The organism is Amycolatopsis sp. NPDC104819 (assembly GCF_055583145.1).
Map to the genome: position 1 here is coordinate 144,353 of NZ_JBVJON010000013.1, position 56,550 is coordinate 200,902.

The following is a 56,550-nucleotide window of genomic DNA, read 5'->3' on the forward strand; positions in this document are numbered from 1 at the left end:
TGGGGAGGGGAAAAGAGCAATGGGAGGCGCCGTCCGTTTTTCCTTCTCTTCCCCCCCCCCCCCCCCCCCCACCCCCCCCTCCCCCCCCCCCCCCCCCCCCCCCCCCCCACCACCGGGTCAGCCCGGGATGAGGCAGAAGAGGTGCCCTTCCGGATCGGCGAGCACGACCCAGTCCTCACCACCGGGCTGGAACTCGGGCTTGGTCGCGCCGAGCGCCTCGAACTCCTCGACGGCGCCGTGGAGGTCACCGACCTTGAAGTCGAGGTGCGCGTGCTTGGCGGCGTCCGGCCAGCCCGGGCCGCGGTAACCGGCGACGCGCTGGAAACCGAGCCCGACCGGGCCGCCGAGCTGGACGGTCTCGTCGTCCTGGTAGGTGACCTCCCAGCCGAGCGCCTTCGCGTAGAAGGCGGCGAGGGCCGCGGGGTCGGCACAGTCGAGGACGATCGTGGTGAGTTCTGCGGGCATGGGGTGACTCCTTTCCTTCTGCTGCAGCCTGCCCGCGGCGCCGAGCCGGGTCTTGAAGATCCTTGCGGGCCGGAAACTGTCGTACCCCGGGCGTAGCGTCCGGTCCGTGCTGGACGCCGTCGAAGTCGTGGCCCGACCCGGGTACACCCTCAGCGTGGTGCGCTGCGCCGACGACCACCGGGGCTGGTCGCCGCCCGAGGTCGCGGACGGCCGCCGGCTGGTGCTCGTGCGCCGCGGCCGGTTCCGGCGCCGCGTGCGCGGGACCGTCGCGGACGCCGACCCGACGCTGGCGTACCTGGCCACCCCCGGCGACGAAGAGTCCTTCGCGCACCCGGCGGGCGGCGACGTCTGCACGTCGGTGACGTTCGGCGCGCGGCTGTGGGAGCGCCTCGCGGCCGACCGGCCGGTCCGCGCGGCGGTGTACGTCGACGGCGCGTTGGAGCTGGCCCACCGCCGGGCGGTCGCCGCGGTCCCCGACCCGGACTATGCGCTGGCGGAACAGCTTCTGGTCCTGGTGGGCGGCGCGATCGAGCGCGCCGGGGCCAGGCCGGTGCCGGCGGGTGCGTTGGTGGCGAAGGCCCGCGAAGCGATCTTGACCGGCCACCCGGCGGCGGCCGGGCTGTTCCCGCTGGCGGAGCTGCTCGGGGTGTCGCCGTACCGGCTGAGCCGGGCGTTCCCGCGCGAACTGGGGGTGTCGCTCACGCGCTATCGCAACCGGGTCCGCGTCAGCCGGGCTCTCGAGCGTCTGGAGGCGGGGGAGCGGCGGCTGGCGGTCCTGGCGGCGGACCTGGGCTTCGCCGACCAGGCCCATCTGACACGAACGGTTCGCGAGCACGCCGGAGCGACCCCCGCGGTGCTGCGGCGGTTGCTCGCCGGGGGAGGAGGCCGCGCGATCCCGGCAGTGGGGTGAGTTGTGCGGTCGCGCTTGCGCACAGTCCCCGCCCGGCTACGCGAAAACCCTTGAGCAGACGGCTTTTCTGCCGTACCCGAGCCCGCCCCGGGCGAACTACGGTCCCCGGTGTGCCGGAGACCCGCGTCCTCCCGTTGTCCCGGGCGCGGCGATGGACCTGGGGCCTCGTCGCGGTCGCGCTCGCCTTTGCCGCCTTGGACGGCTACGGCGTCACCGTCGCGCCGGAGCGGCCGTTCTTCTGGATCGGCCTCGCCCTCGACCTCCTCGTCGCCGTCGTCGCCTGGCTGCTGGGCCGGGCCTGGCCGCCCGAGGCGCGGTTCGGGCCGGACGCGATCGCCTTCGAGCAGTCCGTCCTCCCGTACGCCGACATCACCGAGATCCGGCGCGGCGCGGTGTCCGCCAAGCCGTTCTGGCTCGCCTTCTGGCTGCCGACCTCATTGCTGGGAGGCTTGGTCGTCGAGCTCGACACCGTCCACGGCCGGATGCGGAGCCGCTGGCGCGACTTCCGGGCCGCGGACGCTTTTGTCACCGCCGTCGGCGAGAACCGGCCGGATCTCGAAGTCGGCCACGGCGTTGTTCCCCAGACCTTCGCCCGGGACTACTCACCCCGGCTCGGCGTCGGCGGTGGGTTCCTCGCGTTCGGGCTCGGGATCTGGCTGTTCTTCGGCGGCTGGTTCGGGCTGCAGCTGCTGGACCAGTCGCTCTACCGCGGCCCGTTCCCGCCGGAAGCCACATCGGCCGCGATCCACGACCTGACCGCCCACCTCGAGGGCTTCGCGCCGCTGCCGGACGTCGCCCGCGACTTCACCGAATGGCCGTGCGACCGCACCAACGACCTGATCCTCGGCCCCGACCCGGCCGCCGCCGATCTGCACCTGAAGCTGGAAAGCCGGACGCTGCCGGAAGCCCAGGCCGGCGCTACGGCCCGGACGAGCTCGACTTCGAGGTGGACATCCCCGAAGACGACGACCTCTACGTGGAGTTCTCCACCGGCTGCGTCACCGGCGACGCCGTGCCGGGCCTGCGCGACGACCTCACCAAACTGGCCGCGGGCATGGGAGTGCGCTGAGCCGGAGGGGCGCGGCGGGCACGGGGCTAGGCGCGTGGCCACCCCCAGCGACCACGTGAGTCACCCCGCGGCCGCCTGCGCCACCCCGGGTCCTCTGTCCTGTTTACGAAACACCGGACGGGAGTATCGTAGTCTTTCCGGGACAGGGTGTGTCAAGTTTTCAGGACAGTTAGACTGGGGAGTGTCACGTTTCATGGTTGTAGGTGGTGTGTGGTGAGCGACGAGCGCAGTTTCGCCGACCGGCTGGCGCACTTGATCGCGACCGTGCACCCGCCGGACCGCAAGCCGTACTCTTACCGGGAGATCGCGCACGGCGTCGCCGAGCAGACGGGCGTCACGATGTCCGCGACCCACGTCCAGCAGCTCGCCGTCGGCGCGCGCAAGGACCCCAAGCGCTCCCACATCCAGGCGCTCGCCCAGTTCTTCGGCGTGCCGGTGACGTACTTCTTCGACGACGACGTCGCGGGGCAGGTCGACCAGCAGGTCGAGGACGTCGTGGCCTGGCGTGACGACGAAGCGCGCAACCTCGCCCAGCGGGCCATGCAGCTCTCGCCGCGCGACCGCGAAACCGTGACGGCGCTGCTCGACCAGCTGGCCACCTACGACGGCACGCGGCGCCGCGAAGGCCGGCGTCGGAAGCCCGAGTGAGCCTGGCCGGTCGGCTACCATGATCCCGTCGGTGAGCGCGCCCCGGTGCACCCGGCTGGCGCCCGAGCGGGGAGGCCCCATCAACGAGCGCGGTCTGACGGACGTGCGTGCGGCCGCACGCGAGCGGGTGCGGACCGTGCTCGCCGCCGTCCCGCTGCCGCGGCCGTGGTCGATGAACGCCTGGGTCGACGGCCTCGAAGCCTGGCGCGGGCGCGAGATCGACCTCGTGCCGGTCGAGTACCAGCCCGGCCGGCCTTCCGGCGCGTGGCAGGCCCGCCCGGACTACGACCTGATCGCCTACACCGAGCACACGTCGGCGCTGCACCAGGACCACATCATCGCCCACGAGCTCGCCCACCTGCTGTGCGCGCACACCGGCACCTGCCTGATGTCGGAGTCGGAGGCCGCCGAGCTCGCCCCGGACCTGGCCCCGCAGGCGCTGTCGCACCTGCTCACCCGCGTCACGAGCGGCACCGACGAGTACGAGGCCGAGCTGATCGCCGTCCTGCTGATGAGCGCGGTGACGAGCGGACCGCCCGCAGTCGCGCCCGGCGCGTCCGGTCGCGCGGCGGACCAGGCCCGGCGGCTCGCGGCGCTGCTGGGATAGTCACCTCCCGTGATCGACATTCTGTTCCTCGGGGTCGGGGTCTTCGCGCTCGCGATCGGCGTCTGGCGGGCGTTCCGCGCGCGGCGCACCGGCGCGGGCGCCGGCCTGGCCATCTCGCTCCTCGCGCTCGGGGCGGCGTTCTGCTTCCTGTCCAACCGCGCGCAGCTGGTGGAAAGCGAGATCTACCCGAGCCTCGGGCGGCTGCTGTCGAACCTCGCGACGATGGTCGCCGCGTACGGCATCGGCCTGACGGTCGCGGAGATCAGCGGCACCCGCGACCGCGGCCGGCGCACCCGGCTCGTCGCCCTCGGCGTGGCGCTGGCGGTGCTCGTCGTGACGTTCTTCAGCGCGTCCGACCTACCGCGCGGCATCGGCGTGTTCGACGAGCTGTACCGCACACACCCGACCTTGGTCGTCTACGTCTTCGCCTACACCGTCTACCTGGGGTTCGCCGTCCTCGACATCGGGGTGGTGGCGGCGGTGACGGTCCGCGCGAGCGGCGGCGCGCTGCGCGCCGGGCTGGCGTTGCTGCTGCTGGCGTCGGCGTTCGCGGTCGCCTACCTGGCCGGGAAGGTCGTCGCGACGATCCAACCCCTGCAGGCCGACCATCCGGTGAAAGCGTTGTGCCGCGGGCCGTTCTCGACCCTGCCGTGCACGCTCGACGTCGGGTTCCCGGCAGTTTCGGTGCTGCTGATCGTGCTGGGCTTGACGATCCCGTCGATCCCCGGGCTGGCGGCGGGCCGCCGTGACGCGCGGACCCTCCGGCTGCTGCGGCCGCTGCGGACGCACCTGACCCGGCGGTTCCCGGAGATCGTGCGGATCGACCCGGGCGGGCCGTCCCGCCGCGAACGGCTGCTGACGGCGATGAGCGAGACGAACGACGGGCTGATCCTCGCCGGCGTGACCCCGGAGCTGTCCGCGCCGGCCGCGGCCCGGCTGGTGCGCGACCTCCCGGACGAGCCGGGTGAGGAAGAGCCGCCCGCCGCCGGGACGGAACCGTTCGCCGCGGACGTCGCACGGCTGCGGGCGATCGCGCGTGCGTATCGGAAGCTGGACAGCGCGCCGGCCATGGCCCGCTGAGCTCCGTCAGCCGCCGAACGGCACTTCCAGCCGCGGTTCCCAGCCGTTCCCGGTGAGCGCCACCAGGTGCAGCGCCTCGGCCCGGGCTTCGAGCGGCAGCAGTGGCCGCACTTCGGCGGTGACCCGCTCGAGGTCGCCGTCACCCATGGCCACCGTCAGGTGCGCGTCCGGGCGCGGCCCGAACCGGCCGCCGTAGGGCAGGACGTCGGGCCACCGCGCGCACACGGCGTCGGTGATCGGCTGGAGGGCAGGGGTGGCGATCGCCGCGAACCGGGGTGTCGTCACGAAGTCGGCGAGCCGCACGTCGGTGCGGGGGAGCTGCGCGGCAACTTCGCGGACGGCCGTGAACACGTCTTCGGTCAGCGCGGCGTCCGGCAGGAACGGGTAGAGCGCGGTCACGTGCGCGGGCACCCCGGGGCGGACCAGGGCGGGGTCGACCCGGCGGGCCGCGGCCAGCACGGGCTCGGCGGCGGGCAGCAGGATCAGCAGTGCGGTGGTTCCGGGTTCGGGCACCCCCGCATCATGGCAGTCAGGCGACGGCGCTCTCCGGGAACCGGCTCGAGCGGGCCAGGGCCAGGCTGCGTCGGCACAGCTCGACGAGCTCCCGGTTGGCGCGGCTGAGCGGGCTGCGGCCGCAGAGTCCGCAGTGGATGGTCACGTCGCCGGTCAGCTCGTCCACCGCGACCAGCGCCTGGTGGTCGCAGCGGCGGCACCAGCGGTAGCCGATCGCCGGGTTGGTGTGCACCGGGGACGACACGCAGTCGTGCAGCCAGCGGTGGTGCGTGCGGCAGGTGACGCGGTCGGTCGGGTCGAGGACACCGGCGTCTTCCGCCCGGTCTTCGCGGGCCAGCGTCGCGGCCAGCAGTGGCTGGCGCGCCGCGGCCGGGCGGTCCGCCGGGCTGGGGCCGGCCCACGCGTGGTGGTCGCCGCAGTGGCACTTGTCGGTCATTTCGCCCCCAGGGTCGGGTGGTTCGATGGCTTCGAGTGTGGGCGCGGTCACGCGGAGGTGACAACCGGGAAAACGCTCAGTTTCGGCCAGCGGCACGCCGGCCGCGGCGGACGGATGAGCGGACTTCGGCCGGGGTTTATGCGAACATATGTTCTATGACCGACGAGGGGCCCATCCTGCACGCCGACCTCGACTCGTTCTACGCGTCGGTCGAGCAGCGCGACGATCCGGCGCTCAAAGGACGGCCCGTCATCGTCGGCGGCGGGGTCGTCCTGGCCGCGAGTTACGAGGCCAAGGCCTACGGCGTGCGCACCGCGATGGGTGGCGCGCAGGCCCGCCGGCTGTGCCCGCACGCGGTGGTCGTGCCCCCGCGGATGTCGGCGTACCTGGCCGCGAGCCGGGCGGTGTTCGAGGTCTTCCACGACACCACGCCGTGGGTGGAAGGCCTTTCCATCGACGAGGCGTTCCTCGACGTCGGAGGGTTGACCAGGATCGGCGGACGGCCGAGCCGCATCGCCGAACGGCTGCGCGCCGCCGTCGCCGAGCGGGCCGGGCTGCCGATCACCGTCGGGGTGGCCCGGACCAAGTTCCTCGCCAAGGTCGCCAGCCGGGTGGCCAAACCGGACGGCCTGCTGGTCGTCCCGCACGACGGGGAGCTGGCGTTCCTGCACCCGCTGCCGGTCTCGGCCCTGTGGGGCGTCGGCAAGGTGACGACGGAGAAGCTGCACGCGCGGGGGATCCGCACGGTCGGCGAGCTGGCGACGTCCGAACAGGTCGACCTGATCGGCATGCTCGGCCGGGCGTCGGGCGGGCACCTGCACGACTTGGCGCACAACCGCGACCCGCGTCGTGTGGAGACGGGTCGGCGGCGCCGGTCGATCGGCTCCCAGCGGGCCCTCGGGCGCGGCCGGCGGACCCCGGCCGAGCTCGACGTCGTCCTGGTGGCGCTGATCGACCGGATCGCCCGCCGGCTGCGTGCCGCGCACCGCGTCTGCCGGACGGTGACGCTCCGCCTGCGGTTCGCCGACTTCACCCGCGCCACGCGCTCGCAGACGCTGCCCGAGGCGACCGCCGGCACCGGGGTGCTGCTCACCGCGGCGCGCGACCTGCTCGTCGCCGCGCTGCCGCTGATCGCCGACCGCGGGATCACGTTGCTGGGAGCGTCGTTTTCGAACCTGGCCGACGACGACCCGTTCCAGCTGTCGCTGCCGTTCGAGCGGCAGCGGGCGACCGAGCTCGACACCGCGCTGGACGCGGTGCGGGACCGCTTCGGGAAGACGGCGGTCACCCGGGCGGTGCTGCTCGGCCGTCCGGACGACTTCGAAGTGCCGATGCTGCCCGATTGACGGCGAACGCGGTCAGCGTCCGCCGATTCCGGGCCGCGCGGGAATGCGCGCGTGGGCGAGCGCGGAAAGCGCGGCGGGCCGCAGCGCGTCGGTGCGGTTCCACAGCGCCGGGTCGACGCTGCCGCGCTGTCCGGTCAGTTCGACGACTTCGAATCCGGCGTCGCCGAGGAGCCTGGTCATGGCGGCGGGGGAGAGGAAGGTGCGCCACGGCTCGCCCTGTTCGGCCGCCATCGGCGCGACGGCTTCGGCGTAGGCGTTTCCGGCCGCGTCGCGCAGTTCCGGGGGCAGCAGGTGGTCGGTCACGATTTCCGATCCCGGTGCGAAACCGCCGAGATCCGTCAATGTGGCGAGAATCGCCTTCCGCGTCAGGTACATGGTGACACCGAGCCAGCTGACGAACACGGGGCGGAACGGGTCGAGTCCACTCTGGACGAGCCGTTCCCGGAGCGAATCGGCTTCGAAGTCGACCGGGACGAAGGTGACCGACGTCGGCTCGGCGATCCCGGCGGCGGCGAGCAGTTCCCGTTTGACGGCCTGGGTCGCCGGGTGGTCGACCTCGAACACGCGGAATCGTCCCCGCGGGTCCCGATAGGCGAACGAATCGAGCCCGGCTCCCAGAATCACATACTGGTCTATACCGGAATTGGCGGCCGCGAGCCGCTCTTCGGTGAACCGGCTCCGGCACGTCGCCTGGGCGCGGGCGCCGGCGAGGACGGGATGGGTGCCGTGAAGCCGGTGATATGCCAGGAGTTCCTCGGCGTGGCGCCCGAGCAGACGGGCGGCGAGGGTGTCGGAGAAGAGGGCCGGCGGCGCGTCGACCAGCAAATGTGCCGCTCGCGCGGCGGCGGCGGTGAAGGCGGTGCGGCTGGCACGGGGAGCAATACCGGGAAAGTTGGCGGTCGTCATGCCGTCACGGTACCGATTTGATTTCAAGCATATCACAAAAACAAATATTCGACAAGATCGCGCGCATTTCGGCTCGGTTGCGGTCACCCTGGACCCGGGCGACCCGCTCGCCCGGGCGGCCATTGTGGACGCTTCACGGGTGTCGCGCGTGCCGGACGTGATTCGACAGGTTAGGGTCTGTCCGACCGTGTTCTGGAGAAGATGAGGAACGACCAACCATGGCGCAACGGGTGCACGTCGAGATGGTGGACGATCTCGACGGAAGTGACGCTTCGCAGACCGTCCCCTTCAGCCTCGACGGGGTGCAGTACGAGATCGACCTGTCCGAAGACAACGCTTCCGCGCTGCGCGACGAGCTGGCCCGCTACGTCGGCGCCGCGCGCCGCATCGGTGGTCGCAAGGTCCGCCTCGCCACCGGGCAGTCGCTGTCCGGCACGTCGAGCTCGAGCACCGACCGCGAGCGCAACCGCCAGATCCGCGAATGGGCGCAGGCCAACGGCTACGAGGTCGCCGAGCGAGGCCGCCTCTCCAGCGAGATCATCGCGGGCTTCGAAGCGGACGAGGCGGCAGCGGCCGAGCCGGCCGAGGTCAAGCCGGCGCGCAAGCGCGCAACCCGCAAGAAGTCCTGACCCAGAACCGTTGCCGCGCAAGAGAGGTCGGCCCGGCGCGACCGGATTCCCGGTCCGCCCGGCCGGATCCCGCCGGCCGGCGGACGGCCGTTGCGATGGATGGCCCTTGGCGCGGTTCCTGCTGTCGGGCTAAGACTTGCGGCTGCCGGGGTCGGGTGGCTTCGGGTGGTTCGCGCACTTGGGGGAGTGGCGCGTGGTTTCCGCGCGTGAGTGATTCCGCGCGCTCGGCTTGAACCGTGCGTGTCGTTGCGGCGTGTGGTTTCGCGCGTGATCTGGTACCGCGCGGCTCGCCGTGATCCACGCCGGGCTACCGGCACGCGGGCTGGAGCCGTTCTTCGCGGAGCCGAGTCCAGGCGGGCGACTCTGTCGCCGCCGTGGTGGGTTGTCTTGCGAGTGAAGTGAAACCTCGCGGCACGCCCTGTATCGTGCCGGGCTATCGGCGCGGAGTGGACTTCCGTGGTCTGCGATCCGTGCCGCCGTGCAAGAGTCTCCCGTGGTCGCCCCTTCGAAGCATTCGAAACCGGCGGCCGGTGATCACCCGCCGAGCCCGGAGAATCTCACCGGATGTCGCGGCGGCGTGTGAAGATCCGCCTTCCCGACCTCACTGACCCGCCGACGATCTTTCGTCGACTCTCCGGCGTCGGCCGTCGCGGGGCGTGACCGTTTCCGCTGGTGCGTCCCCTGTGGCCACAACCCTCTCCGCCGCATGGTCCGCAACCGGACATTTGCCGGGCGGCAAAAGCTTGTCGGAGGGTGGCTCCGATGGCCAGACTGTCAGGTGCTCCGCGCGGCCGGTACCGCGCCGGAGCACCGGCCCGGTGGCCGCCTCCTCCCTCGATGGCCACCGGGCCGCCTTCCCCTCCGAAGCGAGCCGCCCGCGCGGCCGTCGGGCATTTCTGTAGACAATCGACCGTGATGAGCGCACACTCAGGCTACTCCATACTGCATACAATCTTCAGTACGGTCTGAGGAGGCGGTCGTCATGACCGAGGTCCGCGAGCTCCGGGACGTCTACGGACGGCACTACCGCGTCGGGGAGTCCGACCGGGAGCTGCTCGGCCGGCCGCGGACGTGGGTCACCTGGCTGGCCGCGGCGGCCATGCTCGCCGCGGGGGTGCAGCAGTACGGCTTCGGCGCGATCGTCCCGGCACTGAGCAAGGCGCACGGCTGGACGTTCGGCGGCATCACCGCGTCCCTCGCCGTCTGGGCGATCTGCCAGGCGGGAACCGCTTTCCCCGCGGCGTGGCTGCGCGAACGCGGCCTGCTCCCGGCGCCCGCCGCGATGGCCGCCGGCGCGGTGCTGTGCGCCGCGGGCCTGGTGACGCTCGGCCACGCGGACAGCCTGTTCGTCGTGTTCCTCGGGTACTCCGTGCTCGGCGGCCTCGGCACCGGCCTGGTCTACGCGACGTGCGTCGGCGCGGTGCTCGCGTGGTTCCCCGACCGCACCGGCCCCCGCGCCGGCATCGTGAGCGGCGCTTTCGCATATGGCAGCGTGCCTTTCGTCGTCCTCGCCGCCGCGCTGCCGTCCGCGCGTCCGGTGCTGCTGGACGTCACCGCCGCCGTGGTGCTCGTCGTGATCGCCGGGTGCGCCACGCTCCTGCGGTACCCGCCGCGGCACTGGTGGCCCGCGACGCCCGAGCCGCGCGCCTGGGCCCTGGACCGCGCGCACAACCGGCGACACGCGGTCCGGCACTACCGGCCGGCGGAGCTGTTCCGCTGCGGGACGACCCTCGCGCTGTACCTTGTGGTCGTGCTCGCCGCCGCGGTGCTGCTGTTCGACCTCGCCTACCTCGCGACGTTCGTCGCCGAGCGCAGCGGGCCCGGGCTCGCCGCGGCCGCGCTGGCGTTGCTCGCCGCGGCCACCGGGAGCGGCCGGGTGCTCATCGGGCGGCTCGCGGACCGGCTCGGCCGGCACCGCATCCTGCGGTTCGCCTTGCTCGCGGGCGGTATCGCGCAGTTCGTGCTCTTCTACTCCGGCGAGCACCGCCACGCCGTCGGGCTGCTTCTCGGCGTCGCGCTCGCCGGGCTCGGCAACGGCTGCTGCTACACACTCCTGGTCGGCCTGGTGCGCGAGTACTTCGGCGAAGAGTCGGCCGCGCAGAACTTCGGGATATTGTATTCCGCCAAGGCCGTCGGCGCGGTGGTCGGGATCGGGCTCGCCGCGGTGGTCGTCACTTCGCACGGGTTCCTCGGCGCGTTCGCCGCGGCCGGCGTGCTGAGCCTGGCCGGTGCGGTGCTGTCCGGGCGGCTGACCCAGCCTGGCCGGCCCAAGTCGCTGCTGCCGGCGGCCTGACGTGGGGCGCATGACGAGCCGGCGCCGGGTGGTGCGCGTCCACGATGGTGCGCACACCACACGTCCGGACACGCTGACGGTCGAGGAGCCGCTCGAGATCCGGGTCGCCGGGAAAGCGCTGTCCATCACGATGCGCACCCCGGGCGACGACTTCGACCTGGCCGCCGGTTTCCTCGTCGGTGAAGGCGTGGTGCGCGCGGCGACGGACATCCATTCGATCCGCTACTGCGCCGGGGCCACCGCCGACGGTGGCAACACCTACAACGTGCTCGACGTCGTGCTCGCGGCCGGAGTCGCGCCGCCGGACGCCTCGGTGGAGCGCAACTTCTACACGACGTCCTCCTGTGGCCTCTGCGGCAAGGCAAGCCTGGACGCCGTGCGCACGACGGTCACCTGGCCGGTCGACGCGGACCCGTTCGTGACCGACCCGGCGACGCTGTCCGGGCTGCCGGACGAGCTCCGCGCGGCCCAACGTGTCTTCGACCGCACGGGCGGCCTCCACGCGGCGGGCCTGTTCGACGCCGACGGGAAGCTGCTGTGCCTGCGCGAGGACGTCGGCCGGCACAACGCGGTGGACAAGGTGGTCGGCTGGGCGACCCGCGACGGCAAGCTCCCGCTCTCGGGGACGGCGCTGATGGTCAGCGGGCGGGCGTCGTTCGAGCTGGTGCAGAAGGCGGCGATGGCCGGGATTCCTTTGCTGGCAGCGGTTTCCGCGCCGTCGTCGCTGGCGGTGGACCTGGCCGCCGAGCTCGGGCTGACGCTGGTGGGCTTCCTTCGCGGCACATCGATGAATGTATACAGCCGACCGGACCGCCTGGGGATTCACCCGAGCTGAGCGACGACGGCGGCCACAGCGGGGGAAAGGCCGACCCGATGCAGGGCGGCGAGCTGCCACAGCGGAGGCTGCGCGAACCGCCGGACGGTGAGATCCGGAAACCGAGCGGCGGTGGAAGCGGGGAGCACACAGGCGGCAAGCCCGGCCCGCACCAGCCCGGCGGCGACGGCGGGATCGTCGACTTCGAGCGCGACCCGCCGGTCGGGAAACGAGCGGTCGACGGCTTCGCGGATCGCCCAGCCCGGCGGGAAGTCCACGAGGGACAGTCCGGACAGATCCGCGGGGGCGGACCGCGATCCGCCGGGGGCGGTGGCGAGGACCAGTTCTTCGCGGGAGAGCGCGGTGGTGGCGAGATCGGGGGCGGTGCCGTTGGCGAGGGGGATGGCAGGCTCGCGGTTCGCCCGGCCGGGCGTGGCCTCCTCGGGAGTTGCCGCTGCGGCGGGCACGGACTCCAAGCAGGCGGCTTCCGCGGCAAACCCGCGGCCCGCAATGCCGCCCGGCGCGAGAGCAGGCCCAGCCGCCGAGGCGCCCAGGCAAGCGCCATCGACGGGTCCGGCCTCGGCCACCACGCCATCCACCGCCGTCAACACCAAGTCCACTGTGGACTCCGCCAACCCCCGCCGCCCCTCCTTGCAACCCACCTGCCGAACCTCCAACACCAGCCCCGGATGCGCGTTCCGCACCGCCACCAACACCCGCGCCCAATCGACGAGCAACCCCGGACCAACCCCCACCCGCACCGTCCCACCCACCGGCGACACCGCCGCCCGGGCCCGATCCGCTGCCTCCAGGGCCGCCCGCGCGGCGGGCACGAAAGCCTCGCCCGCGGGCGTCAGGACCACTCGATGCGTCGTGCGGTGGAACAACGCCGTGCCCAGATCGCGCTCCAACGCCCGGACCACTGTGGATACTGTCGACTGGACCGTCCGCAACCGGTGGGCGGCCGCCGTGAAGCCGCCCTCCTCGGCTACCGCCACCACCACCGCCAGCTGCCTCAGGTCCATCACGGCACCTCGGCCGGCTCGCCGGTCCGCTCGGCCTCCTTGCTCGACAGGAACGGCGACGCCCGCAGCCGGGCGATGAACTGGCGGACGTCCTGGGCCGGGTCCGTGAACGTCTCCGCCGCCCAGCCGGGCCGGATTCCCGTCGACGACTCCAGCCGCCGGGCGAACTGCGTGTCTGTGAACTTGCGCATGCCGCAGTCGTCGTGGTGGATCAGCACGATCTCGCGTGTGCCCAGCAGGTGCCGGCTCACCGACAGCGACCGGATCACGTGCGCGTCACCCGCCTTCGACCTCAGCACCGCCGGCTTCAGCCGCGGGACCGCGGACATCAGCCGAGCACCTCGCGCACCAGCGCCGCCGTCTCGCTCGGGGTCCCGCCGACGCGGATGCCGGCCGCCTCCAGGGCCGCCTTCTTCGCCGATGCCGTGCCCGACGAGCCGGAGACGATCGCGCCCGCGTGGCCCATCGTCTTGCCCTCCGGCGCGGTGAACCCGGCGACGTACCCGACGACCGGCTTCGACACGTTGGCCTTCACGAACTCCGCCGCCCGCTCCTCGGCGTCGCCGCCGATCTCGCCGATCAGCACGATCAGGTCCGTCTCCGGATCCTTTTCGAACGCCTCCACCGCGTCGATGTGCGTCGTCCCGATGATCGGGTCGCCGCCGATCCCGACACACGTCGAGAACCCGATGTCCCGGAGCTCGTGCATGAGCTGGTAGGTCAGCGTGCCGGACTTCGACACCAGCCCGACCCGCCCAGGCCCGGTGATGTCGGCGGGGATGATCCCGGCGTTGGACCGGCCCGGCGAGATGACGCCCGGGCAGTTCGGCCCGATGATCCGGGTCCGCCCGCCCGCGGCGACGGCGTGCGCCCACAGCCGCGCGGTGTCGTGCACCGGCACGCCTTCGGTGATCACCACGGCGAGCCCGATGCCCGCGTCCACCGCTTCGGTCACGGCGTCGGCGACGAACGGCGGCGGCACGAACAGCACGCAGACGTCGGCGCCGGCCGCCGTGACCGACTCCGCGACGCTGCCGAACACCGGCAGTTCAGCAGTACCGATCTCCACCCGCTGCCCGGCTTTGCGCGGGTTGACCCCGCCGACGACGTTCGTCCCGGCGTCGAGCATCCGCCGCGTGTGCTTGGCGCCCTCGGAGCCGGTCATGCCGGAGACGACGATCCGGCTGGTCTCGTCCAGGAAGATGGCCACGGCTCAGACCTCCGCGATCGCGAGCTTCGCCGCCTCGCGGGCGGCGTCGTCCATGGTGGCCACCACGGTGACCAGGGGGTGGGCGGCTTCGGCGAGGATCCGCCTGCCTTCGGTGACGTTGTTGCCGTCGAGCCGGACGACGAGGGGCTTGCCGGCGCGGGAACCCAGGAAGTCCAGCGCCCGCACGATCCCGGTCGCGACGGCGTCGCACGCGGTGATGCCGCCGAACACGTTGACGAACACACTGCGCACCTGCGGGTCGCCGAGGATCACCGTCAGCCCGGCGACCATCACCTCGGCCGAGGCGCCGCCGCCGATGTCGAGGAAGTTCGCCGGCCCGCGCGCGCCGGCTTCCGCGGCGGCCGCCGCGACGACGTCCAAAGTGGACATGACGAGGCCGGCGCCGTTGCCGATCACGCCGATGTCGCCGTCGAGCTTGACGTAGTTGAGGCCCTTCGTCCGCGCCTCCCGTTCGAGGGGATGGCCCTCCCGGGTGTCGTCGAACGTCGAAACGCAGCGGAAGGCGGCGTTGTCGTCCAGGGTGATCTTCCCGTCGAGCGCGACGATCCCGGTCGACGTGCTCGCCAGCGGGTTCACCTCGACCAGCGTGCAGTCCTCGGCGACGAACACCGCCCACAGCTTTTCCACGACACCCGCGACCTCGGCCCGGACGTTGGCGGGGAAGGCCGCGGCGACGGCCGCCGCGTCGACCCCGGCGAGCGAGTCGACCGGAACCCGGCGGAGCGCCTCGGGCTGGGTGGCCGCGACCTCCTCGATGTCCATCCCGCCCTCGACCGACGCCATCGCGAGAAAGGTGCGCCCGGCGCGGTCGAGCAAGAAGGAGACGTAGTACTCCGCGGCGATCTCGCTGGCTTCGGTGACCAGCACGCGGTGCACGGTGTGGCCCTTGATGTCCATGCCGAGGATGTCGTCGGCGGCCTGCTCGGCGTCGTCGGCTGTATGCACTACGCGGACACCGCCGGCCTTGCCGCGCCCGCCCGTCTTCACCTGGGCCTTCACCACGACCGGGCCGCCGAGGGAAGCGGCCGCGGCCCGGGCCGCGGCGGGATCCGCGGCGACCCGGCCGCGGGGGACCGGCACGCCGTGCTTTTCGAAGAGGTCACGGGCTTCGTGTTCGAAGAGATCCATGCGGGAGCGTCCTTTCCGCGGCGGGGCAGGGCAAGGAGATCCGCCGTGTCCGGGCACGCGGTGGTGGTCCGCGGGGGCCGGATCGAAGCCCGGGAAAAACCCTGCGGATGGCCCTGGACACGGGCTGCTTGAAGAGTGACTATATGCCTACCCCATACGGTATGCAATCTACAGTCTGCCGCTGAGAGGCCGCTGACCTCGGCGGACGGGGGAGCGGCACCGAGCGGACCGGGAACCGGAGCGCCGGATCGGACAGATCCGGTGGCGGACCAAGAGGAGTTGAGCAATGGCGCTGACAACGACCGGCACGACCGCGGGGGAGAGTGCCCGAGCGACGAACGGCGCCGAGCCCGCGCCGGCCGAGATCTCCGGCGGGCACCTCGTGGCCAAGGCTCTCAAGGCCGAGGGCGTCGACACGATCTTCACCCTGTGCGGCGGGCACATCATCGACATCTACGACGGCTGCGTCGACGAAGGCATCCAGGTCATCGACGTCCGCCACGAGCAGGTCGCGGCCCACGCGGCCGACGGGTACGCGCGGATCACCGGCAAGCCCGGCTGCGCGGTCGTCACCGCCGGTCCCGGCACGACCGACGCCGTCACCGGCGTCGCGAACGCCCTGCGCGCGGAGAGCCCGATGCTGCTGATCGGCGGCCAGGGCGCGCTGACCCAGCACAAGATGGGGTCCCTGCAGGACCTCCCGCACGTGGACATGATGGCGCCGATCACCAAGTTCGCCGCCACCGTGCCAAACACCGCGCGCGTGGCCGACCTGGTGAGCATGGCGTTCCGCGAGGCTTACGCCGGCGCACCCGGGCCGTCGTTCCTGGAGATCCCGCGTGACGTCCTCGACGCGCGCGTGCCGCTCGAGAACGCGCGGATCCCCGAAGCCGGACGTTATCGGGCGTCCACCCGCAACGCCGGCGACCCCGCCGACATCGAGAAGCTCGCGGACCTGCTGGTGCACGCGAAGAAACCGGCGATCCTGCTGGGCAGCCAGGTCTGGACGACCCGCGCGACCGAGCCGGCCGTCGACCTGGTGCGCACGCTGAACATCCCGGCGTACATGAACGGCGCCGGCCGCGGCACCTTGCCGCCGGGCGACCCGCACCACTTCCAGCTCTCGCGCCGCTACGCCTTCGACAACGCCGACGTCATCATCATCGTCGGCACCCCGTTCGACTTCCGGATGGGCTACGGCAAGCGGCTGTCGAAGGACGCCACCGTCGTGCAGATCGACCTCGACTACCGCACGGTCGGCAAGAACCGCGACGTCGACCTCGGCATCGTCGGCGACGCGGGCCAGGTGCTGGCCGCGGTGGCCGAGGCCGCGTCCGGACGCGCCGACAACGGCGCCGTCGGCCGCAAGGCGTGGCTCGAAGAGCTGCAGGCCGTCGAGGAGAAGGCGAAGCAGAAGCGGCTGCCGCTGCAGCACTCCGACGCGAGCCCGATCCACCCGTACCGGCTCGTCCACGAGATCAACGAGTTCCTCACCGACGACTCGATCTATATCGGCGACGGCGGTGACATCGTCACCTTCTCCGGCCAGGTGGTGCAGCCCAAGTCGCCCGGCCACTGGATGGACCCAGGTCCACTCGGGACACTCGGTGTCGGGATCCCGTTCGTCATGGCGGCGAAGCACGCGCGCCCGGACAAGGAGGTCGTCGCACTCTTCGGCGACGGCGCCTTCAGCCTCACCGGCTGGGACTTCGAGACGCTCGTGCGGTTCGACCTGCCGTTCGTCGGGATCGTCGGCAACAACTCGTCGATGAACCAGATCCGCTACGGCCAGGCCGCGAAGTACGGCCTGCCGCGCGAGCGCGTCGGCAACACCCTCGGCGACGTCCGCTACGACGAGTTCGCGCGGATGCTCGGCGGGTACGGCGAAGAGGTCCGCGACCCGGCCGACATCGCGCCGGCGCTGCGGCGCGCCCGGGAGTCGGGCAAGCCGTCGCTGATCAACGTCTGGGTCGACCCCGACGTGTACGCCCCCGGAACCATGAACCAGACCATGTACAAGTGAGCGGAGGCCAACGCATGGGCAAGGCATTGGAGGGCGTCCGCGTCCTCGACATGACACACGTGCAGTCCGGACCGTCGTCGACGCAGCTGCTCGCCTGGCTCGGCGCGGACGTGATCAAGCTCGAAACCCCCGGGCGGGGCGACATCACCCGCGGGCAGCTGCGTGATCTGCCCGGAGTGGACAGTCTCTACTTCACGATGCTCAACGCCAACAAGCGCAGCATCACGCTCAACATGAAGAGCGAGGAGGGCAAGGAAGTCTTCGAACGGCTCGTGTCCGGTGTGGACGTTCTCGTGGAGAACTTCGGCCCGGGGGTCGTCGACCGGTGGGGCTACCCGTGGGAGAAGCTGGCCGCGCTCAACCCGCGGCTGGTCTACGCCTCCATCAAGGGGTTCGGCCCCGGCCGCTACGCCGACTTCAAGGCCTACGAGGTGATCGCGCAGGCCATGGGCGGCGCGATGAGCACCACCGGCTTCGAGGACGGCCCGCCGACCGCCACCGGCGCGCAGATCGGCGACTCCGGCACCGGCATCCACCTGGTGGCCGCCATCCTCGCCGCGCTGTTCCAGCGGACCTCCACCGGCCGCGGGCAGCGGGTCCAGGTCGCCATGCAGGACGCCGTGCTCAACCTCTGTCGCGTGAAGCTGCGCGACCAGCAGCGCCTGACGCACGGCCCGCTCGGCGAGTACCCGAACGACCAGTTCGGCGACGAGGTCCCGCGCTCGGGCAACGCCTCCGGTGGCGGCCAGCCCGGCTGGGCGGTCAAGTGCGCGCCCGGCGGGCCGAACGACTACATCTACGTGATCGTCCAGCCGCCCGGGTGGGCCCCGCTCGCCCGGCTGATCGGCAAGGACGAGCTGGCCGAGGACCCCGCCTGGGCCACACCGGAGGTCCGGCTGTCCAAACTGGACAAGATGTTCGCCCTCGTCGAGGAGTGGACCGAGAAGCACACCAAGTGGGAAGTGATGGAGAAGCTCAACGCCCACAACATCCCCTGCGGCCCGATCCTGTCCACCAAGGAGCTGATCGAGGACGAGACCCTCGAAGAGCTCGGCTCGGTCGTCGAGGTCGCGCACCCCGAGCGCGGCAGCTTCAAGACCGTCGGCTGCCCGCTCAAGCTGTCGGACTCGCCGGTCGACATCGAACGCTCGCCGCTGCTCGGCGAGCACAACGACGAGGTGCTGGCCGAGCTCGGCTACAGCGAGACCGAGCTCGAGAAGTTCCGCGCGGCGGGGGTGATCTGAGTGGCGGATCGCGCGGCGGTCGAGAAGATCCTCGACCAGGCGGCCGCCGAGGGACGGTCCTCGCTGACCGCGCCCGAGGGGCGTGCGGTCTGCGAGGCATACGGTATCCCGACCCCTGCCGAACGGCTGGCCACGACCGCGGCCGAAGCCGTCACCCAGGCCGAGGAGATCGGCCTGCCGGTGGTGCTCAAGATCGTCTCACCGGACATCCTGCACAAGACCGAAGCCGGCGGGGTGCTGGTCGGCCTGAAGGACGCCGAAGCGGTGAAGGCGGGCTTCGAGAAGATCCTCGACAACGCGAAGGCCTACAACGCCGACGCGCGGATCGTCGGTGTCCAGGTGCAGCAGATGCTCACCGAGGGCCAGGAGGTGATCATCGGCTCGGTCACCGACCCGACGTTCGGCAAGATCGTCGCGTTCGGCCTCGGCGGGGTCCTGGTGGAGGTGCTCAAAGACGTCACGTTCCGGCTCGCGCCGACGAGCACCGAGGAAGCGCTGTCGATGATCGACGGTATCCAAGCGGCGGAAATACTGCGGGGCGTCCGCGGAGCGGATCCTGTAGACCGTGCCGCGCTCGCCGCCGTGATCACCGGGCTCGGGCAGCTGGTGGCGGACTTCCCGCAGCTGTCCGAAGTCGACCTCAACCCGGTGCTCGCGACCCCGCGCGGGGCGACCGCGGTCGACGTCCGGATCCTGGTCGACCCGGAGGCGGCGAAGGAGCCGGTCCGGTTCACCCAGGAGGAGATCCTCGCCTCGATGAACCGGATCATGAAACCGGCGTCGATCGCGGTGATCGGCGCGTCGGCCGAGGCCGGCAAGATCGGCAACTCGGTGATGAAGAACCTGGTCGACGGCGGTTACGCGGGGGAGATCCACCCGATCAACCCCAAGGCCACCGAGATCCTCGACCGCAAGGCCTACGCCGGCATCACCGACGTCCCCGGCGACGTCGACGTCGCGGTGTTCGCCATCCCGGCGAAGTTCGTCCCCGCGGCGCTGGAAGAGGTCGGCCAGAAGGGCGCGGCCGGCGCGATCCTCATCCCGTCCGGCTTCGGCGAGACCGGGAACATCGAGCTGCAGGACGAGGTCGTCGCCATCGCGCGCAAGCACGGCGTCCGCATCCTCGGGCCCAACATCTACGGCTACTACTACACACCCGAGAACCTGTCGGCGACGTTCTGCACCCCGTACGACGTCAAAGGCGGTGTCGCGCTGTCGTCGCAGAGCGGCGGGATCGGGATGGCGATCCTCGGCTTCAGCCGCTCGGCGAAGATGGGCGTGTCCTCGATCGTCGGCGTAGGCAACAAGGCCGACATCGACGAGGACGACCTGCTCACCTTCTTCGAGCAGGACGACAACACCCAGCTCGTCGCGATGCACCTCGAGGACCTCAAGGACGGCCGTTCGTTCGCGGAGACGGCGAAGCGGGTCTCGAAGCGCAAGCCGGTCGTGGTGCTCAAGGCGGGCCGGACGTCCCAGGGCGCGAAGGCGGCGAGTTCGCACACCGGCGCGCTGGCCGGCGACGACAAGGTCTACGACGACATCCTCCGCCAGAGCGGCGTGATCCGGGCGCCCGGGCTGAACGACATGCTCGAGTACGCCCGCGGCATCCCGCTGCTGCCCACGCCGAAGGGCGAGAACGTCGTCATCATCACCGGCGCCGGCGGCTCGGGGGTGCTGCTCTCGGACGCCTGCGTCGACAACGGGCTCGACCTGATGGTGATCCCGCCGGACCTCGACGCGGCGTTCCGGAAGTTCATCCCGCCGTTCGGCGCGGCCGGCAACCCGGTCGACATCACCGGCGGCGAGCCGCCTTCGACCTACCGCAACACGATCGCGCTGGGTCTCGAGGACGACCGCGTCCACGCCCTGATCCTGGGCTACTGGCACACCATCGTCACCCCGCCGATGGTGTTCGCGGAGCTCGTCTCCGACGTCGTCGCGGAGTACCGGGCGAAGGGCATCCACAAGCCCGTCGTCGCGTCGCTCTCCGGGGACGTCGAAGTCGAGGAAGCGAGCGGCTACCTCTACGACCACGGCGTCGTGGCCTATCCGTACACGACCGAAAAGCCCGTTGCCGTGCTCGGCGCGAAGTACCGCTGGGCGCGGGCCGCGGGACTGCTCTGAACACCCTCCACAGGGGCTGGCCGACCGACGAAGAAGGGACGAAGATCCACCGCACGACGGCAACAGAGGGACACGAGTCAACGGTGACGAAAGAGAACTCTTATGACCGCAGCGACCTATCAGGAGATCGTTGACGAGAACGGACGGGTTTACCGAGTAGGTGAGAGTCCCCAGGACATCATGGGGCGCTCGCGAAGCTGGATGGTGTGGCTGCCCTGGATCGCCATGATGGCGGTCAGTGTCTTCGAATACGGCTGGGGCGCCGTCGAAGGCACCTTGGAAGAGAAGTACGGCTGGTCGTTGTCCGACGCGTTCTGGCTGGCCAGCATCTGGGCGGTCTTCCAGGCCGGGGTGGCGTTCCCGGCCGGACGGCTGCGCGAGAAGAACATCATGTCGGCGAAGACGGCCATGCTGGCCGGCGCGGTCTGCAGCGCCATCGGCTACTTCGCCATCTCGCACAGCGGCAACCTGGCGGTGGCGTTCGTCGGGTACTCGGTGCTCGGCGGCACCGGCGCCGGGCTGGTCTACGCCACCTGCATCAACATGGTCGGGAAGTGGTACCCCGAGAAGCGCGGGGCGAGGACGGGGTTCGTCAACGGCGGGTTCGCCTACGGCGCCGTCCCGTTCATCTACGTCTTCGCGGCTTTCCTGACCCCGACGAACTATTCGGTGATCCTCGACGTCATCGCGGTGTACATGCTGCTCGTCGTCGGGGTCTGCGGGTTCCTGTTCAAGGACCCGCCGAAGAGCTGGTGGCCGGCCGAGGTCGACCCGAAGAGCTGGGCGGCCGGCCGGCGGTCCGCGACCGGCGGGCTGGCCAAGAACCCGCCGGCGGTGAAGCAGTTCTCCCCGATGGAGGCGATCCGGACCGGCATGCTCCCGCTGATGTGGGTGTGCCTGGTGATCATCGGCGGGGTTTCGCTGTTCGGCATCAACTTCCAGGTGCCGTTCGCGAAGGAGAGCGGGTTCGGGGCGTTCGTCGCGGCGTCCTCGGCCGGGGTGCTCTCGATCGTCAACGGCACGGGCCGCGCCGTGGTCGGCTGGGTCTCGGACCGGATCGGCCGCCGGCAGACGCTCACCGTCGTCCTGGTGATCGCCGGGGGTGCGCAGTTCGGCGTGATGTACGCCGGGAACACGCACAACCTGTTCCTGTTCATGGTGTTCGCGTTCCTGACCGGGTTCGGCGGCGGCGCGTTCTACCCGCTGTTCGCGGCGCTGGTGCCGGACTACTTCGGCGAGAACAACAACGCGTCGAACTACGGCCTGGTCTACAGCGCGAAACTGGTCGGTGGGGTCGGCGGTGGCGGGCTCGCCGCCGGGGTCATCAGCGCGTGGGGCTACACGGGCGCGTACATCCTCGCCGGGTGCATCGCGCTGCTTTCGGCGGTGCTGACGCTCTTCCTGCGCCAGCCCGGCCGGCCACGCCACCAGCTCGCCGAAACCGAGCTGGTGGCGCGGCCTTCCGCCGCGACGGGCGGCTGATCCGGTAACCCGCTCCCCGGTCCTGCAGCCATCAGGACCGGGGAGCCTCCGGACGTTCGTGGTAGGCCTGGCGGGTGCGCTCGGTGTGCTTGGCCATGATCTGCTCCGCGCTGTCGGCGTCGCCGTCGGAGATCGCGTGGATCAGCTCGTCGTGCTCGTTCCACGCGTCCCGCCCGCGGGGCCGGGCGATCGGCGTGTAGTACCAGCGGACCCGGCGGTCGACCAGGCCGATCAGCTCCGCGAGCACGGCGTTGCCCGACAGGCTCGTGATGAACGCGTGGAGGGCGGCGTTGGCCGCGACCAGGCCTTCGGTGTCGTCGTCGCGCAGGGCGTTGACGCCGGCCTGCTGCAGTTCCCACAGGCGCCGGACGTCGGCCGGTGTGGCGCGGCCGGCGGCGAGCTTCGCGGAGTGCGTTTCCAGCACACTGCGGACGCTCAGCAGCTGGTCGGCCTCCTCGTCGGTGGGCAGGTGCACAAAGGCGCCCTGGGCGGGCCGGAGGTCGACCCAGCCTTCGCTCTGCAGCCGTTGCAGGGCCTCGCGGACGGGCTGCCGGCTGACGCCGAGGTATTCGGCGAGGTCGGCCTCGACCAGGTGCTGCCCGGGTTCGAGGGTGCGGTTGATGATCAGCTCGGCGAGGGCTTCGTAGACGACCTGGCGCAGCGGCGCGGGCCGCTCGACGCGCTTGGCGGCGGTCGAGCTGAGCGAGCCCTTGGCCGTGCGGCGGCCGCTGGGGCCGCGGTCTTGGAGCGGGGAAGCGGGCTGGCTCACGGGACACCTCGAAGGGGAGAGGAACGCGATGATCTGTCCCCAGGATACAGGTTTTGGTATGCAAAATCCCGGAATCTCACCCTCGACCGGGTGTTTCGCCCGATGTGGATCACGCTCGTGACCCCTTGTGTCCGGTTTGTCGGCCTCGGCTGCGCCGCCTGAGTGGCTCGGTCCGCTCGAACGAGAAAATCTCTGGTCGCGATAGTGAATCCAGGATACTGTATGCAATCACGTGCTGGACCGAAGTGGGAGGCACATCATGAAGGTGGCTGTTCTCGGGGCCGGGGCGATCGGCGCCTACTTCGGGGCCGCGCTGCACCGCGGCGGGACCGAGGTGCATCTGATCGCCCGGAAGGCCCACCTGGCCGCGATGCGCGAACACGGTGTCCGCGTGCTCAGCCCGCGCGGCGACTTCACCGCGCATCCGCACGTCACGGACGACCCGGGTGAAGTCGGCGAAGCCGACTTCGTCTTCCTCGGCCTGAAAGCCAACTCCTACGCCTCGTGCGGGCCCCTGCTCGCGCCGCTGCTCGGCCCGGACACCGCGGTCGTGGCCGCGCAGAACGGCATCCCGTGGTGGTACTTCCACGGCCTGAAGGGACATCCGCTCGAAGGGCGCCGGGTCGAGACCGTCGACCCGGGCGGCTCGGTGACCGCCGTGCTCGAGCTCCGGCGCGCGATCGGCTGTGTTGTCTACTGTTCCACCGTGATCGAGGAGCCGGGCGTGATCCGGCACCTGGAGGGCACTCGCTTCTCCCTCGGCGAGCCGGACGGCGAAATCTCGGCGCGCTGCAAGGTGCTCAGCGCCGCGATGATCGCCGGCGGGCTCAAGGCGCCGGTCGAACCGCGGTTGCGCGACGACATCTGGATCAAGCTGATGGGCAACGTCGCGTTCAACCCGCTCTCGGCGCTGACCCGGGCGACCATGGCGCAGATGTGCGAGCACGACGACACCCGCGCGCTCGTCGCCACGATGATGACCGAGACCCAGGCCATCGCCCGCGCGGCCGGGAGCGACCCGGGTGTCTCGGTCGAGAAGCGGATCGACGGCGCCTGGCGCGTCGGCCACCACAAGACGTCCATGCTGCAGGACCTCGAAGCGGGCAAGCCCCTCGAGATCGACGCGATCATCGGCGCGGTGGTCGAGCTCGCCCGGCTGACCGGCGTGCCGGCGCCGGCGCTGAGCCACGTGCACGCCGCCATCGGCCTGCTCGACCACACCAGCAGCACGCCCGTCCCCGTCGGGTCGCACTGAACCGGAGGTACCCCGTGAAGCGCAGGAAGACCGAGCCGTACGTCCGGCTCACCCAGCCGCTGGTGCGCGACTCCGGCGTGCTGCGGCCCGCCACCTGGGACGAAGCCCTCGACCGGGCCGCCGCCGGGATCCGCCGCACCCTCGAAGCCAAGGGGCCGGAGGCGTTCGGGATGTTCTCGTGCGCCCGCGCGACCAACGAGATGAACTTCGTCGCCCAGAAGTTCACCCGCGCGGTGATCGGCACGAACAACGTCGACTCGTGCAACCGCACCTGCCACGCCCCGAGCGTCGCCGGGCTGGCGCGGGTGTTCGACAGCGGCGGCGGCACGTCGTCGTACCAGGAGATCGAGGACGCCGACGTCATCGTGATCTGGGGTGGCAACCCGCGGGAGGCGCACCCGATCTTCTTCCAGCACGTGCTCAAGGCGGTCCACAAGGGAGCGAAGCTCTTCGTCGTCGACCCGCGACAGACCAGCACCGCGCGCTGGGCGCACCGGCAGCTGCAGCTCGAGGTCGGCACGGACATCCCGCTGGCCCACGCCATCGCGCGCGAGATCATCCACTCCGGACTGGCGAACACGACGTTCATCGAGCGCGCCACGGAGGGCTTCGCCGAGTTCGCCGCGTCGGTCGAGCCGTGGACGCTCGAGGTCGCCGAGAAGACCACCGGCGTGCCCGCCGAGCTGATCCGCGAACTGGCCCACACCTACGCCCGCGCCGACCGCGGGCAGCTGTCGTGGACCCTCGGCATCACCGAGCACCACAACGGCACCGACAACGTGCTTTCGCTGATCAACCTCGCGCTGCTCGCCGGGCAGGTCGGCCGCTACGGCGCCGGGCTGAACCCGCTGCGCGGGCAGAACAACGTCCAGGGCGGCGGCGACATGGGCGCCATCCCGGACCGGATGCCGGGCTTCCAGGACGTCCTCGACGCGGACGTCCGGGCGAAGTTCGACACGGCGTGGGGCTCGTCGATCCCGCCGCACAAGGGGCTCAACCTCACCCAGATGCTCGACGCGATGGAACGCGGCGACCTGACGTGCGTGTACATCATCGGGGAGAACCCGGTGCAGTCCGAAGCGGACTGCGAGCACACGATCAAACGGCTGTCCAACGTGGACCACCTGGTGGTGCAGGACATCTTCCTCACCAAGACCGCGCAGCTGGCCGACGTCGTGCTGCCCGCCTCGGCCGCCTGGTGCGAGAGCGACGGCACGTTCACCAACTCCGAACGCCGGGTGCAGCGCGTCCGCAAGGCCCTCGAACCGCCGGAAGGCGCCCGCGACGACATCGAGCTGCTCTCGGAACTGGCCCGCCGGCTCGGTCACGACTGGCACTACACCGGCGGCCAGGAGGTCTGGGACGAGCTGCGCTCGCTGTCGCCGATGCACGCCGGGATGTCCTACGCACGCCTGGAAGAGCTCGGCGGCATCCAGTGGCCGTGCTACACCGAGGACACCCTCGAACCGACGTTCCTGCACGGCCGCCTCTGGGCCGACGACCCGGCCGAGCGCGGCCGCCCGGCGCCGTTCACGGTCATCGAGCACAGCCCGCCGGTCGACCTGCTCACCGCGGAGTTCCCGATCCGGCTCACCACCGGACGGCGGCTGGACTCCTACAACACCGGTGTCCAGTCCGCCGGGTTCCCGTCGCCGCTGCGCCAGGGCGAGACCCTCGACCTGTGCCCGGAAGACGCGCGCTCACTCGGCGTCGAACCTGACGAGCTGGTCCGGATCTCCTCGCGGCGCGGCGAAATCGTCGCGCCGGTGCGGCTCGACACCGGCCTGAAGCCGGGGCTGGCGTTCATGACCTTCCACTTCCCGGACGAGATCGACGTCAACGTCATCACCATCGAGGCGACCTGCCCGATCGCCGGGACCGCCGAGTACAAGGCGGCGGCGATCCGCGTCGAGAAGCTGCCCGCGGGAGTCTGACGATGGATCTCAAACTGCTCGACGCCGTCGCCACCCGTGAGGAACGCGAGGCCGTCGCCAGGTTCGCCGGCGGCGGGCGAGACCAGCTGCTGCCCGCGCTGCACGCGGTCAACGACCGGGTCGGCTGGATCAGCCAGGGCGCGCTCAACCTCATCTGCGAGGCACTGCACGTGCCGCCCGCCGACGCGTACGGCGTGGCGAGCTTCTACTCGCTGTTCGCGCTGGAGGAGCGGCCCGAGCGGGTGGTGCACGTGTGCACCGACCTGGCCTGCCGGCTCAAGGGCGCGGACACGGTGTGCGACGTCCTCACCGAGCACGTCGGCGCCGCGGGGAAGGCGCGCGCCGGGGTCACGTGGCTGCCCAGCCCGTGCCTCGGCGTCTGCGAACGAGCCCCCGCGGCGCTGACGTTCCAGGCCGGTGACCCGGCCACCACGGAGCTGCTCGCTCCGGTGACCGGCGCGTCGGCCGTGCTGGCCGCCCGGCGGGAACCGCCCGTTTCGGACGGCGCCGCCCCGGTGCTCCACCAGAAGGAGGTACTGCGGCTGCTGCGCCGCGTCGGCGTGGTCGATCCGTCCAGTTTGGACGGCTACCGGGCGGCCGGCGGTTACGCGGCGCTGCGCAACGCCCTGCGCATGGGTGAGGCCGCGGTCATCCGCGAGGTCACCGACTCCGGCCTCCTCGGCCGCGGTGGCGCGGCGTTTCCGACCGGGCGCAAGTGGGCGGCTACGGCCGCACAGCCCGCCGGGCCGCACTACCTGGTGTGCAACGCCGACGAGAGCGAGCCCGGCACGTTCAAGGACCGGGTGCTCATCGAAGGCGACCCGTTCGCGCTGGTCGAGGCGATGACGATCGCCGCGTTCGCCATCGGGGCCCGGCGTGGCTTCGTCTACCTGCGCGGCGAATACCCCCGGGCGCTGCGCCTGCTCCGCAACGCGATCGACGTCGCCCGCGAGCGCGGCTTCCTCGGTGACGGCATCATGGGCCACGAGGGGTTCTCGTTCGACATCGAGATCCGCCGCGGCGCGGGCGCCTACATCTGCGGCGAGGAGACCGCGATCTTCAACTCGATCGAGGGCTTCCGCGGGGAACCCCGCACCAAACCGCCGTTCCCGGTCGAAAAAGGACTGTTCGGCAAACCGACCGTGGTGAACAACGTCGAGACGCTGGTCAACGTGCCGCTGATCCTCACCGAAGGCGCGGCCGCATACCGGGCGGTCGGCACCGAAGCCTCGGCCGGGCCGAAGCTGTTCTGCCTGTCCGGAAACGTCGAACGCCCCGGTGTCTACGAGGTGCCGTTCGGGACGACACTGCGTTCGCTGCTCGAGCTGGCCGGGGGAGTGCCCGAGGGCCGCTCGCTCCGGGCGATCCTGCTCGGTGGCGCGGCGGGCGGGTTCGTCCGGCCCGACGAGCTGGACCTGCCGCTCACGATGGAGGACGCGCGGGCGGCGAAGACCACCCTCGGGTCGGGGGTCGTCCTGGTGCTCGACGACCTGGCCGACCTCGGCGGGTTCCTGCTGCGGATCGCGTCGTTCTTCCGCGACGAGTCGTGCGGGCAGTGCGTACCGTGCCGGATCGGCACCGTGCGGCAGGAGGAGGCGGTCCGGCGGGTGCTGGCAGCCGGGTCGGACGAGCGGCCGCTGCTGCGAGAGGTGGGCCAGGTGATGCGGGACTCGTCGATCTGCGGCCTCGGCCAGACCGCCTGGAACGCCATCGAATCCGCCATCGACCGGCTGGGAGCCCTCCGATGACCATTGTGGACATCGGCATCCCGCGCCGGCTCGTCGAGTTCACTGTGGACGGCGATACCGTGCGCGTGCCGGAGGGCTCGACGATCCTCGACGCGTGCACGGCGGCGGGCAAGGACATCCCGACGCTGTGTTACGGCGACACCCTGGAACCGGCGAACGCGTGCCGCGTCTGCATGGTGGAGGTCGAAGGCTCGCGAACGCTCGTGCCGTCGTGCTCACGCAAGGCCGAGCCGGGCATGGTCGTCCACACGGACTCGCAGCGGACGCGCACGAGCCGCAAGGTCGTGTTGGAGCTCCTCGGCTCCGCCACGGACCTCTCGACGACCCCCGGCGTCGCCGAGTGGATGGCCGAGACCGGCGCCGACCCCGGCCGGTTCGGCCCGGACGCGGCCACGGTCGCCCAACCGGCCCTGGTGGACAACGAGCTGTACGTCCGCGACTACGAGAAGTGCATTCTCTGCTACAAGTGCGTCGATGCGTGCGGCGAGCAGTGGCAGAACTCGTTCGCCATCAGCGTCGCCGGCCGCGGGTTCGACGCGCGCATCTCCACGGAGTTCTCGAACTCGCTGCCCGAGAGCGCCTGCGTGTACTGCGGCAACTGCGTCGAGGTCTGCCCGACCGGGGCGCTGAGCTTCAAGCGCGAGTACGACAAGCGCGAGGACGGCACCTGGGACGAAGACCGCCAGATGCGCACGACCACGGTCTGCACCTTCTGCGGGGTCGGCTGCAACCTGACCCTGCACGTCCAGGACAACGAGATCGTCAAGGTGACGTCACCGCACGAAAGCTCGGTGACGCACGGAAACCTGTGCATCAAGGGCCGTTTCGGCTGGCAGCACGTGCAGAACAGGTAGCTCAGCGCGGCCGGACCAGGCCGGTCTCGTAGGCGAGGACCACGGCCTGGACCCGGTCGCGCAGGCCGAGCTTGGTCAGGATGCGCCCGACGTGGGTCTTCACCGTGGCCTCCGACAGCACCAGCACCCCGGCGATCTCGGCGTTGGACAGCCCGGCAGCCACCTTCTCGAGCACTTCGAGCTCGCGGTCGGTGAGCCGGTCGAGGCCGCGGGCGGTGGGCGGCCCGCCGTCCGGCGCCGGGTCGGGCAGGCGGTCGGCGACGGTGTCCAGCAGCCGGCGGGTGACCGTCGGGGCGACCACGGCGTCCCCGCGGGCCACCGCGCGGATCGCCGTGAGCAGGTCGTCGGGCGGCACGTTCTTCAGCAGGAACCCGCTGGCGCCGGCCTTCAGCCCGGGGAAGGCGTACTCGTCGACGTCGAACGTGGTCAGGATGAGCACCCGCGAGCGGGGTGAGTCCCGCACGATCTCGCGGGTCGCGGTGATCCCGTCCACCCCGGGCATCCGGACGTCCATCAGCACGACGTCGGGGTCGAGCTCGGCCGTGCGGGTGACCGCCGCGGCGCCGTCGGCGGCCTCGCCGACCACCGTCAGGTCCGGCTGGGACTCCAGGACGAGCCGGAAACCCAGGCGCAGCAACGGTTCGTCGTCGACGAGCAGGATCGTGATCACGAGCCGCTCCCGAACCGGCCCAGCACCCGCCAGCCGCCGCCGGGCCGCGGCCCGGCCTCGACGTCGCCGCCGGAGACGCTCGCACGTTCGCGCATCCCGCTGAGCCCGTGCCCGCCGTCTCCGGCCGGGACCGGCGCCGGCTGCCCGTCGTCGAGCACTTCGAGGGTCACGACCGGCTCGTCGTAGGTGAGGTGGATCTTCGCCGCCGTCGGGGTGACGGCGTGCTTGAGGACGTTGGTGAGCGCTTCCTGGGCGACTCGGTAGACGGCCAGCTCGACCGTCGGCGGCAGCGGGAACCGGCGTCCGGTGACCGTCCACGTCGCGGGCAGACCGGTTGCGCGGACCTGGTTGACCAGTTCGTCGAGGGCCGCGATGCCGGGCTGCGGCGCCCGCGGGCTGTCTTCGCCGGTGCGCAGCACGGTGAGCAGGCGGTGCATTTCGTCCAGCGCCTGCCGTCCCGTCGCCGAGACGTGCTTCGCGGCCGCCTCCGCCTGGACGCCGTCGGTGCGGGCGGCGAACGCGGCGCCGTCGGCGAGCGCGATCATGACCGAGAGGTTGTGCGCGATGATGTCGTGCATCTCGCGGGCGATGCGGGCCCGCTCGTGCGCGGCCGCGATCTGGCTCTCCTGGTCGCGTTCCCGCTCGGCCCGCACCGCCCGGTCGTGCAGCGCCACCAGGTACTTCCGTCGGGTCCGGACGTTCACCCCGAGCGCGAACGCCGCGGTCACGATCGCGGTGGTGAACACCAGCCCGGCGACGACCATCGGCCACCCGGTGCTCCCGCTGATCCCGCCCGCGGTGAGCGCGGCGACGGTGGCCACCGCCGCCGGGACGCGGTGCCGGTCGCGGTGCGCGGCGACGGTGTACCCGGCGACCAGCACCGCGACCAACGTCGGCGGGAACTGCGGCCCGGCCAGGTCCTGGGCGACCCCGGTCGCGGTCGTGACGCCCAGGACGGTGAGCGGGAACCGCCGCCGGAGGGCCAGCGCCCCGAGGAGCAGCACGACAACGGCGACGAGCCACGGTCCGCGCGGCTGGGCGCCCTCGGCGCCGACCACCAGCGCGAGGAAGAGGAGCGCGAAGGCGAGCAGCAGGTCGGCGGGCGCCGGGTGCTGCCGCGCCCACGCGCGCAGCGGCTCGATGCCCGGCCAGGCGGAGCGGAACCCGGGGTCGATCGGTGCGTCGGTCACCCCGCCATCATCTCCTCCGCCCGCCGGGACGGCACCGGTTTCAGGCATCCCGCCGCTTGAGCACGAACGCGGCCGCGGCGAGCGCGACGACGACGTAACCGCAGAACCACGCGAAGCCGGTCCACGGTGGCAGGCTGAGCGCCGACGGCCGGACGGTGATCAGCGCCTGCCCGGCGTTGCTCGGCAGGTACGGCACGACGTGCGGGACCCAGCTCTCCGGGAGCACCCCGGCGAGGCTCGGCACGATCATGACGAGCGCGACGAGCGCCGCGATGGCCCCGGCGGTGTGCCGGACCAGCCAGCCGAGCGCGACCCCGAACAGCCCGATTCCGGTCACGTAAAGCCCGACGCCGAAGACCGCCCGGAACACCCCGGGCTCGGCGAGGCTCGTCTCGATGTCTTGCGACGCAAGGAAAGCTTGCCCGCCGAGGAAGGCGGCGAACGCGGCCACCTCGCCCGCCACGAACGCCACGGCCGCGAGCACGGCGGCCTTCGCGGCGAGCACCGGCGTGCGGGTGGGCACCGCGGAGAACGTCGAGCGGATCTGGCCGGAGGTGTACTCCCCGGACACGACGAGCACACCCAGCACCCCGAACGCGAGCTGGACCAGGACGTACCCCTGGATGCTCAGCGCGGTCGGCTCGAGCCGCGCCCGGGTCTGCTCGCTCAGCTGGGGCCAGCGGTCCGCGTTGAGGGCGCAGGTGAGCCAGCCGAGCGCGACCATGGTCACGAGCGCCGTCATCACCGTGATCGGAGTTGACGGCAGGGAGCGGAACTTGACCCATTCCGAGCGCGTGACGCGCCCGAGCGTGACACCGGTCGTCATGCGATCTGCCCTTCGGGGGTGCGGTACTCGACGGCGTCTTCGGTCAGCTCCATGTACGCCTCTTCGAGCGAGGCCTGGACCGGTGCGAGCTCCTCCAGCGGAATGCCGTGGCGGCAGGCGAGCAGGCCGACCTCGGCGCCGGTGACCCCGTGCACCTCGAGCAGCCCGGGGTCGGCGCTGGTGACGTCGATCCCGGGCCCGGCCAGCAGTTCCCGCAGTTCGGTGGCCCGCGGGGTGCGGACGCGGACGACCTTCGCCGACGCGCGGTCGACGAACTCCCGCACCGACGTCTGGGCGATGACCCGGCCGCGGCCGATCACCACGAGGTGGTCGGCGGTCAAGGCCATCTCGCTCATCAGGTGCGAAGAAACGAACACCGTGCGCCCCTCGGCGGCGAGGCGGCGCAGCAGGGTGCGGATCCACAGGATGCCCTGCGGGTCGAGGCCGTTCACGGGTTCGTCGAGCACCAGTGTCGCCGGATCGCCGAGCAGCGCCGCGGCCACGCCGAGCCGTTGTCCCATGCCGAGGGAGAACCCGCCCGCGCGCTGGTGCGCGACACCGGTCAGGCCGACCAGCTCGAGCACCTCCTCGACGCGCCGGCGGGGAATCCCGTTGGTGAGCGCCAAAGCGAGCAGGTGGTGGAACGCCGACCGTCCCGGGTGGACGGCCTTCGCCTCCAGCAGCGCACCGACCTCCCGCAGCGGCGCGGGGTGGTGCGCGTAGACCTTGCCGTTGACCGCCACGGTGCCCGACGTGGGCGCGTCCAGGCCCATGATCATCCGGATGGTGGTGGACTTCCCGGCGCCGTTCGGGCCGAGGAACCCGGTCACCGCCCCGGGTTTGATGGTGAACGTCGCCCCGTCCACCGCGGTCCGGGCGCCGTAGCGCTTGGACACCGCGTGTGCCTCGATCATCCGTCTCCCTTCGTCGCGGCCGAAGGTAGGCGGGGATGACGGCGGGATCGACCGGCTGAAGGGCGATCCCGACGCGGGCCGCGTGCGACTCGCGGCGTAGGCGCTACGCCGGAGGTCGCACACGGGTCAGGCGAAGGTTGCCGAGGCGACGACCCGTTGACCGTGCCGCCGCTGAGCAGCTATTCTCGATATGCGAAAGAAAGATTCCGGATAGCGAAATTTGAGGTCGCGATGCCAGAAGAGGGGCACACCCTGCCGTACGTCGCCAACCTGTCGATCCTGTTCAAGGAGGTACCGCTGCCCGAGCGGGCGGCGGCGGCGCGCGCGGCGGGCTTCACCGACGTCGAGTACTGGTGGCCGTTCGAGGTCGCGGTGCCGGCGCGGGACGAGGTCGACGCCTTCGTGCGCGGCGTCGAGCAGGCCGGCGTCCGGCTGCGCGGGCTGAACTTCTACGCCGGTGACATGGCGGCGGGGGAGCGCGGCCTGGTCTCGTGGATCGGCCGCGAAACCGAGTTCGCCGACAGCCTGGTCGTCGCACTCGGGATCGCCGAACGCACCGGCTGCCGCAGCTTCAACGCGCTCTACGGCAACCGGCTCGACGGCGAAGACCCGGCCAAGCAGGACGACCTCGCGCTGGTCCACCTCGCCACCGCCGCCGAGGCGGCCGCGAAGATCGGCGCCCAGCTGGTCCTCGAACCGCTCTCCGGCGCCGACCGCTACCCGCTCAAGACCGCCGCGGACGCCGTGGCCGTGCTCGACGACCTCGGGCGCGACAACGTGCGGCTGCTGGCCGACCTGTACCACCTGGCAGTCAACGGCGACGACCTGGACGCGCTGGCGACGAAGCACATCGCCCGGATCGGGCACGTGCAGATCGCCGACGCGCCCGGCCGCCACCAGCCCGGCACCGGGTCCCTCGACCTCGACGGCCACCTGCGGAAGCTCCAGAACGCGGGCTACGCCGGGTTCGTCGGGATCGAGTACGTCCCGGAGCCCGACACCGTCGCGTCGCTGAACTGGCTGCCGACCACCCGAAGGGGACGAGCATGAAACTGGGATTCATCGGACTGGGCGTGATGGGCACCCCGATGGCCGCGCACCTGGTCGCGGCCGGGTACGACGTCAGCGGCTACGATGTGCACGCCGCGGCGGGGGAGAAGCTCCAGGCCGCCGGGGGACGCGCGGCGAGCGACGTCGCCGACGCGGTGGCCGGGGCGGACGTCGTGATCACGATGCTGCCGAACCACCCGCAGGTCGAGGCGGTCGTGCTGGCCGGTGGCGGGGTCCTCGACACCGCCGCGCCCGGCACGCTGCTGATCGACATGAGCACCATCCGGCCCGAGACGTCGATCGAGGTCGCGAACCTCGCGCGGGACAAGAAGATCCGCGTCCTGGACGCCCCGGTCTCCGGCGGGCAGGCCGGCGCCGAGCAGGCGTCGCTGTCCATCATGGTCGGTGGGGACGCGGCCGACTTCGACGCCGCGAAGCCGGTACTCGACGCCGTCGGCAAGACGATCGTGCACGTCGGCCCGCACGGCGCCGGCCAGGTCGTCAAGGCCGCCAACCAGCTCGTCGTGGGCGGGATCTACGGCCTGGTCGCCGAGGCGATCGTGCTGCTCGAGGCATCCGGAGTGGACGCCGCGACCGGGCTCGACGTGCTCGCCGGGGGACTGGCGGGCAGCCGGATCCTCGAGCTCAAGCGCAAGTCCATGGTGGACCGTCAGTTCGCGCCCGGGTTCCGGATCGACCTGCACCACAAGGACATGGGGATCGCGCTGGCCGCCGCGCGGCAGGCCGACGTCGCGCTCCCGCTGACCGGGCTGGTCGCCCAGCTCGTCGCCGCCGGCCGTGCCATGGGGTACGGCTCCCTGGACCACTCGGCCTTGCTGAAGGTCGTCGAACAGTTGTCGGGCCGCGTCCCGGCGGAGGTGTGACATGCCCAGAATCCCCGCCATGCAAGCGGTCGTCGACGTCCTGGAGAGCGAAGGCGTCGACACCGTCTTCGGCTGCCCCGGCGCGGCCATCCTCCCGCTGTATAACGCCCTGCAAGGCCGGGCGATCCAGCACCTGATCGTCCGCCACGAAGAGGGCGCGACGCACATGGCCGACGGCTGGGCCCGGACGAACGGGAACGTCGGCGTCGCGATCGGCACGTCCGGTCCGGCCGGGACGAACATGATCACCGGGCTCTACACCGCGCACGCGGACTCGATCCCGATGATCTGCATCACCGGCCAGGCGGCCACGACCAAGCTGCACCAGGAAGCGTTCCAGGCCGTCGACATCGTCGAGATCGCCAAGCCGGTGACGAAGTGGGCGGTGCAGGTCAAGGAGGCCGCGCAGCTGCCGTGGATCTTCCGCGAGGCCTTCCGGATCGCCCGGTCCGGCCGCCCCGGCCCGGTCCTGATCGACCTCCCGATCGACGTCCAGAAGCAGGACATCGAGTGGGACTCCTCGATCGACTCGCCGCTGCCGGTGACCGCCGTCAAGCCCGCCGCCGCGCGGGTCGAGCGGGCGCTGGAGATGCTGCTGGCCGCCGAACGCCCGCTGATCCTGGCCGGCGGCGGTGTTGTCCTCGGCGAGGCGAGCGAGCAGCTGCGGGCCGCGGCCGAGCGCCTGGACGTCCCGGTCCAGGTGACGCTCATGGGCAAGGGGAGCTTCCCCGAGGACCACGAGCTGTTCGCCGGGATGGCCGGCATCCAGACGTCGCAGCGCTGGGCCAACGCGGCCTTCCTCGAGGCCGACCTGGTGCTGGCGCTGGGCGCGCGGTTCGGCGACCGGCACACCGGTGAGCTGTCGGTCTACCGCGGGGACCGGAAGTTCATCCACGTCGACATCGAGCCGACGCAGCTGGGCAAGGTGTTCGGCCCGGACCTGGGGATCGTCTCGGACACGCGGGAGTTCCTGGACGCGCTGCTGGCGGCGCTGGACGAGCGTGCGCCGGAGCCGCGGCGCGAGTGGGTCGGCCGCATCGCGGAGCTGAAGGAAGCGCTTCCCCGCCGGGAGGACTTCGACACGCTGCCGATCAAGGCGCCGCGGGTCTTCAAGGAGATCAACGAAACCTTCGGCGAGGACACGTACTTCGTCACCGCGATCGGGCTCTACCAGATCTGGTCGGGCCAGTTCCAGAAGGCGCACAAGCCGCGTCACTACCAGGTGTGCGGCCAGGCCGGTCCGCTCGGCTGGGAGATCCCCGCCGCGATCGGCGTCAAGAAGGCCCGGCCGGAGGCCGAGGTCGTCGGGGTGGTCGGCGACTACTCGTTCCAGTTCCTCGTCGAGGAGCTGGCGGTGGCCGCGCAGTACGACGTCGGGTTCGTGCTGATCATGCTCAACAACGAGTACCTCGGGCTGATCCGGCAGGCGGAGACCGGCTACGACATGAACTTCGAGGTCGACATCCACTACGACGCGAACGGCACGGACAACGTCAAGATCATGGAGGCCTACGGCTGCTCGGGCACCCGCGTGCACGAGCCGGCCGAGATCCGGACGTCGCTGGAGTGGGCCCGCAAGGAGGCCGAGCGGACCAGCCGGCCGGTCCTGGTGGAGATCATGATCGAACGTGAAGGCAACGCCGCCATGGGCGCCGCCCTCGACGCCGTCAAGGAGTTCGAGCCCGCCTGACACCCGCGTGACCACGGCCGCCGCACGAGACCCTGACCTCGTGCGGCGGCCTTTCCGTGTCCGCGATCAAGCGGTTGTCGGAAAGTACAAACTCAGGCCCGAAATTCACCCTTCTTTCAGGGGTTTTGCCGTGGTCGGAGCCACAGTTCACCGTGTGTACTCCGTACCGAAGCAGCCCCGAAAGGACGTCCACAGTGGAATTCCTCCGACCCGCCTCGCTGGCCGACGCGCTCGCCGCGAAGGCCGCGAACCCCGGTGCGGTCCCGATCGCCGGCGGCACGGACGTGATGGTCGAGCTCAACTTCGACCACCGCCGTCCCGAAGCCCTGCTCGACCTCGGCCGGGTCGCCGAGCTCCACGAGCACGGCGCCGACGGCGGCCGGATCCGGATCGGCGCGGCCGTGCCCTACACCCGGATCATCACCGAACTGGGCGCACAGCTGCCCGGCCTCGCGATGGCTTCGCGGACCGTGGGGTCCCCGCAGATCCGCAACCGCGGTTCCGTGGGCGGCAACCTGGGCGCAGCTTCGCCTGCGGGCGACTCGCACCCGGCGCTGCTGGCCGCGGACGCGGAGGTCGAGATCGCGTCGGTGCGCGGCACCCGGATCGTCGCGGCGAAGGACTTCTACGTCGGCGTCAAGCGGAACGTCCTGGAGCCGGACGAGCTGATCACGTCCGTGCTGCTGGCCCCGGCCACCGGGCCGCAGCAGTTCAGCAAGATCGGCACCCGCAACGCCATGGTCATCGCCGTCGCCGCCTTCGGGCTGGCGCTGCACCCGGACCAGCGGCGCGTCGGCACCGGCGTCGGCTCGGCCGCGCCCACCCCGCGCCGGGCGTTCGAAGCCGAGGAGTTCCTGGCCGGCGAGCTGGACTGGGACGCCCCGAAGGCCCTGAACGACTCGGTGAAGCGCCGCTTCGGCGACCTGGTGGCCGCGGCCGCCGCGCCGATCGACGACGTCCGGGGGAGCGCGGCCTACCGCCGGCACGCCCTGGGCGTGATGGCGCGGCGGACCCTGACCTGGGCCTGGACCGACTACTGCGGAGGGAGCGCGAAGTGCGCGTGAACGTCACCGTCAACGGCGAGCCCCGCCGGGCGGACAACGTCTGGGAAGGCGAAAGCCTCCTGTACATGCTGCGCGAGCGGCTCGGCCTGCCGGGCTCGAAGAACGCCTGTGAGCAGGGCGAATGCGGTTCCTGCACGGTGTACGTCGACGGCGTCCCGGCGTGTTCCTGCCTGGTCGCGGCCGGGCAGGCCGAGGGCCGCGACGTCGTCACGGTCGAAGGGCTCGCTTCCGGCGACGACCTGGACCCGGTGCAGGAGTCGTTCGTCGAGCGCGGCGCCGTCCAGTGCGGGTTCTGCACCCCCGGCCTGCTGGTCGCCGCGCACGACCTGATCGAGCGTGTCCCGGACCCGAGCGACGTCGAGATCCGCGAGGCGCTGGCCGGCAACCTCTGCCGCTGCACCGGCTACGAGAAGATCCTCGACGCCGTCCGCGACGCAGCCGCGAAGAAGGCCGTCCGATGAGCGCCCCGGCCCGCTCCCCGCAGGAGCTGCACGACACGATCGCCGGCGGCATCGGCGAGAGCCCGCTGCGCCCGGACGGCACGCTCAAGGTCCGCGGCGAGTTCGCCTACTCCTCCGACCTGTGGCACGAGGACATGCTGTGGGGCGCGACCCTGCGCAGCCCGCACCCGCACGCCCGGATCGTCCGCCTCGACGTCTCCCGCGCGCTGGCCCAGCCCGGTGTGCACGCCGTGCTGACCCACGAAGACGTGCCGGGGGAGAACGTCTACGGCCTCAAGTACCAGGACACCCCCGCGCTGGCCGCGGACCTGGTCCGCTTCCAGGGTGAGCCGGTCGCGATCCTCGCCGCGGACCACCCGGAGATCGCGCGGCAGGCGCTCAAGGAGATCGTCGTCGAGTACGACGTCCTCGAGCCGATCACCGACCCCGAGCGGGCCGCGCACGACGACACGCTGCCGAAGCTGCACCCGGGTGGGAACCTGGTCCGCCACCAGCGAATCGTCAAGGGCGACCCGGCGGCGACCGCGGACGTCGTCGTCTCCGGCGTCTACGAGATCGGCATGCAGGACCAGGCGTTCCTCGGCCCGGAGTCCGGGCTCGCGGTGCCGGCCGAGGACGGCGGAGTCGACCTCTACCTGGCGACCCAGTGGTTGCACGTCGACCAGCGCCAGACGGCGAAGGCCCTGGGGCTCCCGCTGGACAAGGTCCGGCTGACGCTGTCCGGGGTCGGCGGTGCGTTCGGCGGCCGCGAGGACCTGTCGATGCAGATCCACTCGTGCATGCTCGCGCTGCGGACCGGGCGTCCGGTGAAGATGAGCTACAACCGGCTGGAGTCGTTCTTCGGGCATGTCCACCGCCACCCGGCGAAGATGTACTACGAGCACGGCGCCACTAGCGACGGCAAGCTCGTCTACGTGCGCGCCAAGATGTACTTCGACGGCGGCGCGTACGCGTCGAAAACCCCGGTCGTGGTCGGCAACGGCACCACGCTCAGCGTCGGCCCGTACAACGTGCCGAACGCGCACATCGAGGGCTGGGGCGTCTACACCAACAACCCGACCTGCGGCGCGATGCGCGGTCTGGGCGCGGTCCAGCCGACCTACGCCTACGAGTCCCAAATGGACAAACTGGCCGCCGCCCTGGGCATGGACCCGGCCGAACTGCGGATCCGCAACGCGCTGAGCGAAGGGTCCACTGTGGTCACCGGCCAGGTCGTGGACTTCCCGGCGCCGGTGGCGGAGCTGGTCCAGCGCCTGCGTGACCTGCCGCTGCCGCCCGAACCCACCGGCGAACGCGACATCCGCGAGCTGCCCGGCGGCGCGTCCAACACCACCCACGGCGAAGGTGTCGTCCGTGGCGTCGGGTACGGCGTCACGATCAAGAACATCTCCTACGCCGAAGGTCTCGACGACTACTCGACCGCCCGCGTCCGGCTGGAGGTGCTCGGCGGCGAGGCGGTCGCGATGGTGCACACCGCCGCGGCCGAGGTCGGCCAGGGCCTGGTCACCCTGCAGCAGCAGATCGCCCGCACCGAGCTGGGCCTGACGCGGGTGAGCGTGCACCCGGCCGACACGAGCGTCGGCGACGCCGGCTCCAGCTCGGCGTCGCGCCAGACCTACGTGACCGGCGGCGCGGTCCGCAACGCCTGCCGCGCGGTCGCCGACGCCGTGTACGCCCTCGCCGCGGTCCGCCTCGGCCGTCCCGCCGACGGGCTCACGCTGAGCGGCGGCAAGGTGGTCGCGGCCGACGGTGAGGTCGTCGCGGACCTCGCCGACCTGCTCGGCGAGACGGCGATCGAGGAGACCCGCGAGTTCCACCACCGCAAGACCTACCCGCTCGACCCCGAGACCGGCCAGGGTGACGCCCACGTCCAGTACGGGTTCTCGGCGCACCGCGCGGTGGTCGACGTCGACCTGGACCTCGGGCTGGTCAAGGTGGTGCAGCTCGACTGCGCCCAGGACGTCGGCAAGGCGATGAACCCCGACGCCGTCATCGCCCAGATCCAGGGCGGCTCGGCGCAGGGCCTCGGCCTCGCCGTGATGGAGGAGATCCTGGTCAAGGACGGCAAGGTCCGGAACCCGTCGTTCACCGACTACCTCATCCCGACCATCCTCGACATGCCCCCGATGCGCGTCGACGTCCTCGAACGGCCTGACCCGCACGCGCCCTACGGCGTCCGCGGCGTCGGCGAGCCACCGACGATCTCGGCCACCCCGGCGATCGCCAACGCCATCCGCGCGGCCACCGGCCTCGAGCTGCCGCGCGTCCCCATCCGCCCCGAGCACATCACTGGAGTCTGAGATGACCACGTCGCTTTCCGTCGAACAGGAATGGCTCGACCAGGCCATCCGCATCGCGGAGACCAACGTCGCGAACGGCGGCGGTCCGTTCGGCGCCCTGGTTGCCCGCGACGGCGAGATCGTCTCGACCGGCGTCAACCGCGTCACCGCGAACCTCGACCCGACCGCGCACGCCGAAGTCGTCGCGATCCGCGCGGCCTGCCAGGCCCTCGGCGACTTCAAGCTGGACGGCTGCGTGCTCGTCTCCAGCTGCGAGCCGTGCCCGATGTGCCTGTCCTCGGCGCTGTGGGCGCGGGTGGACAAGGTGATCTTCGCCGCCGACCGCGACGACGCGGCCAAGGCCGGCTTCGACGACCGTGCCTTCTACGAACTGTTCGACCGTCCGCGCGAAACGTGGACGGTTCCCGTGACGCGACTGTCCACGAAGGATGGTTTCGCACCCTTCGCGGCCTGGCTCGACAAGGCCGACCGCACCGACTACTGACCCACAAGGCCAGCTGACCGGAGCACAACCGAATCGAACGTCCCGCTCGCCAGGCACGGCGTTGTGCCTCGGCCTGGCCGAGCACACCCACCGGCAAGGGCAGGACGCATGACCCAGACCGAAGTCCCCACCCCCGTGGCCGACGAAGTACCCGCGCCACGGCGATCTTTGCTCGACAAGCTGTTCGAACTGCGCGCCCGGCAATCCACGGTAGGCCGCGAGGTCCGCGGCGGCGTCACGACGTTCGTCGCGATGGCCTACATCGTGCTGCTCAACCCGCTCATCCTCGGCGCCTCCGCCGACATCACCGGCGCCCGGCTCTCCGCGGCGCAGGTGACCACCGCGACGGCGCTGGCCGCCGCCGTGATGACGATCCTCATGGGGGTCGTCGGCAACGCGCCCCTCGCGCTGGCCGCCGGCCTCGGCATCAACGGCATCGTCGCGTTCCAGATGGCCCCGACGATGACCTGGGCGCAGGCCTTCGGGCTGGTCGTGCTGGAAGGCGTCTGCATCGTGCTGATGGCCGTCAGCGGAGTCCGCGAACGGATCATGAACGCCATCCCGCGGCCGCTCAAGATGGCGATCACCGTCGGGATCGGGCTCTACATCGCCCTGGTCGGGCTGGTCAGCGCCGGGTTCGTGACCCGGGTGCCGGACGCGGCGCAGACCACGGTCCCGGTCCGCCTCGGGGCGAGCGGGCACCTGCACGGCTGGCCGATCGTCGTGTTCTGCTTCGGCCTGCTGCTGATGATCGTGCTGATGGCCCGCAAGGTCCCGGGTGCGGTGCTGATCAGCATCGGCGTGGCGACGGTGTTCGCCGTCGTGCTGCACGAGGGGTTCGGTGTCGGCGGCTGGGGTCTCACCACCCCGGCCCTGCCCGACCACGTCGTCGCAGCCCCCGACTTCGGGCTCTTCGGGCACATCGACCTCTTCGGCGGGTTCGCCTCGGCGGGGGCGCTCGCGGCGACGGTCTTCCTGTTCACCCTGGTGCTCTCCGGCTTCTTCGACGCGATGGGCACGATCACGAGCGTCTCGGACGAGGCCGGGCTGTCGAAGAACGGCAAGGTCCCGCGGATGGGCCGGATCCTGCTGGTCGACGGCGCGGGCGCGATCGCGGGCGGTGTCACGGGTTCGTCGCCGAACACCGTGTTCCTCGAGTCCGCGGCCGGCGTCGGCGAAGGCGCCCGGACCGGCCTCGCCAGCTTGGTCACCGGCCTGCTGTTCGCCGGGACGCTGCTGTTCACCCCGCTCGCCGGCGTGGTCCCGGCCCAGGCCGCGGCGCCCGCGCTGGTCGTCATCGGCGGCATGATGGTCGCGCAGTGCCGCACCATCCCGTGGAACGACCCGGACTACACGATCCCCGTGTTCCTCACCGCGGCCTTGATCCCGTTCACCTACTCGATCACCAACGGTGTCGGCGCCGGCCTGATCGCGTTCGTGCTGATCAAGATCGGCCGCGGCAAGTGGCGCGAAGCCGGCTGGCTGTTGTCGGTGCTGGCGCTGGTGTTCGCGGTCTACTTCGCCGTCGACGGCGTCGAAGCCCTCTTCCGCTAAGGAGAAACCCCCGTGGCCCTGATGTTCTTCAACGGCGGCGCCATGCGCGGCGAACCGCTGCACCATCTCCTGGCCGGAGCGCCCTTCGTGGCGGAGGCGAAAACCGCGCCGAAGTACCGGTTCTACGCCGTCGGCGACCAGTGCCCGGCGCTGTACCCGGTGTCGCACGGCGGCGCGGAGGTGACCGGCGAGGTGTACGACGTCTCGCTGGACGACCTGCGCGACAAGGTGCTCCCGTCCGAACCTCACGAGCTGGAACTGGGGGTGGTGGAGCTGACCGACGGCAGCTCGGCATTCGCGATGCTGCTGAGGCGGCCGTACACGTCGCACGTCGCGCTGCGGGACATCACCGAGGTCGGCGACTGGCGGGCATACAAGGCGAGCGTGTGAAAGTCCTCGTCGCGCCCGACAAGTTCAAGGGGTCGCTGACCGCGGCCGAGGTGGCGTCGGCGGTGGCCCGGGGCCTCGCCGACGTCCACCCCGGCGTCGAGACGCAGACCCTGCCGGTGGCGGACGGCGGTGACGGCACGGTCGACGCCGCCGTCGCCGCCGGCTTCCGCCGCGTCCGGGTCCCGGCGCGCGGCCCGACCGGCGTGCCGGTGACGGCGTCGTACGCGGTCCGCGGCGACACGGCGGTCGTCGAACTGGCCGAAGCGTCCGGCCTGCACCGGCTGCCCGGTGCGCCGTCGCCGCTCGGCGCGTCCAGTGCGGGCACCGGGGACGTCATCGCGGCCGCGGTGGGCGCGGGCTGCCGCCGGATCGTCCTCGGGGTGGGCGGCAGCGCCTGCACCGACGGCGGCGCCGGCATGCTCGCCGCGCTGGGCGCCCGGCTCCTCGACGCCGCCGGGCGGGAGCTCCCGCCCGGCGGCGCGGCGCTGTCCCGGGTCGTTTCGCTGGATCTGTCCGAACTGGACCTGTCCGAAGTGGACTTCGAGCTGGCGAGCGACGTGGACAACCCGCTCTACGGGCTGAACGGGGCCGCGTTCGTCTACGGCCCGCAGAAGGGCGCGTCACCCGACGACGTCGAGGTGCTCGACGAGGCGTTGCGGCACTGGTCGTCGGTCGCCGGGCCGGCGTTCGCGGACCGGCCGGGCGCCGGGGCCGCCGGGGGAGTGGGCTTCGCCGCGATGGCCGTGCTGGGCGCCCGGATGCGCCCGGGCATCACGCTGCTGCTGGACCTGCTCGGGTTCGGCGCCGCGCTCGCGGGGGCCTCGCTGGTCGTCACCGGCGAAGGCTCGCTCGACCGGCAGACGCTCTCGGGGAAGGCGCCGGCCGGGGTCGCCCGGGCCGCGGCGGAGAAGGGGATTCCGTGTGTCGCGGTGTCCGGGCGGTGTCAGCTGTCCCCATCGGAACTGGCTTCGGCGGGCATCGCGGCCGCGTATGCCCTGACGGACCTGGAGCCCGACCTGGCCCGGTGCATGGCCGACGCCGCGCCGTTGCTGCGGCGGCTAGCCCACCGCGTCGCCGTGGACCACCTCTGACAGGTGCTACCGCAGTTTTGTTATCATTGGAACCATGGTGACGAAGACGGCGGCGGACACCCGGGAGCGCATCCTCGAAGCGGCGGCGGCCCTGCTGGTGGCCGAAGGCCGCGACGGCCTCTCGACCCGCGCGGTCAGCGCCGCGGCGGGGGTCCAGCCGCCCGCGCTGTACCGGCTCTTCGGCGACAAGGACGGCCTGCTCGACGCGGTCGCCGCGTACGGCTTCGACGAGTACCTGACGAGCAAGCGCGCCCTGGGCTCGACCGGCGACGCGGTGGCGGACCTGCGGCGCGGCTGGGACCTGCACGTGGAGTTCGGGTTGTCCCGCCCGGAGTTCTACGTGCTGATGTACGGCGACGCGCGGCCGGGCCGGACCTCGCCCGCGGCCCGGGAAGCCGAGGGGATGCTGCGAAGCATCGTCTCGCGGGTCGCGGAGGCGGGCCGGCTGCGCCTGAGTGTCGACCGCGCGGCGCGGCTGGTGCACGCGACCGGGATGGGCGTGGTGCTGTCGCTCGTCGCGACGCCGGAGGACGAGCGTGACCAGGAGCTGTCGGTGACGGCCCGGGAGACGGTGCTGAGCCGGATCCTCACCGACGTCGAAGCGCCCACGGAGTCCGATCTGCCGGGACGCGCGATCGCGCTGCGGGCCGGGCTCGACGGCGTGGCGGCGCTGACCGAGGCCGAGCGCGTCCTGTTGGCCGAGTGGCTGGACCGCATCGCCGACGCCTGAGCCGTCCGGAGCAGGGCTGGATCGGTTCAGATCGATCGGACATTGCTTGTCACCCACCGGTGGCTCAATATGTTGCGGCTCGCAACATATTGACGACAACGCCGTCGGAGGGTCTTGATGATCAGGTGGAAAGCGGTCCTGGCCTGCGCCGGAGCGGGCGTGCTGCTCGCCGGCGCGCTGCCCGGCACGGCCCTCGCGAGCGGCACCGCGACCGACTGCTGCGGCGGTGGCGCCTCCTGGGCGACCGGCAACAAGTCCGCGCTCGGCACTTCGACGACCACCGGCAGCCCGGTGTGGTTCACCGTCGCCGACGGCGTGACCTCGGAGGTCTTCTACCCGCGCGCCGACGTCCCGAACCTGCAGGACATGCAGTTCGTCGTCACCGACGGATCCAGCTTCGTCGACCTCGAACGCGACGCCACCAACCACGTCGTCTCGATGCCCGACGAGAAAGCGCTCCAGTACACCGTCACCAACACCGCCAAGAGCGGCAAGTACCGGATTACCACCGACTACGTCACCGACCCGGCCCGCGCGACGCTCGTCCGGAACACCCGCTTCCAGTCCCTCGACGGCGGCGCCTACCGCCTGTACCTGCTCGCCAACCCCTCGATGGCCGGCGGCGGCGCCAACGACAACGCGTGGTGGGACGGCACCGGCCTGGTGGCGAGCGGCACCGAGACGCTGTTCGGCGGCGCGGCCACGACCGTCGTGTCGGCACTGCGCGTCTCGACCGGGTTCACCGCACACGACAACGGCTACAGCGGCGCGGGCAGCGACTGCCTGGTCGACCTGCGCGCCGACAAGACCCTGAACAACCAGTTCGACAACGTCTCCGGCACCGGCAACGTCGTCCAGTGTGGACAGATCCCGGTCGGCACGGACACCACGTTCACCGTCGCCCTCGGCTACGGCAGCACCGCGGCCGCCGCCACCTCGGCGGCGACCGGGTCGCTGAGCAGCGGGTTCTCCGCCGTGGCGACGTCCTACCGCGGCGGCTGGAACTCCTATGTGGGCGGTCTGAAACCCGCCCCCGCCAGCGTTTCCGGCGACACCCAGCGGCGTCGCGCCTACTACGTCGCCGCAATGGCGCTCAAGACCGCCGAGGACAAGCAGCACCCCGGCGCGAGTGTCGCGGGCCTCGCGACGCCATGGGGCAACTTCACCAACGGCGACCAGCTCAACGACGGTTACCACCGCGTCTGGGGCCGTGACCTCTACCAGCAGGCGACCGGCCTGCTCGCCGCGGGCGACACCGCGCAGGCCAAGCGGATGGCCCAGTTCCTGTGGAACTCCCAGTGGATCGGCAGCCCGACCGCCGGGGACGGCACGACCTACCCGGCGGGCTCGTTCCCGCGCTACAGCCCGGTTTCCGGGGTCACCGGGGCGAGCGCCCAGCAGCTCGGCTGCTGCGAACAGCTCGACCAGGACGCCGACGCGATCCTTCTCGCGTGGCTGACCGGAGTCACCGACGCCTCGACGTACTCGAAGGTCAAGACGACGGCGAACCACCTCGTCGCGACCGGCCCGGACACCACCGAGCGATGGGAAGAGCAGTACGGCAAGTCACCGTCGTCGATCGCCGCCGAGATCGCCGGGCTGATCGCGGCCGGCGCCATCGCCCGGGCCAACGGCGACACCGCGAGCGCGACGTCGTGGGAGTCCACAGCGGACTCGTGGCGCAACTCCCTGGCCGGCTGGACCGTGACGACGTCCGGCTACTGGGGCGGGCACACCTACTACGAACGCCTCGACCGCGCCGGGAACCCCAACGACGGCGCGACGATCTGCTTCGACGAAGGCTGCTTCTACGAACACGACGTCACCGACTTCGGGTTCCTCGACCTGGTGCGCCTCGGCATCCGCCCGGCCAACGACACGACGATCGCGAACTCGGTCGCGCCGACGGCCGCCGCGTCCGACGGCAACGCACCGATGCAGGTGACGCTGCCCAACGGCGACGTCTACTTCCACCGCTACCCGCACGACAACTACGGCGAGAGCACCTCGACCTGCAACGGCTGGCCCGCGGGCGGAAGCCAGCGCTTCGGACGGCTGTGGCCGGTGCTGTCGGGGGAGCGTGGCCAGTACGAACTGGCCAACGGCCGCTCTGCCAGTGTCTACCTCAAGTCCATGGCGGACTCGGCGAACGACGGGTACTTCGTGCCCGAGCAGGTCTGGGACCGCGCCGATGTCGGCTGCTTCGGGCTGGGCCGCCCGACCGGCAGCGCGGGCCCGCTGATGTGGGCCGAGGGCCAGTACCTGCGGCTCGCGCAGAGCATGGACGCGGGCCACAACCTCGACACCCCGTCGATCGTCAAGTCCCGCTACGGCACCTGAGCGCCGAGCTTGCGGGCCCGGGTCAGCAGCTTCTCGACCCGCGCCCGCAGCTCGGGCGTCTCCCGGTCGAGATCCGGCAGCAGGTTCGTGTAGTCGGCCACGAGGGTCCGGTAGCTCCGGGCGAACTTGCTCGCAGGCTTCTGACGGGCGTAGCGCTTGTCGAGGTCGATGATCTCCTGGGCCAGCACGGCCGTGGCCGCCGCCAGCTCGGACCGCTCGTCTGCTTCGGCGTCCCGGCGTTCGCGCCGCATCACCGCCACCTGCCCGGTCCGGCGGCCGACGACGTAGAGCGCCAACGAGCCCAGGACCACCGCGCCGACCGCGGCCGACGCGATCAGGTAGCGCGGCAGCGAGGGGCTGACCGCGCGGCCGCCGTCGGGGATCGCGCCGGACTTCACCAGCAGGTCGTAGTTGACGACCATGACCTTCAACGCGTCCACCGGCCGGTCGGTGAAGGCGTCGATGCCGTTGCCGATCATCGACTCCGCGACGTACGCCTTGCCGAAGTTCTCGTCGTCCCCGCCGGGCAGCTGCGAGCAGCCGTACTTCTTGAAGTCGTCGCCGTCCCGGCTGAGCATCACGGCGAGAGTGCCGTCGACCGCGCTGCCGAGGCTGTCGCACGCGTCGCTCAGGTCCGCGCCCGGTTCGAGGAACGCCACCACCAGCCGCCGGTTGCCGATGACGCGTTCGGCGGCCGGCTGGTCGAGCGTGACCCCGGGCGCGACGTACACCGACGCCGACCGCAGCTGCCGGGCGACCGGGCCGTCGAACACGCCCGCCGACCACACCGCCCAGCCCGCGAGCACGAGGCAGCCGAGCACCGCGATCCCGAACGCGGAGCGGAAGAAGCGGATCACGAGAGCCTCCCTCGCAGGTACGCGGCGGGCCGGTAGTCCGGACGGCCGAGCAGCCCGGCGGTGGTGTCCAAATCGGACTCGGCCGCGTCGAGCAGGCCGTGCACGTGCCGGTCCGGCAGTTTCTCCGTGAACGCCTCCCGGGCCGCCGTCAGCTGGGTGATCCCGCGGGTCAGGGCCGCGGCCGACGCGCCGTCGGTGAGCCCCGAGACCTCGACGGCGAGCGCGGTCAGCCCGGCCAGGCGCGCCGGAACGCCGGCTCCGGCGGGCCGGGTCGGGCGCCCCACCCGGCGGGCCGAGAGGACGAGGAACCCGACCGCGCAGGCGGCGAACAGCCACGGCAGCGCGGGCAGCGCGACCCGCAGCGGGTCGAACGGCGTGTAGGGGAGCGGGCGGTCGAACAGCCCGGCGTAGCGGATGGCCGTGACGCGGTCGAGCCACGCACCGAGGACGTTGCGCTGCGGGTAGGCGTACGTGCCGAGGCGGTCGGCGAACTGGCCGTAGAAGCTCGCCGTCACGACGTCGGAGAAGGCGGCGGCCGACGGGCCGTCGTACTCGATCCACTGGCCGTAGAGCACGACGATCGGCCGGCCGGGGAACTCCTTCGCCAGCGCCGGTCCGAAGTGGACCAACGGCTGCCCGGCCGGCTGCTGCGGCAAGGCGACGTACAACGGCTGCGCGCCGGGGAACGCGGCGGTCGTCGCGGGCACGTCCTTCAGCGTCGCGCCGGGCGCGACGAACCGGCCGGTGCCGCGCAGCGCCGTGGTGGCTTCGGCCAGCTCGCCGGCCGTCGGGTCGCGCCGGGCGATCGGGGCCTGGTCCGGCGGCTCGGGCCGGTGGTTCAGGTGGGCGATCAGGGTGGTCAGCGACTCGGTGACGTCGCCGGTGGCGAATTGGTGGACCCACTCGCTCGCGCGGTCGGCCGAGGCCTGGAGGATCCCGCCGCTGACCTCGGTGCCGACCACACGGACGGTTGCCGCTTCGACGTCGTGCAGCCGGGTTTCGTCGTCCTTCTTGAGCCCGGGCGGCGCGACGAGGATCCGGTAGTCCGTGCCGCCGGCCGCGGCCTTCACAGCCTGGTCGTCCCAGGTCGCGATCGAGCCCGGCAGCCGCACGACAGAAGACGTCTTGAGCATCGCGGCGAGCTGGTCGTCCGACGGGATCGTGGCGCCGCTCAGCTCACCGGCCGAGCCCTCGGGGATCGGGTCCTTCGCCGCCGGCGCCTGGCCGTAGCTGACGTCGGTGCTCTGCTTCTGCACGAGGAGGAACGTCACGAGCACGGCGACGGCCACCGCGGGCAGGCTCCACCGGAGCGCGTCCGGCCACCGGCTAGTCACGAGCGGCTCGCCAAAGCGCGTCGGCACGACGTGCGTGCTCCTCGGCCGCCTGGGCGGCCCGCACACCGCCGTGCGCGCCCGCGAGAGTCTCTGCCCGGGTCAGCAGCTGCTCGGCTTCGGGCAGGGGAGCGGCCGCGGCGTCCCGGCTCACGGCCGCGCTGTCGATCGCCGCCCGCGCGGCCGACCACGCCGTCCTCCGACGCAGGTCGCGCTCCCGCAGGCGGGGCACCACGACCACGCCGAACCCGGCGGCGGCGATCACCACCGCGCCGAGCACCCACACCAGCCACGTCATCCGGCCACTTTCGCACGCCGGTCGATCACCGGACCAAGTGGACGGTCTTCGCGGCGGGCACGAACGTCGCCGTCTGGCCGCGGGTGAGGGCGACGCTGTCCGTCTCGAGGCCGTCGCCGAACGCCACCAGGCGGTCGGACTCGACCTCGACCGTCAGCGGCGCCGACGTCAGATCCCCTTCGGTGCACGTCGTTCCGGTCGTCGGTGACGGCCACACCTCCCGCACGAACCAGACGAGCCGCTGTTCACCGGGCGCGGGCAGCCGGAGCCCGCTCCCGCGTTCCCGCCACACCGACCCGCACCAGCCGGTCGCGCCGGTGCCCGTCCCGACCAGGATCCCCGACGACGCCTGGCGTTCCGCCGGCCCGCTCCCGACCCCCAGCCGGTAGCGGGCCGTCTGGTGCCCGGCGTGCCCGAGGTAGATCTCGTTGAGCGCGAGCAGCCGCTGGCCGTCGTCGGCGGTGAGCTCGGCCATCGTCCGGCGCTCGACGTCGCCGGTGGCGCGCACCAGGTCCGCGACGGCGGCGGCCGGGTGCTTGACCAGGACGCCGGGCGCGCCGGGGGCCACGCCGACCACCGGCTGGCCGTCGAGGTACTTGGCGACGTTGGCGACCAGCCCGTCCTGGCCGACGACCACCACGATGTCCTCCGGGGTGAACAGGAACCGGTCGAGGTCCGCGCGTTCGACCTCACCCCGGCGCCAGTCGAGCGGGATCGCCGCCGACGCCGAGGCGAGCGCCGCGCGCACGGCGGCGTCCGCCTCGGTCACCTCGGCGAGGTCACGTCCGCGTGTGCGGAGGAAGAACTCCGCCTGGCCGCGGGTGCCGTGCCGGGCCAGCAGCTCGGCCAGCTCAGTGCGGCGGTGCACCAGCACCACCCGCGGAGCGAGGCTCACGACCGCACGCCCAGCTTCGTCAGCAGCGGCGTGAGCAGGTCGGGTGTCAGGACCAGGCTGTCGATCTGCGGCAGGTTGCCGGCCAGCTCCTTCAGCGCCAGCCCGGTGAGCACACCTTCCGGCAGGTCGCGGTAGGCCGCGAGCCGGGCCGCCTCACCGGCCGCCTCTGCCTCGCCGAGCGCCTGCTTGCCCGCCGCCTCGACCGCGGTCAGCCGCTCCTTCCGCGACGCCTGCGCCTCGGTCTCGATGCGGCTCGCGGCGGCCGCCTCCTCGGCCTGCCGCCGGGCGTTCGCGCCCCGCTGCGTCAGCAGCTGCTCCTCCCGGCGGGCCAGCTCGATCTGGCTCTGCAGCTCGTTTTCGCTGATCGCGCGTTCCCGTTCGACGGCCATCGCGCGGCGCTCGTAGGTCGCCCGGTCGGCTTCCTGCTGCACCTTCTCCCGCGCGGTCGTCTGCAGCGCCTTCTCGACCTCCGGCTCGGCCCGGATGGCGACCACCCGCACGTCGAGGACGGACGTGCCGGTCTGCGCGAGCCGGGCGTCCTCCTCGGCCAGCCCGGCGCGAATCCGGTCGCGGACCGCGCTCACGCCGTCGACGAGCGCGGTGGCGAGGTCGATGCGGGTGAGCACCTCGAGGGCGTACTGCTGGACGTTCTCGGTGAGCAGCCCGCTGATCTGGCCGAGCGGGTCGCTTCTCCAGCGCCCGGTGCCGGGGTCGATGGAGAAGTCGATGCGCTGCGCGGCCACCGCCGGGTCCTCGATCCGGAAGGTGAGGGCGAGCTGGACGGTGACGTCCTGGAAGTCGGCGGTGCGCGCGTGGAACAGCAGGGGCAGCTCCCGGTCGTCGACCGGCACCTCCGAGACCACGGCGGTCAGCGGCCGGTACCAGAACGACAGCCCGATGCCGTCGTGCGCGAGCTTGCCGCGGCGGTGGTGGCGGATGTGCACGGTGGGTGCGCCCCGCAGGTGCCGGAACCCGAACCGGCGGCTGATGTCGGCCATGTGCCCTCCTCTTATCGTCGCCGTGACGATATGCGGTGGGCGGCCTAATCGTCAAGCTGACGATTAGGAGGTAGGGTGGTGGCATGGGTCACCCGCCGTTCGCCGTCACCGTGGATCTGGTCGTGCTCACCCTGACCGGGGACGAGCTGTGCGCACTGGTGGTGCGCCGGGGAGTTTCGCCGTACCTGGGCGAATGGGCGCTGCCGGGTGGGTTCGTCCGCGCGGACGAGGACCTGTCGGAAGCGGCGCGGCGCGAACTGGCGGAGGAGACGGGCCTGGCGCCGGGAACCGTCCACATCGAACAGCTGGCGGGGTACGGCGCGCCGGACCGGGACCCGCGGATGCGGGTGGTGACGGTGGCGTACCTGGCGCTGGCCCCGAACCTGCCGACCCCGTCCGCGGGCACGGACGCGGCCGAGGCGCGCTGGGCCCCGGTGCGAGCGCTGGGCGGCGAGCACCTGGCGTTCGACCATGACCGCATCCTGGCGGACGGGCTCGAGCGCGCCAGGGCGAAGCTGGAGTATTCCCCGCTGGCAACGGCGTTCTGCGCCCCGGAGTTCACCGTGGCCGAGCTGCGGCGGGTGTACGAGCTGGTGTGGGACACGCGGCTGGATCCGCGGAACTTCCACCGGAAGGTGACGGGGGCGGAGGGCCTGTTGGAGCCTACGGGCCGGACGACGACCCGTGATGGGGGACGGCCGGCGCAGTTGTATCGGCGGGGGAAGGCGGAGTTGTTGTACCCGCCGATGTTGCGAGGTTGATCGCGCCCGGCCGGGCTGCGCCGCGCTGAGCCGGGCCGCGCTGAGCCGGGCTGCGCTGGGCCGCGATTGCAGCCTCCGCGTCGGGGTCCGGATTGCCGCCGTGCCGGGCCCGGGCTGCGCCGGGCCAGACCGAGTCGCGATCGCCGCTGCCGCGCCGGGCTGGGCCCCGCCGGGCTGGGCCGCGCCGGCTCCCGATTGCCGCCGCGGCGGGCCCGGACTGCGCCGGGCCAGGCCGCCGGGCCGGGCCCCGCCGGGCCAGACCGAGTCGAGATCGCCGCGGTCGCCCGGGGCGCGGCGGCTCACCAGCGCCGTTTCAACCCCCGACCCGTCAGGCCACGCGGGCCGGAACCAGCTTCCGGGCCGCGCCCATCAACGGCAGCAGCCGCGTGCCGAAATTGCGCACCGCCAGCCCGCCGCGGGTTGCCGGGATCAGCAACGCCGCGGCCGTGGAGACGTTGCGCTGCTTGGGTTCCACCAGCTTGCGGTGCGCCTCCTCGTAACGCCGGAACGCCGAGGCCGCGTCGTCCGGGGTCCGGCCCAGCTCCGAGGTCAGCGTGTACGCGCCCGCCATCGCCAGCGTCGAGCCGTCGCCGAACAGGGATACGCACGACGCCGCGTCGCCGGCCAGGGCGATGCGACCCGTGCTCCAGCTGTCCATCCGCACCCGGCTCACCGCGTCGAAGTACAGGTCGTCGGCCTCCCGCACGCGCTCTAGCAGCTCCGGCACGCGCCACCCGGCGCCCTCGTACGCCGAGAACAGCATCCGCTTGTGCAGCGCGGTGTCCCGGTAGTCGAACCCCGGCACCGCGTCGCCGCGGAACATGAACGCCGCGATCCCGTGCCCGCGCGACGGGTGGACCGCGACCGCCCGGCCCGGCGAGTTGTACATCACCAGCTCGGTGCGGTCGGCCGGCGCCTCGGCGAGCGGCAGCGTCGCGATGTAGACGCCCATGTGCTCGACGAACGCCGCTTCCGCGCCGAACGCCAGCCGTCGCACCGCCGAGTGCAGTCCGTCCGAGCCGAGCACGAGGTCGAAACGCCGGGGCGCGCCGCGCTCGAACGTGACGTCGACACCGCCGTCGTCCTGGTGGAGCCCGGTGATCGAGTCGTGGAAGACGAACTCGGCGTCCTCGCTCGCCGCTTCGTACAGGGTCGCCGCGAGGTCGGTGCGGGGTAGCTCGATGTCGGTGTCGCTGCCGAGCACGCTCATCGGGACGCGCCCGGTCCGGCGGCCGGCGTCGTCGACGAACTTCAGCGACCTCGCGTCGGTGCTGGCTTCGCGCAGCTTCGCGGTGATGCCCATCCGGTCGGCCACCTGCGACGCCGGCCCGCGGACGTCCACCGGGCTGCCGCTCGAGCGCATCCCGGCGGCGCGCTCCACCACGGTGGGCCGGAAGCCCGCGCGGGCCAGCCAGTAGGCCAGCGTCGGCCCGGCGACCCCGGCGCCGGAGATCAGTACGGTCTGCTCGTTCATCTGAACCCCCATCTCGGTCCTGACCATCGGTCAGTCCCGACCGTACGCTCCTGTCCATCGGTCAGGCAACCCGCTAGGCTCACGTGATGACGGACGACACCCGCGCCCGGATCCTGCGCGTCGCTCTCGAAGAGTTCTCGACGCGCGGCTACCACGCGACGTCGGTGCGGGAGCTGGCCGAGCTCGTCGGCGTCACGAAGACCGCGGTGCTCTACCACTTCCCGGGCAAGGCGGACATCGTCACGGCGCTCGCCGAGCCGATGTTGGCCGACGTCGAGGTGGCGATGGCGAAGGCGGCCGAGGCCGCCGACCCGCGCCGGGCCGCGATCGAAGGACTCCTCGACGTCTGGCTGAGCCACCGGTACCTGCTGCGGATGAACCTGCGCGATCTCGGCCTGACCGCGTCGGACACGGTGTTCGAGCGGTTCCGCGACGGCATGCTGCAGGCGAACCTGCTGGTGGCGGGCCCGGAACCCGACCTCGCGGCGCAGGTGCGGGCGGCACAGGCGATCGCGATGCTGAGCGACCCGGTGGTCCTGTTCGCCGACGCCCCGGCGGCCGAGCTGCGCGCGGCAGTCCTCGACGGCGTCGACCGGCTGTTCACCGCGGCCGAACCCAAGACCCGCGGCCGCCGCGGCCGGCCCACGGTGATGAGCCCGGAGACGGTCGAGGCCGCCCAGCGCCTCTACGACGCGGGCCACGCCCCGGCCGACATCGCGGCCGCACTCGGCGTCTCCCGGGCGACGATCTACCGCCACCTGCCCGGCGCAGAATAGTGAGACGATTTCTGAGACTTATTGAGACGGCTCCGCGGTGACCTCGATGGCGGGCAACGCCGAGAGCTGGTCGGCCGGCATCCGGGACGCCGTCTCGAAAACCTTCTGTTGGTGCTCCTTGATGCGCTCGTCGACGAGCCGGCTCAGCTCGAAGGCGAGCCGGCCGGTCTGGCGGACCGTCACGTCGTCCACCAGCGGTCGCACGGCCGAAGTGATGACGATGCCCGCGGCCTCGCCGGTCCCGGTCTGGGAGACGCCGACGGAGTAGGACTCGCGCGGGTTGACCGCCCCGTCGATCGAGAAGTCGCGGATCTTGCCGAGCAGCTCGTGCCACTCGGCGACCTCACCCTGCACCCCGGTCGCCTCGACGTCCGCCGGGGTCAGGTTCATGCCGCGGTCACCGGTGCGGAAGCAGCGCGCGTAGGAGTTCACCGCCGACACCCACAGCGACTCGACGAGGACGGCGTCCCGCCGGGGCCGTTCCAGCTCGGCCACCAGCCGTTCGCAGCACTGCAGCGTGAACTGGAGGTCGTCGAAGATCGCGACGAGATCGGCCAGGCCCAGCGCACCGGGCGTGGTCAGCAACCGCGCGCTCGACGGCGCCGTCGTGGAGTGGCTCATCCGGGGACGCTCCTGTCCTGGCGTGGACCTCCACGACACCGCATGCGGGCCGCCGCGGGGGTCTCAATTTGCGACACCACCCGCCAGTGGCCGGAACCAGAGTGTGAACGACGTCTTCTGCGGCGCCAGCCGGTACCGCGGCAGGACTCCGGGCCCGCACGACGCCGACCCCAGCCCGTGCTGCGCGACGTCCAGCGTCAGATGCACCAGGTCCCCGGCCACCAGGTCCGCCGTGTGCCGGGCCTCCTCCAGCTGGGCCGCCGTCCAGCGGCGGGCCGTGAAGTCGAACGTCGGGGCGCCGTCGACGCGGATGCCCGCGCCCGACGGGGTGGTCAGGCTCGCCCAGCGGGCCGCCGCCCGGTTGCCGTTCTCCTGTGGGTACACGTACGGCGTCTGCAGGCCGTCGACGCTGCTGGAGAACCGGCCGATGCGCGCCGCCTGGTGGCTGTCCGGGTACGCCTCGCCCGGGCCGCTGCCGAACCACTCGGCCGTGCCGAGCTCGCCCGGGATGGCCATCGTGACACCCAGCCGGGGGAGCGTCTCCGGCAGTGCGCCGTCCGGGGTCACGTCCACCGTGAGCCGCAGGCGGTCGGCGAACGCCGTCCACGTGTAGTCCGCGAACAGCCCGAACGGCTGCGCCGGCGGGGCGACGCGGGTGCGGACCACCAGCTCGTCGCCGTCGGCGTCGACCGAGATCACCCGGTGCTGCATCCGGTGCAGCCCCGCGTCGAGCCACTGTGACGCCTCGGACGGCCCGGGCGACGAGCCGCGGTCGTTGTCCGTCGTCGCGCGCCAGACGTCCAGGCGGGGCCCCGTCACCGCGTGCCCGCCGAGCGTGCTCAGCACGCCGGTCGCCGGGTCGAACTCGCCGACGCCCAGGACGAGCCGGCCGGCCGTGCGGAACACCGGGCCGCGCGACGGTAGCGGTGGTGACGCCGGGGCCTCCGACACCGGCAGCTGCCCCCACCCGACGACGTGGCCTGCGGGCGCCCATGACGTCGCGGCCTTCAGCGACGCCGAGACGGTCAGCCACGACTCGCCCGAGGTGGGCGGCAACGCGGGGAGCGGCACCGACACGCTCTGTCCGGAGTGGACGACCGGGACGTCGAGAGTCCCCGAGGCGACCGCGGTCCCGTTTTCCTCGAGCACCCAGGTGAAGGCGAGGTGCCCGGTCGTCGAGAAGTCGTAGTGGTTCGACACGCGGACACCGGCGAGATCGGCCGAGATCCGGACCGGCTCGATGATCTTCGCGTACTCGGCCAGCCCCGGTGACGGTGTCCGGTCCGGGAACACCAGGCCGTCGATCACGAAGTTGCCGTCGTGGATCGGCTCGCCGAAGTCCCCGCCGTAGGCGAAACCGGCCGCAGTGGACAGACCGTGGTCGATCCACTCCCAGACGAACCCGCCCTGGCAGTTCGGGTACCGTTCGAACAGCTCGCGGTACTCCAGCAGTCCGCCCGGGCCGTTGCCCATCGCGTGCCCGTACTCGCAGAGCAGGAACGGCAGGTCACGGCGTCGCTCGTTCTCGTCGTCACGCTCCCCGATCCGCGCGACCTCGGCGTGCGTCGCGTACATTCTGCTGTGGACGTCCACATAGGAACAGTCGTGGTCACCCTCGTAGTGCACCGGCCGGCTCGGGTCCCGGTGGCGCACCCACTCCGCCATCCGCGCCAGGTTCTCGCCGGTGTGGCTCTCGTTGCCGAGCGACCAGAGGATCACGCTGGGCCGGTTCTTGTCCCGTTCCACCGTGCGCCGCATCCGGTCGAGGTAGGCGTCGGCCCACCTCGGCTCTGAGCTGGGATTCCGGTCCCACCCCAACGGTCCGAAGCCGTGGGTTTCGAGGTCGCACTCCTCGATCACCCAGAGGCCGTGTTCGTCGCACAGCTCGAGGAACGCCGGGTCCGGCGGGTAGTGGCTGGTCCGGACGGCGTTGACGTTGTGCCGCTTCATGAGCAGGACGTCGGCGGGCGCGGTCTCGGGGGAGACGACCCGGCCGGACCGCGGGTCGTGTTCGTGGCGGTTTACCCCGCGCAGCAGCAGGCGCCGCCCGTTGACCTTCAGCTGACCGTCCTCGACGGACACCGTCCGGAAGCCGATCCGCACCGGCACCCGTTCGGCCACAGTGGACAGTGTGCCGTCGTACAGCCGCGGCGACTCCGCACTCCACGGCGAAACCGGCAGCTCCAGCGGTTCACCGGCCGGATGCCCGGTGATGCCCAGCGAAGGGATGTCCAGCACGACGTCCGGGCCGGTTTCGACGCGGACCGTGCCCAGCCCGGTGGTGTGGTCGTAGTCCGCGCGGACCCAGTAGTCGCCGATCCCGCCGGCGGGCCGCGCGAGCAGCGTCACGGACCGGAAGATCCCG

General features: G+C 71.9%; 52 protein-coding genes (1 of these 52 running past the window's edge). 31 read left to right on the forward strand and 21 right to left on the reverse strand.

Annotation, left to right across the window (positions count from 1 at the left end):
• Positions 1 to 117 precede the first annotated feature (117 nt).
• On the reverse strand, positions 118 to 465 hold the full coding sequence (locus ACZ63E_RS35115) for a VOC family protein (protein ID WP_465340532.1): 348 nt from the start codon (positions 463 to 465) through the stop codon (positions 118 to 120).
• A 106-nt stretch (positions 466 to 571) separates the two neighbouring features.
• On the opposite strand from ACZ63E_RS35115, the gene ACZ63E_RS35120 reads away from it, so the two are divergent.
• The 5 genes from ACZ63E_RS35120 (at position 572) to ACZ63E_RS35140 (ending at position 4,779) form a co-directional block, all read left to right on the forward strand.
• On the forward strand, positions 572 to 1,375 hold the full coding sequence (locus ACZ63E_RS35120; protein WP_465340533.1) for a helix-turn-helix transcriptional regulator: 804 nt from the start codon (positions 572 to 574) through the stop codon (positions 1,373 to 1,375).
• A gap of 110 nt (positions 1,376 to 1,485) precedes the next feature.
• Positions 1,486 to 2,661, forward strand: coding sequence for a hypothetical protein (locus ACZ63E_RS35125; protein ID WP_465340534.1), 1,176 nt, complete (start codon positions 1,486 to 1,488; stop codon positions 2,659 to 2,661).
• Complete coding sequence (locus ACZ63E_RS35130) at positions 2,658 to 3,092, forward strand: XRE family transcriptional regulator (protein ID WP_465304654.1); 435 nt, start codon at positions 2,658 to 2,660, stop codon at positions 3,090 to 3,092. The genes ACZ63E_RS35125 and ACZ63E_RS35130 overlap by 4 nt, the downstream gene beginning before the upstream one ends.
• 31 nt (positions 3,093 to 3,123) lie before the next feature.
• On the forward strand, positions 3,124 to 3,699 hold the full coding sequence (locus tag ACZ63E_RS35135; RefSeq protein ID WP_465340535.1) for a hypothetical protein: 576 nt from the start codon (positions 3,124 to 3,126) through the stop codon (positions 3,697 to 3,699).
• A 9-nt stretch (positions 3,700 to 3,708) separates the two neighbouring features.
• Positions 3,709 to 4,779 carry a hypothetical protein gene (locus tag ACZ63E_RS35140; RefSeq protein WP_465340536.1) on the forward strand — a complete coding sequence of 357 codons (1,071 nt, stop codon included), beginning with the start codon at positions 3,709 to 3,711 and terminating at the stop codon, positions 4,777 to 4,779.
• 6 nt (positions 4,780 to 4,785) lie between these two features.
• On the opposite strand, the gene ACZ63E_RS35145 is transcribed toward ACZ63E_RS35140, so the two are convergent.
• Both ACZ63E_RS35145 and ACZ63E_RS35150 read right to left on the reverse strand, forming a co-directional pair.
• Complete coding sequence (locus tag ACZ63E_RS35145) at positions 4,786 to 5,292, reverse strand: 2'-5' RNA ligase family protein (RefSeq protein ID WP_465340537.1); 507 nt, start codon at positions 5,290 to 5,292, stop codon at positions 4,786 to 4,788.
• Between the two features lie 16 nt (positions 5,293 to 5,308).
• Positions 5,309 to 5,728 (reverse strand): hypothetical protein, encoded by a 420-nt coding sequence (locus ACZ63E_RS35150; protein ID WP_465340538.1) that lies wholly within the window; start codon positions 5,726 to 5,728, stop codon positions 5,309 to 5,311.
• 155 nt (positions 5,729 to 5,883) lie between these two features.
• Here ACZ63E_RS35150 and dinB point away from each other — a divergent pair, with 155 nt between their 5' ends.
• Positions 5,884 to 7,074: a DNA polymerase IV gene (dinB, locus tag ACZ63E_RS35155; protein ID WP_465304664.1), complete on the forward strand. Its 1,191-nt coding sequence runs from the start codon at positions 5,884 to 5,886 to the stop codon at positions 7,072 to 7,074.
• 12 nt (positions 7,075 to 7,086) lie between these two features.
• Here dinB and ACZ63E_RS35160 read toward each other — a convergent pair whose 3' ends face one another.
• A complete protein-coding gene (locus tag ACZ63E_RS35160) occupies positions 7,087 to 7,980 on the reverse strand; it encodes a class I SAM-dependent methyltransferase (protein WP_465340539.1) in 894 nt (297 codons plus the stop codon).
• A gap of 218 nt (positions 7,981 to 8,198) precedes the next feature.
• Between ACZ63E_RS35160 and ACZ63E_RS35165 the strand changes: the two genes are divergently transcribed.
• From ACZ63E_RS35165 to fdhD, 3 genes are all read left to right on the forward strand, one after another.
• Positions 8,199 to 8,609, forward strand: a complete 411-nt coding sequence (locus ACZ63E_RS35165) for a histone-like nucleoid-structuring protein Lsr2 (RefSeq protein WP_465340540.1) — start codon at positions 8,199 to 8,201, stop codon at positions 8,607 to 8,609.
• 982 nt (positions 8,610 to 9,591) lie between these two features.
• The gene (locus ACZ63E_RS35170; protein WP_465340541.1) at positions 9,592 to 10,902 is read left to right on the forward strand and encodes an OFA family MFS transporter; all 1,311 of its coding nucleotides are present in this window, start codon (positions 9,592 to 9,594) and stop codon (positions 10,900 to 10,902) included.
• A 1-nt stretch (position 10,903) separates the two neighbouring features.
• Positions 10,904 to 11,737: a formate dehydrogenase accessory sulfurtransferase FdhD gene (fdhD, locus tag ACZ63E_RS35175; RefSeq protein ID WP_465340542.1), complete on the forward strand. Its 834-nt coding sequence runs from the start codon at positions 10,904 to 10,906 to the stop codon at positions 11,735 to 11,737.
• On the opposite strand, the gene ACZ63E_RS35180 is transcribed toward fdhD, so the two are convergent.
• Genes ACZ63E_RS35180 through sucC form a run of 4 tightly spaced genes read right to left on the reverse strand, consistent with a single transcriptional unit; the run spans position 11,725 to position 15,100 of the window.
• Positions 11,725 to 12,741, reverse strand: a complete 1,017-nt coding sequence (locus tag ACZ63E_RS35180) for a LysR family transcriptional regulator (RefSeq protein WP_465340543.1) — start codon at positions 12,739 to 12,741, stop codon at positions 11,725 to 11,727. The genes fdhD and ACZ63E_RS35180 overlap by 13 nt on opposite strands.
• Positions 12,741 to 13,070: a carbonic anhydrase gene (locus tag ACZ63E_RS35185; protein ID WP_465340544.1), complete on the reverse strand. Its 330-nt coding sequence runs from the start codon at positions 13,068 to 13,070 to the stop codon at positions 12,741 to 12,743. Before ACZ63E_RS35185 ends, ACZ63E_RS35180 begins: the two co-directional genes overlap by 1 nt.
• The gene (sucD, locus tag ACZ63E_RS35190; RefSeq protein ID WP_465340545.1) at positions 13,070 to 13,951 is read right to left on the reverse strand and encodes a succinate--CoA ligase subunit alpha; all 882 of its coding nucleotides are present in this window, start codon (positions 13,949 to 13,951) and stop codon (positions 13,070 to 13,072) included. Before sucD ends, ACZ63E_RS35185 begins: the two co-directional genes overlap by 1 nt.
• 3 nt (positions 13,952 to 13,954) lie before the next feature.
• Complete coding sequence (gene sucC / locus ACZ63E_RS35195) at positions 13,955 to 15,100, reverse strand: ADP-forming succinate--CoA ligase subunit beta (protein ID WP_465340546.1); 1,146 nt, start codon at positions 15,098 to 15,100, stop codon at positions 13,955 to 13,957.
• A 286-nt stretch (positions 15,101 to 15,386) separates the two neighbouring features.
• Between sucC and ACZ63E_RS35200 the strand changes: the two genes are divergently transcribed.
• The 4 genes from ACZ63E_RS35200 (at position 15,387) to ACZ63E_RS35215 (ending at position 21,976) form a co-directional block, all read left to right on the forward strand.
• Positions 15,387 to 17,123 (forward strand): thiamine pyrophosphate-binding protein, encoded by a 1,737-nt coding sequence (locus ACZ63E_RS35200; RefSeq protein ID WP_465340547.1) that lies wholly within the window; start codon positions 15,387 to 15,389, stop codon positions 17,121 to 17,123.
• 14 nt (positions 17,124 to 17,137) lie between these two features.
• Positions 17,138 to 18,367: a formyl-CoA transferase gene (frc, locus tag ACZ63E_RS35205; protein WP_465340548.1), complete on the forward strand. Its 1,230-nt coding sequence runs from the start codon at positions 17,138 to 17,140 to the stop codon at positions 18,365 to 18,367.
• On the forward strand, positions 18,368 to 20,494 hold the full coding sequence (locus ACZ63E_RS35210) for an acetate--CoA ligase family protein (RefSeq protein ID WP_465340549.1): 2,127 nt from the start codon (positions 18,368 to 18,370) through the stop codon (positions 20,492 to 20,494).
• A gap of 102 nt (positions 20,495 to 20,596) precedes the next feature.
• Complete coding sequence (locus tag ACZ63E_RS35215; RefSeq protein ID WP_465340550.1) at positions 20,597 to 21,976, forward strand: OFA family MFS transporter; 1,380 nt, start codon at positions 20,597 to 20,599, stop codon at positions 21,974 to 21,976.
• 31 nt (positions 21,977 to 22,007) lie between these two features.
• Here the strand turns inward: ACZ63E_RS35215 and ACZ63E_RS35220 are convergent, their stop codons facing one another.
• On the reverse strand, positions 22,008 to 22,745 hold the full coding sequence (locus ACZ63E_RS35220) for a GntR family transcriptional regulator (RefSeq protein ID WP_465340551.1): 738 nt from the start codon (positions 22,743 to 22,745) through the stop codon (positions 22,008 to 22,010).
• Between the two features lie 259 nt (positions 22,746 to 23,004).
• Here ACZ63E_RS35220 and ACZ63E_RS35225 point away from each other — a divergent pair, with 259 nt between their 5' ends.
• From ACZ63E_RS35225 to ACZ63E_RS35240, 4 genes are read left to right on the forward strand one after another with little or no spacing between them, the layout of a single operon-like run.
• Positions 23,005 to 24,000 carry a 2-dehydropantoate 2-reductase gene (locus ACZ63E_RS35225; protein WP_465340552.1) on the forward strand — a complete coding sequence of 332 codons (996 nt, stop codon included), beginning with the start codon at positions 23,005 to 23,007 and terminating at the stop codon, positions 23,998 to 24,000.
• Positions 24,001 to 24,014: 14 nt separating this feature from the next.
• Entirely contained in the window at positions 24,015 to 25,934 is a 1,920-nt protein-coding gene (locus tag ACZ63E_RS35230) for a molybdopterin oxidoreductase family protein (protein ID WP_465340553.1), read from the forward strand.
• Between the two features lie 2 nt (positions 25,935 to 25,936).
• Positions 25,937 to 27,682, forward strand: a complete 1,746-nt coding sequence (locus tag ACZ63E_RS35235) for an NAD(P)H-dependent oxidoreductase subunit E (protein WP_465340554.1) — start codon at positions 25,937 to 25,939, stop codon at positions 27,680 to 27,682.
• The gene (locus tag ACZ63E_RS35240; RefSeq protein WP_465340555.1) at positions 27,679 to 28,536 is read left to right on the forward strand and encodes a 2Fe-2S iron-sulfur cluster-binding protein; all 858 of its coding nucleotides are present in this window, start codon (positions 27,679 to 27,681) and stop codon (positions 28,534 to 28,536) included. The genes ACZ63E_RS35235 and ACZ63E_RS35240 overlap by 4 nt, the downstream gene beginning before the upstream one ends.
• A gap of 1 nt (position 28,537) precedes the next feature.
• Here the strand turns inward: ACZ63E_RS35240 and ACZ63E_RS35245 are convergent, their stop codons facing one another.
• The 4 genes from ACZ63E_RS35245 to ACZ63E_RS35260 are packed head-to-tail and all read right to left on the reverse strand — an operon-like array spanning position 28,538 to position 32,136.
• Positions 28,538 to 29,206: a response regulator gene (locus ACZ63E_RS35245; RefSeq protein WP_465340556.1), complete on the reverse strand. Its 669-nt coding sequence runs from the start codon at positions 29,204 to 29,206 to the stop codon at positions 28,538 to 28,540.
• Complete coding sequence (locus tag ACZ63E_RS35250) at positions 29,203 to 30,396, reverse strand: sensor histidine kinase (protein ID WP_465340557.1); 1,194 nt, start codon at positions 30,394 to 30,396, stop codon at positions 29,203 to 29,205. Before ACZ63E_RS35250 ends, ACZ63E_RS35245 begins: the two co-directional genes overlap by 4 nt.
• Positions 30,397 to 30,436: 40 nt before the next feature.
• Entirely contained in the window at positions 30,437 to 31,222 is a 786-nt protein-coding gene (locus tag ACZ63E_RS35255) for an ABC transporter permease (protein WP_465340558.1), read from the reverse strand.
• The gene (locus ACZ63E_RS35260; protein WP_465340559.1) at positions 31,219 to 32,136 is read right to left on the reverse strand and encodes an ABC transporter ATP-binding protein; all 918 of its coding nucleotides are present in this window, start codon (positions 32,134 to 32,136) and stop codon (positions 31,219 to 31,221) included. Before ACZ63E_RS35260 ends, ACZ63E_RS35255 begins: the two co-directional genes overlap by 4 nt.
• A 231-nt stretch (positions 32,137 to 32,367) precedes the next feature.
• On the opposite strand from ACZ63E_RS35260, the gene ACZ63E_RS35265 reads away from it, so the two are divergent.
• The 12 genes from ACZ63E_RS35265 (at position 32,368) to ACZ63E_RS35320 (ending at position 46,174) form a co-directional block, all read left to right on the forward strand.
• The gene (locus ACZ63E_RS35265) at positions 32,368 to 33,186 is read left to right on the forward strand and encodes a hydroxypyruvate isomerase family protein (RefSeq protein WP_465340560.1); all 819 of its coding nucleotides are present in this window, start codon (positions 32,368 to 32,370) and stop codon (positions 33,184 to 33,186) included.
• On the forward strand, positions 33,183 to 34,070 hold the full coding sequence (locus tag ACZ63E_RS35270) for a 2-hydroxy-3-oxopropionate reductase (RefSeq protein WP_465340561.1): 888 nt from the start codon (positions 33,183 to 33,185) through the stop codon (positions 34,068 to 34,070). The genes ACZ63E_RS35265 and ACZ63E_RS35270 overlap by 4 nt, the downstream gene beginning before the upstream one ends.
• A 1-nt stretch (position 34,071) precedes the next feature.
• Positions 34,072 to 35,760 (forward strand): glyoxylate carboligase, encoded by a 1,689-nt coding sequence (gene gcl, locus ACZ63E_RS35275; RefSeq protein WP_465340562.1) that lies wholly within the window; start codon positions 34,072 to 34,074, stop codon positions 35,758 to 35,760.
• Between the two features lie 194 nt (positions 35,761 to 35,954).
• Positions 35,955 to 36,824, forward strand: coding sequence for an FAD binding domain-containing protein (locus tag ACZ63E_RS35280; RefSeq protein ID WP_465340563.1), 870 nt, complete (start codon positions 35,955 to 35,957; stop codon positions 36,822 to 36,824).
• Positions 36,815 to 37,285, forward strand: a complete 471-nt coding sequence (locus ACZ63E_RS35285) for a (2Fe-2S)-binding protein (RefSeq protein ID WP_465304716.1) — start codon at positions 36,815 to 36,817, stop codon at positions 37,283 to 37,285. Before ACZ63E_RS35280 ends, ACZ63E_RS35285 begins: the two co-directional genes overlap by 10 nt.
• Positions 37,282 to 39,585: a xanthine dehydrogenase subunit D gene (gene pucD, locus ACZ63E_RS35290; protein ID WP_465340564.1), complete on the forward strand. Its 2,304-nt coding sequence runs from the start codon at positions 37,282 to 37,284 to the stop codon at positions 39,583 to 39,585. The genes ACZ63E_RS35285 and pucD overlap by 4 nt, the downstream gene beginning before the upstream one ends.
• 1 nt (position 39,586) lies before the next feature.
• Complete coding sequence (locus ACZ63E_RS35295) at positions 39,587 to 40,069, forward strand: nucleoside deaminase (protein WP_465340565.1); 483 nt, start codon at positions 39,587 to 39,589, stop codon at positions 40,067 to 40,069.
• A 108-nt stretch (positions 40,070 to 40,177) separates the two neighbouring features.
• Positions 40,178 to 41,623: an NCS2 family permease gene (locus tag ACZ63E_RS35300; protein ID WP_465340566.1), complete on the forward strand. Its 1,446-nt coding sequence runs from the start codon at positions 40,178 to 40,180 to the stop codon at positions 41,621 to 41,623.
• 12 nt (positions 41,624 to 41,635) lie between these two features.
• Complete coding sequence (locus tag ACZ63E_RS35305) at positions 41,636 to 42,013, forward strand: allophanate hydrolase-related protein (protein ID WP_465340568.1); 378 nt, start codon at positions 41,636 to 41,638, stop codon at positions 42,011 to 42,013.
• Positions 42,010 to 43,104 (forward strand): glycerate kinase, encoded by a 1,095-nt coding sequence (locus tag ACZ63E_RS35310; protein WP_465340570.1) that lies wholly within the window; start codon positions 42,010 to 42,012, stop codon positions 43,102 to 43,104. Before ACZ63E_RS35305 ends, ACZ63E_RS35310 begins: the two co-directional genes overlap by 4 nt.
• A gap of 34 nt (positions 43,105 to 43,138) precedes the next feature.
• On the forward strand, positions 43,139 to 43,834 hold the full coding sequence (locus ACZ63E_RS35315) for a TetR/AcrR family transcriptional regulator (protein WP_465340571.1): 696 nt from the start codon (positions 43,139 to 43,141) through the stop codon (positions 43,832 to 43,834).
• 117 nt (positions 43,835 to 43,951) lie between these two features.
• Positions 43,952 to 46,174 carry a glycoside hydrolase family 15 protein gene (locus ACZ63E_RS35320; RefSeq protein WP_465340572.1) on the forward strand — a complete coding sequence of 741 codons (2,223 nt, stop codon included), beginning with the start codon at positions 43,952 to 43,954 and terminating at the stop codon, positions 46,172 to 46,174.
• Here the strand turns inward: ACZ63E_RS35320 and ACZ63E_RS35325 are convergent.
• The 5 genes from ACZ63E_RS35325 to ACZ63E_RS35345 are packed head-to-tail and all read right to left on the reverse strand — an operon-like array spanning position 46,162 to position 50,553.
• Entirely contained in the window at positions 46,162 to 47,031 is an 870-nt protein-coding gene (locus tag ACZ63E_RS35325; protein WP_465340573.1) for a hypothetical protein, read from the reverse strand. The genes ACZ63E_RS35320 and ACZ63E_RS35325 overlap by 13 nt on opposite strands.
• On the reverse strand, positions 47,028 to 48,365 hold the full coding sequence (locus tag ACZ63E_RS35330) for a hypothetical protein (RefSeq protein WP_465340574.1): 1,338 nt from the start codon (positions 48,363 to 48,365) through the stop codon (positions 47,028 to 47,030). The genes ACZ63E_RS35325 and ACZ63E_RS35330 overlap by 4 nt, the downstream gene beginning before the upstream one ends.
• Positions 48,358 to 48,660, reverse strand: coding sequence for a DUF6403 family protein (locus ACZ63E_RS35335; protein ID WP_465340575.1), 303 nt, complete (start codon positions 48,658 to 48,660; stop codon positions 48,358 to 48,360). The genes ACZ63E_RS35330 and ACZ63E_RS35335 overlap by 8 nt, the downstream gene beginning before the upstream one ends.
• 25 nt (positions 48,661 to 48,685) lie before the next feature.
• The gene (locus tag ACZ63E_RS35340; RefSeq protein WP_465340576.1) at positions 48,686 to 49,555 is read right to left on the reverse strand and encodes an NAD(+)/NADH kinase; all 870 of its coding nucleotides are present in this window, start codon (positions 49,553 to 49,555) and stop codon (positions 48,686 to 48,688) included.
• Complete coding sequence (locus ACZ63E_RS35345; protein ID WP_465340577.1) at positions 49,552 to 50,553, reverse strand: SPFH domain-containing protein; 1,002 nt, start codon at positions 50,551 to 50,553, stop codon at positions 49,552 to 49,554. The genes ACZ63E_RS35340 and ACZ63E_RS35345 overlap by 4 nt, the downstream gene beginning before the upstream one ends.
• A gap of 83 nt (positions 50,554 to 50,636) precedes the next feature.
• On the opposite strand from ACZ63E_RS35345, the gene ACZ63E_RS35350 reads away from it, so the two are divergent.
• Positions 50,637 to 51,314, forward strand: a complete 678-nt coding sequence (locus tag ACZ63E_RS35350; RefSeq protein WP_465340578.1) for an NUDIX hydrolase — start codon at positions 50,637 to 50,639, stop codon at positions 51,312 to 51,314.
• Between the two features lie 328 nt (positions 51,315 to 51,642).
• On the opposite strand, the gene ACZ63E_RS35355 is transcribed toward ACZ63E_RS35350, so the two are convergent.
• Positions 51,643 to 52,788, reverse strand: a complete 1,146-nt coding sequence (locus ACZ63E_RS35355) for an FAD-dependent monooxygenase (protein WP_465340579.1) — start codon at positions 52,786 to 52,788, stop codon at positions 51,643 to 51,645.
• Between the two features lie 86 nt (positions 52,789 to 52,874).
• On the opposite strand from ACZ63E_RS35355, the gene ACZ63E_RS35360 reads away from it, so the two are divergent.
• On the forward strand, positions 52,875 to 53,564 hold the full coding sequence (locus tag ACZ63E_RS35360) for a TetR family transcriptional regulator (protein ID WP_465340581.1): 690 nt from the start codon (positions 52,875 to 52,877) through the stop codon (positions 53,562 to 53,564).
• A gap of 18 nt (positions 53,565 to 53,582) precedes the next feature.
• Here ACZ63E_RS35360 and ACZ63E_RS35365 read toward each other — a convergent pair whose 3' ends face one another.
• Positions 53,583 to 54,185 (reverse strand): hypothetical protein, encoded by a 603-nt coding sequence (locus tag ACZ63E_RS35365; RefSeq protein WP_465340582.1) that lies wholly within the window; start codon positions 54,183 to 54,185, stop codon positions 53,583 to 53,585.
• 63 nt (positions 54,186 to 54,248) lie between these two features.
• Positions 54,249 to 56,550: the 3' portion of a glycoside hydrolase family 2 TIM barrel-domain containing protein gene (locus tag ACZ63E_RS35370; RefSeq protein WP_465340583.1), read on the reverse strand. 536 nt of this gene lie beyond the right edge of the window; the window shows 2,302 of its 2,838 coding nt (coding positions 537-2,838); the start codon falls outside the window, past its right edge; the stop codon is at positions 54,249 to 54,251.

What these genes read in the sequence shown, in the direction of transcription:
- ACZ63E_RS35160 (WP_465340539.1), bottom strand. Translation starts at nt 7,980, where the DNA reads ATGACGACCGCCAACTTTCCCGGTATTGCTCCCCGTGCCAGCCGCACC.
- dinB (WP_465304664.1), top strand. Translation starts at nt 5,884, where the DNA reads ATGACCGACGAGGGGCCCATCCTGCACGCCGACCTCGACTCGTTCTAC.
- ACZ63E_RS35300 (WP_465340566.1), top strand. Translation starts at nt 40,178, where the DNA reads ATGACCCAGACCGAAGTCCCCACCCCCGTGGCCGACGAAGTACCCGCG.
- ACZ63E_RS35260 (WP_465340559.1), bottom strand. Translation starts at nt 32,136, where the DNA reads ATGATCGAGGCACACGCGGTGTCCAAGCGCTACGGCGCCCGGACCGCG.
- gcl (WP_465340562.1), top strand. Translation starts at nt 34,072, where the DNA reads ATGCCCAGAATCCCCGCCATGCAAGCGGTCGTCGACGTCCTGGAGAGC.
- ACZ63E_RS35335 (WP_465340575.1), bottom strand. Translation starts at nt 48,660, where the DNA reads ATGACGTGGCTGGTGTGGGTGCTCGGCGCGGTGGTGATCGCCGCCGCC.
- ACZ63E_RS35215 (WP_465340550.1), top strand. Translation starts at nt 20,597, where the DNA reads ATGACCGCAGCGACCTATCAGGAGATCGTTGACGAGAACGGACGGGTT.
- ACZ63E_RS35295 (WP_465340565.1), top strand. Translation starts at nt 39,587, where the DNA reads ATGACCACGTCGCTTTCCGTCGAACAGGAATGGCTCGACCAGGCCATC.
- ACZ63E_RS35255 (WP_465340558.1), bottom strand. Translation starts at nt 31,222, where the DNA reads ATGACGACCGGTGTCACGCTCGGGCGCGTCACGCGCTCGGAATGGGTC.
- ACZ63E_RS35225 (WP_465340552.1), top strand. Translation starts at nt 23,005, where the DNA reads ATGAAGGTGGCTGTTCTCGGGGCCGGGGCGATCGGCGCCTACTTCGGG.
- ACZ63E_RS35320 (WP_465340572.1), top strand. Translation starts at nt 43,952, where the DNA reads ATGATCAGGTGGAAAGCGGTCCTGGCCTGCGCCGGAGCGGGCGTGCTG.
- ACZ63E_RS35185 (WP_465340544.1), bottom strand. Translation starts at nt 13,070, where the DNA reads ATGTCCGCGGTCCCGCGGCTGAAGCCGGCGGTGCTGAGGTCGAAGGCG.
- frc (WP_465340548.1), top strand. Translation starts at nt 17,138, where the DNA reads ATGGGCAAGGCATTGGAGGGCGTCCGCGTCCTCGACATGACACACGTG.
- ACZ63E_RS35350 (WP_465340578.1), top strand. Translation starts at nt 50,637, where the DNA reads ATGGGTCACCCGCCGTTCGCCGTCACCGTGGATCTGGTCGTGCTCACC.
- pucD (WP_465340564.1), top strand. Translation starts at nt 37,282, where the DNA reads ATGAGCGCCCCGGCCCGCTCCCCGCAGGAGCTGCACGACACGATCGCC.
- ACZ63E_RS35345 (WP_465340577.1), bottom strand. Translation starts at nt 50,553, where the DNA reads ATGGCCGACATCAGCCGCCGGTTCGGGTTCCGGCACCTGCGGGGCGCA.
- ACZ63E_RS35235 (WP_465340554.1), top strand. Translation starts at nt 25,937, where the DNA reads ATGGATCTCAAACTGCTCGACGCCGTCGCCACCCGTGAGGAACGCGAG.
- ACZ63E_RS35315 (WP_465340571.1), top strand. Translation starts at nt 43,139, where the DNA reads ATGGTGACGAAGACGGCGGCGGACACCCGGGAGCGCATCCTCGAAGCG.
- ACZ63E_RS35115 (WP_465340532.1), bottom strand. Translation starts at nt 465, where the DNA reads ATGCCCGCAGAACTCACCACGATCGTCCTCGACTGTGCCGACCCCGCG.
- ACZ63E_RS35165 (WP_465340540.1), top strand. Translation starts at nt 8,199, where the DNA reads ATGGCGCAACGGGTGCACGTCGAGATGGTGGACGATCTCGACGGAAGT.
- ACZ63E_RS35360 (WP_465340581.1), top strand. Translation starts at nt 52,875, where the DNA reads ATGACGGACGACACCCGCGCCCGGATCCTGCGCGTCGCTCTCGAAGAG.
- ACZ63E_RS35150 (WP_465340538.1), bottom strand. Translation starts at nt 5,728, where the DNA reads ATGACCGACAAGTGCCACTGCGGCGACCACCACGCGTGGGCCGGCCCC.
- sucC (WP_465340546.1), bottom strand. Translation starts at nt 15,100, where the DNA reads ATGGATCTCTTCGAACACGAAGCCCGTGACCTCTTCGAAAAGCACGGC.
- ACZ63E_RS35180 (WP_465340543.1), bottom strand. Translation starts at nt 12,741, where the DNA reads ATGGACCTGAGGCAGCTGGCGGTGGTGGTGGCGGTAGCCGAGGAGGGC.
- ACZ63E_RS35170 (WP_465340541.1), top strand. Translation starts at nt 9,592, where the DNA reads ATGACCGAGGTCCGCGAGCTCCGGGACGTCTACGGACGGCACTACCGC.
- ACZ63E_RS35365 (WP_465340582.1), bottom strand. Translation starts at nt 54,185, where the DNA reads ATGAGCCACTCCACGACGGCGCCGTCGAGCGCGCGGTTGCTGACCACG.
- ACZ63E_RS35355 (WP_465340579.1), bottom strand. Translation starts at nt 52,788, where the DNA reads ATGAACGAGCAGACCGTACTGATCTCCGGCGCCGGGGTCGCCGGGCCG.
- ACZ63E_RS35200 (WP_465340547.1), top strand. Translation starts at nt 15,387, where the DNA reads ATGGCGCTGACAACGACCGGCACGACCGCGGGGGAGAGTGCCCGAGCG.
- ACZ63E_RS35265 (WP_465340560.1), top strand. Translation starts at nt 32,368, where the DNA reads ATGCCAGAAGAGGGGCACACCCTGCCGTACGTCGCCAACCTGTCGATC.
- ACZ63E_RS35240 (WP_465340555.1), top strand. Translation starts at nt 27,679, where the DNA reads ATGACCATTGTGGACATCGGCATCCCGCGCCGGCTCGTCGAGTTCACT.
- ACZ63E_RS35270 (WP_465340561.1), top strand. Translation starts at nt 33,183, where the DNA reads ATGAAACTGGGATTCATCGGACTGGGCGTGATGGGCACCCCGATGGCC.